We start from the raw sequence: 55499 nt of genomic DNA on the forward strand, positions 1-55499 counted from the left end.
GACGGGCCTTGCCCACGCGGCGGTATTGCAGGCCGCTGGCGGTGGTGGTCCAGCCGCGCCGGGCGCCGTTCCACGCCAGATAGGCCTGGTTTCCGGCGTCCCAGGCCTGTTGCGGCGTCTGTCCGGCCTGGCCCTCGACCTGGGCGGCGGCGCGGGCGGCCGCCGAGGCCGTTTCGGCGTAGGAGACCGGCGTCCCGCGCGTCGCACAGGCGGAGACGGCGAGGGCGGCGAGGAGGATCGGGAGGGTGCGAGTCATAAGGCGACGCTATCAGGCCGAACGGGCCGCCGCCAACCGTCTTTGCGCGAAGGCGACATAAGCGGAAGGAGCGGGAAATTGAGCCGGCGGGGTTCCAATCGGGACTTAAGGCGTTAGACCCGCGACCATGTCCATAGACAACTCTCTCGCCGAAGCAATGGCGGCCGGTCGCCAGGCCGTGGCCGTCGACGCCGTCATGATCGCCAAGCTGACCGACATGGCCGGCGACTTCGCAGTCAATCTGATCATCGCGGCCCTGATCTTCGCGGCGACCCTGTTTGCGGCCAAATGGGCGGCGGGGCTGGCGCGAAGGGCGCTGTCGCGGATCGGCGCCTTCCGCCACGACCAGACGGTCCTCAGTTTCGCCGTCCAGGTGGTGCGGGTGGTGGTGATCGTCATCGGCATGATCGCCGTGCTGCAAAGGCTGGGGGTGCAGACTACCTCCATCATCGCGGTTCTGGGCGCGGCGTCGCTGGCCGTGGGTCTGGCGCTTCAGGGCACATTGTCCAATGTGGCCTCGGGCATCATGCTTCTGATCCTGCGGCCCTACCGCGTCGGGGACGTGGTGGACGTCGGCGGCATGGCCGGGACGGTGCAGCGGCTGGACCTGTTCACGACCCAGCTGTCGAACGCCAACAACCACAAGATCGTCATTCCGAACTCCAAGGTCCTGAGCGACCCCCTGACCAATCTGACCGGTCAGCAGACCCGGCGGATCGAGATCAATTTCACCGTCGGCTACGGCGAGGATCTGAACAAGGCGCGCTGCGTCCTGGCCGACATGGCCGCGGCCCATGACAAGGTTCTGCACGATCCCCGTCCCTGGACCGGGGTGACCGGCCTGCTGGACAGCGCGGTCCAGATCACCCTGCACGCCTGGGTCAAGGTCGAGGACTGGTGGCAGACCCAGGCCGATCTGATGCAGGGCGGCAAGGAGGCGCTGGACGCCGCCGAGATCGAGATTCCCTTCCCGCACCAGGTCGCCGTGCCCTATGGCGACGAGGACGTCATGCCGGTGGTCCGTGTGCGGACGGTCGACCCGAACCAGGCCGAAGAGACGAGTACGAAGACCCGCTGATGCGTTACGATTTCGGATCCGACAACACCGCCGGAATGGCGCCCAGCGCCCTGGAGGGCCTGATCCAGGCCAACGCGGGCTTTGTTCCCTCCTACGGCGCCGATGCGATCACGGCGCGGGCTGCCGACCAGATTCGACAGAGGCTGGACGCCGACGCCGACGTCCGTTTCGTCTTCAGCGGCACGGCGGCCAACGCCATCGCCCTGTCGATGCTGACCTATCCGTTCGAGGCGGTGCTGGCGCACAACGCCGCCCATGTCTGCACCGATGAAACGGGGGCGCCGGGCTTCTTCGGCCAGGGGGTGGGGCTGATCGGCCTGCCGGGCTTTTCCGGGCGGATCGATCCCCTGGCGCTGAAGGCGCAGCTGACCGAGCCGGAGGTCGGCCATCGCCAGCCGCCGGCCGCCCTGTCCCTGACCCAGGCCACGGAATACGGCGCCGTCTATACGGAAGAAGAGCTGCGCCATCTGATCGAGCCGGTGAAGGCGTGCGGCTATGGGGTGCATATGGACGGGGCGCGGCTGGCCAACGCGGCTGCGGCCGGGTTCGACCTGAAGGACATTGCGCGCCTGGGCGTGGACATATTGGTGTTCGGCGGCGCCAAGGCGGGCGCGTCTTGCGTCGAGGCCCTGGTCCTGTTCGACAAGAGCCTGGCGCGGCGGCTGGACAATCGGCTGAAACAGGCCGGACAGACGGCGTCCAAGGCCCGGACGCTGGCCGGACCCATGCTGGGGCTGCTGGAAAGCGGCGACTGGGAGGCGGGCGGCGCCCACGCCAATCTGATGGCCCAGCGTCTGGCGGCCGGGATTGCGACGCGCTCGCCCTTCGTCCTGGCCCATCCGGTCGAATCCAATACGGTTTTCGTCCGTATGCCGGCCGAGGCGCACCAGAGGCTGAAGGCCCTGGGCTGGGCCTGTTATCAGTTCGACGACGGATCAGTCCGGTTCGTCTGTTCCTGGGCGACCCAGGAAGAGGCGGTGGACGAGCTGATCGCCGCCATCGCCGGCCTGAACTGAGCCGTCCGTCGCCAGGCGGCCTTTTCCCGGCCGTCTTGACTGTCCATATGCGGACCATGGCGATGCGCGGAGAGCGCTCCGGCGGCCGGCGCGACCCGATGGTCAAGGCGCAGCAGGCGGGGAGCATGCAGGACAGAACGGAAGGCCCGCCGACGCTGAAGGCGCTGGCGGATCTGGTGCGGCTGGTCGGGCGATCGGGCGCGCCGCAGCTGCGCGTGCGGCTGGGGGCGGCGATCACCCTGACCCTGGCGGGCAAGGGTTTGGGCGTGCTGGCGCCCCTGGTCCTGGGCGCGGCGGTCAATCGGCTGGCGTCCGGACAGGGAACGGCCGTCGCCATGGGCTGGGGCTTCGCCGCCTTTGCGGTGGGCTGGGCCCTGGTGCGGTTTCTGTCGGCGGCGGCGCCCCAGGCCTCGGACGTGGTCTTCGCCCCCGTCCGGGCGGCGGCCCAGAGGCGGACAGCCGCCGAAGGCTTCGCCCACGCCCTGAGCCTGTCGCTGGATTTCCACCAGACCAAACGCTCCGGCGCCCTGTCGCGGACCCTGGATCGCGGCTCGCGGGCGGTGGACTTCCTGCTGCGCATCCTGGCCTTCAACCTGGTTCCCACCGGGGTGGAGCTGGTGCTGGCGGCGGCGGTGCTGGGCGGCAAGTACGACTGGCGGTTCGCCGCTGTGGCGATCGCGGTGGTGGTCGTCTACGCCGCGGCCACCTTCGCCCTGTCGAACTGGCGGCTGGAGCATCGGCGGGTGATGAACGCCGCCGATTCGGAGGCCGCCGGGGTCTCGGTCGACGCCCTTCTGAACTATGAGACGGTCAAGTCGTTCGGCGCCGAGGCGCGGGCGGCCATGACCTATGACCGGGCGCTGGGCGACTATGCGGCGGCGGCCTTGAAGGCCAACACCTCCCTGGCCCTGCTGAACGGGATTCAGGCCCTGATCATGAACCTTGGTCTGGGGGTGATGGCGGTGATGGCCGGGTTTGAGGCGGCGGCCGGACGAATGGGGCCGGGCGATGTGACCGCGGCGGTGCTGATCATGGTCTCCCTGTACGCCCCGCTGAACATACTGGGCTTCGCCTATCGCGAGATCCGCCAATCCTTCATCGACATGGAGGAGATGCTGAAGGTGACGCGCCAGACGCCCCAGGTGGCCGATGCGCTCCACGCCCAGCCTCTGCCGCGCCCGACCGAAGCGCGCGGCGCCGAAGTCGCGTTCCAGCATGTCGGCTTCCGCCACGACGCCCGCGCCAATGGGCTGGAGGACGTCAGCTTCGTGGCGGCGCCCGGAACCACCACCGCCCTGGTCGGGCCCTCGGGGGCGGGCAAGTCGACCATCGTCAAACTGGCCCTGCGGCTGATCGACCCGCAGGAGGGCCGGGTTCTGATCGACGGCCGCGACGTGCGCGAGGTGACCCAGGCGTCCTTGCGGGCCGCCGTAGCCCTGGTGCCGCAGGACGTGGCCCTGTTCAACGACACCCTGGCGGCCAATATCGCCTTCGCCCGGCCGGAGGCGGACGAGGCCCAGGTCTGGGCGGCGGCGGAGGCGGCGGAACTGGCCGACTTCATCCGCGGATTACCGGACGGGATGCAGACACGGGTCGGCGAACGGGGGCTGAAACTGTCGGGCGGCGAACGCCAGCGGGTGGGCATCGCCCGCGCCCTGCTGGCCGATCCCTGCATCCTGATCCTGGACGAGGCCACCAGCGCCCTGGACAGTCGCACCGAGGCGGCGATCCAGAAGACGCTGCGGCGGGTCAGCGCCGGACGCACCACCCTGGTGGTCGCCCACCGGCTGTCCACCGTGGCCGACGCCGACCAGATCCTGGTGCTGAAGGCGGGGCGGATCGTCGAGCGCGGCGCCCATCACGAACTGGTGGCGCGCCAGGGCGGGGAGTACGCCGCCCTGTGGCGCAAACAGACGCGGGCGGGCCGGACGGTTCAGGCGGTCGGTTGAGCTGCCTGATGAGCCGTCTGGGACTGGACGGGCAGTTTGCGCTTAAGAACCTCGGCCAGGTTTTCGACGATGGCGGCGCGGGGCGCCGCAGCGTCCGTCGGCAGGCTGAGCAGCAGCTTCATCGCCTGGGCGTGGACCGTGGCGATGCGCCAGTCGAAACCGCCCTGGCGCGGGGCGGCGTCCAGAAGGTCGCACAGCCCCTTGGCGGCCGTGCACAGATCATCCATCGCAAAGGGGCTGGCCGCGTCGATGATCTGGTTGGACGCTGAATAGGCCAGGTCCAGCCGCAGGGCCTCGATCGTGCCCGGCGCCGGCTCGGCCAGGAGGACGGCGATGTTGTCGGCGATGATGGCGCAGGCCTGGTCCCTCAACCCGCCCAGATTGGCCTGGGCCTGAGCGAGGGCGACGCCGACGCTGACGCCGCCGGGGCGATCCACCATCTCCGCCAGGCGCGAGCGGCGTTGAACGTGGGTGATGACCGTCATGCGAACTCCACCATATTGTTGCGGAGCCTGTCGGCGCGCCGTTCCTCGCCCTCATAGAGTTCGGGGCGGACGAAGCGACGGTCCGGGCCCAGATAGTCCCCGACCTCAAGGAAGGGACGCGCGTCGCGGGCGACCCAAAGGATGCGTTCCAGCAGCATGGCGGCGCTGAAGGGTTTGGTGACGACGAAGTTGGCGCCGCAGTCTCGCGCCTCGGCCACTCGACCCCGTCGGATGTGGCTGGCCGTCATGATGACGGGGGTGAAGGCGTTGGGGTTGGGGCCGGACCGGCGCAGCCAGCGCACCAGTTCGAATCCGTCCATGTCGGGCATGTCGGTGTCGATCAGCAAGAGGTCGATCGGCTTTTCCGCCAGGAGGCTCTGGGCCTGAACGCCGCTGCCGACCGTATAGGCGGGGCGCACGCCGAAGCCGGACAGGACGCCCGTGGTCAGGGTCAGGGAGAAGGGCGAATCATCGACCACCATGACGACGGCGCCGCTCAGATTGAAGACGGCGCTGTCCCTGAGCGTATCCGACTGTGTCGGCATGTCCGATCTTTCCAATCCCCCGGGTCCTATAGGCTAGAACCTGGAGGTGGATGCGCGGTTAACGGCGTTCGATCAGAGGGCGCCGATGGCGTAGAACCGCTCGGCGCGGCGGGTCTTGATCTGTTTGGGCGACAGACCCTGGAAGGACTGAAGCTCCTCGGCCAGGACGTCGCCGACCCGGGCCAGGGCGCCGTCGCGGTCCGCGTGGGCGCCGCCGGTCGGCTCCTCGATCAGACGATCCACGATCTTCAGCGCCACAAGGTCCGGGCCGGTGATCTTCATGGCCATGGCGGCGTCGCGGGCGCGGGCGCCGTCGCGCCACAGGATGCCGGCCGCCCCCTCGGGCGAGATGACCGAATAGATCGAATGCTCCAGCATCAGGACGCGGCTGGCGGCGGCGATGGCGATGGCGCCGCCGGATCCGCCTTCCCCGGTGATGGTGGCGATGGAGGGCACGCCCAGGGTCAGGCAGCGTTCGGTCGAACGGGCGATGGCCTCCGCCTGGCCGCGCTCTTCGGCGCCCAGACCCGGATAGGCGCCGGCCGTGTCGATGAAGCTGAGGACCGGCAGGCCGAACTGTTCGGCCATGTCCATCAGGCGCACGGCCTTGCGATAACCCTCGGGCCGGGCCATGCCGAAGTTGTGGGTCAGGCGAGTCTCGGTGTCGTGGCCCTTCTCATGCCCCATGACGACGACCGGACGGCCCCGGAACCGCGCCAGCCCGCCCAGAATGGCCTGGTCGTCGCCGAACTGTCGGTCGCCGTGCAGTTCGGTCCAGTCGGTGAACAGGCCCTGGACATAGTCGATGAAGTGGGGGCGTTGCGGATGCCGCGCCACCTGGGTCTTCATCCAGGGATCAAGCCCGGAGTAGGTCTTCTTGCGCAGCTGCTCGGCCTTTTTGCGCAGGCCGGCGATTTCGTGGTCGAAACCTCCGGAGGTCTCGGACAGGGCCGACAACTCGTCGATCTTGGCTTCCAGATCGGCGATCGGCTTTTCGAAATCGAGATAGTGCGTGGCCATAAAGGCGTCCGAAAACGGCGGGCGAGGCGCCCCAGGGGAAGGCGGGGGGAAACTAGAGAGGTCGGGGCCGTGGGGCAAGCGGGGTGACAATGTCGCTTTCACAGCCGTGAGTCGCAGTCACTCGTCCCGCGCCAAGGGGTGGTTCTGCTGGACGACCTGGGCCAGGCGGTCGGTGGCGACGTGGGTGTAGATCTGGGTGGTGGCGATGTCGGCGTGGCCGAGCAGGGTCTGGACCACGCGCAGGTCGGCGCCGCCCTCCAGCAGATGGGTGGCGAAGGCGTGACGCAGGACGTGGGGGCTGACCCGCGCCGGGTCGAGGCCCGCCGTGACTGCGGCCTCGTCCAGCAGCTGGGCGAACCGGCGCGGGGTCAGATGGCCGGAACGGCCGGAGGATGGAAAGAGCCAGGGGCTGTCGGGCGTCTCGGGCTTGCGCCGGGCGTCGCGCGCCGTCAGCCAGGCCTTCAGCGCCGTGCGGGCGGCGGGGTTCAGCGGGGCCAACCGCTCCTTGCCGCCCTTGCCGCGCACGATCAGATAGGCGGGGTCGCGGCGCACGGCCTCGACCTTCAAACCCAGCAGTTCCGACACCCGCAGGCCTGAGGCGTAGGCCAGTTCGACCAGGGCGACCAGCCGCAGGCCGGCGGCCGCGTCTCGGGCTGCGGCGGCGGCCAGCAGCCGGTCGATCTCGTCCCGGCTCAGGGACCTGGGCAGGGGGCGGCCCTGTTTGGGGGCGTCCAGCCGACGCGACGGATCATCCGTCCGCCAGCCCTCGGCCAGGGCGAAGCGATAGAACTGCCGCACCGACGACCGGCGTCGGGCGGCGGTGGCCGCCGACAGGCCTCGATGCGACAGGTCGGCGAACCAGGCCTCGACCGCCTCGGCCGGGGCCTGCATCAGGCCGCCGTCCGACGACAGGGCGGATTCGGCGTCGGCCAAATCCCGTCCATAGGCCGCCAGGGTGTGGGGCGAGGCGTCACGCTCCACCGCCATCATCTCCAAAAAGGCCTCGATTTGGGGCGTCATGCGGCGATCGTTTCTGCGAACGGATGGCGCGAGGCCGGGCTTGGTGTAGAGGTTCCAACGATCATGTCCGCCTGCGCCGTCGCCTTCGCCGTTTCCTTCACCGTCCGTTCCGCCGGAGCCGCCGGATGAGGCGGCGCGCGAATCCGGGTCCGACCCGCACCATAGCCCTGGTCGGCCTGATGGGGGTGGGCAAATCGTCGGTGGGGCGGCGGCTGGCCCATCGGTTGAAACTGCCCTTCGCCGACGGAGACGTGGAGATCGAGGAGGCGGCGGGAATGACCGTGTCCGAAATCTTCGCCGCCTTGGGCGAGGCCGAGTTCAGGGCCGGGGAGGCGCGGGTGATCCGCCGCCTGCTGGAGGGGCCGCCCGTCGTCCTGGCCACCGGCGGGGGCGCGATGATGAACCCCGAGACGCGGGCTCTGCTGAAGGAAAGAGCCGATACGGTCTGGCTGAGGGCCGATCTGGCGGTCATCGCCGAACGGGTGGCGCGGCGCGACACCCGCCCCCTGTTGCGCGGCAAGGACCCGCTGGAGGTGCTGACGGCCTTGGCCGAGGTCCGTTATCCGATCTATGGCGAGGCCGACGTCACCGTGGACGTGGGGCAGGGGTCTCACGGCCAGGCGGTGGACGCCATTCACAAGACCCTGCGCCGACACTGGCGCACACGCCGCCGTGCGGAGACGAAAGCATGACGACCATTCCCGTCAGCGGCGGCGCCTTCGCCGCCTATCAGGTGATCGTGGGGCGCGGGCTGCTGCAGCAGGCGGGCGCTCGGATCGCGCCCCTGGCCCGGGGACGGACGGTGATCATCACCGATGAGACGGTCGAGGCCGTCCACGGCGCCGCCGTGACCGCATCCCTGGCGGCGGCGGGGGTCCAGAGCCGGATCGTCGCCGTGCCGCCGGGCGAGGGGTCGAAATCCTTCGCCCAGCTGGAGCGGGTGCTGGACCGGCTGCTGGAGATCGGGCTGGACCGCAAGGACGTGGTGATCGCCCTGGGCGGCGGGGTGGTGGGGGATTTGGCCGGGCTGGCGGCGGCGCTCTACATGCGCGGCATCGACTTCGTGCAGATTCCGACGACCCTGCTGGCCCAGGTCGACTCGTCCGTCGGCGGCAAGACGGCCATCGACACGCCGCGGGGCAAGAACCTGGTCGGCGCCTTCCATCAGCCGCGCCTGGTCCTGGCCGACATCGACGTTCTGGCGACCCTGCCGGCGCGGCAGGTGAAGTCCGGCTGGGCCGAGGTGCTGAAGCACGGGCTGATCTGCGACACCGCCTTCTTCGACTGGCTGGCGGGCGAGGGGGCGGCGGGCGCGAAGGGCGATCCGGCGGCCCTGGAACGGGCGGTGATCCGCTCAGTCGAGATCAAGAGCGCCGTGGTCGGGGAGGACGAGAAGGAGGCGGGACGCCGAGCCCTGCTGAACCTGGGCCACACCTTCGGCCACGCCATAGAGGCCGAGGTCGGGTTCGACGAAGACGCCCTGGCCCATGGGGAGGCGGTGGCGCTCGGCTGCTGCATGGCCTTGCGCTATTCGGCGCGGGAGGGGCTGTGTTCGGCCGAGGACGCCGCGCGGGTCGAGGCGGTGGTCGCGGCGGCGGGCCTGCCCACGCGGCTGGATCAGGCGGGCGCCTTCGAAGCCGACCGGCTGCTGGCCCTGATGGCCGGGGACAAGAAGGCCGAGGGCGGGGCCCTGACCCTGATCCTGGCGCACGGCGTCGGCCGGGCCTTTGTCGCCAAGGGGGTGGATGCGGCGAAGGTGCGGACTTTCCTGATCGCTGAAGGGGCGACGGGCTGATGCAGATCGCCGCCGTTCCCCTGGAGGATCGGTTCGTGCGGCTGGAGCCGTTCACCGAGGGGTTGCGGGAGACGGTGAAGGCGGCGCTGGATTGCGATCCGGCCGCCTGGGAGATCATGGTCGCGCCCGCCTGTGGCGCGCATTTCGACGGCTGGTGGGCCGCCGCCCTCAAGGCCATGGGGGCCGGAACGCGCATCGCCTACGCCGTGCGGCGGCTGTCGGACGGGGCGGTGGTCGGGACGACCAGCCTTTACGAGATCCACCCGGCCTATCGACGCTGCGAGATCGGTTCGACCTTTTATCGGCCCGAGGCGCGGGGCGGGCCGGTCAATCCGGCCTGCAAGCGGCTGCTGCTGGGCCACGCCTTCGACGCCGGCGCTGTGCGGGTCGAGATCATCACCGACGCGGTGAATGCGCAGAGCCAGGCGGCGATCCGCAAACTGGGCGCCAAGGCCGAGGGCGTTCTGAGGAAGCACAAGACCACCTGGACCGGCCGGGCGCGGGATACGGCCATGTTCGCCGTGATCGACGACGACTGGCCCGAGGTGCGGGACGGGCTGGATCGAAGGCTGGCGGCGTTCGGCTAGGCGACCATCTCCGCCGCCAGTGCCGCAATCAGGTCGGCGGCTGGAAGGCTGCGGGCCAGGGGCGCGCCCTGGCCGGCCCATTGGGCGCCGAAGCCGTATTCGCCGGCGGCCTTGGCGGCGGCGTTCAGGGCCTTTCCGGCGTCATAGGCGACGGGATAGTCAGGGATGGCCGCCGTCGTCTGCGCCCCTAGTTCGGTGAAACGATTGCGCAGGCAGCGGGCGGGTCGGCCCGATACGGCGCAGGTCATGACGGTATGGCGCGCCGCGTCGCTGAACAGGGCCGCGCGATAGGCGGCGTCGGCGGCGCTTTCGTCGCAGGCGATGAAGGCGGTGCCCAACTGGGCCGCGACGGCGCCCAGGTCCAGGGCGGCCCGGACGCCTCGGCCGTCCATGATCCCGCCAGCGGCGACGACCGGCAGGCCGGAACGGAGGACCAGCAGCCGGGTCAGGGCGGCCATGCCCAACCGGTCGTCGGCGGCGTTGGGATCGAACATCCCGCGATGGCCGCCGGCCTCCCATCCCTGCGCCACCACGGCGTCGACGCCCGCCGTCTTGCAAGCCAGGGCTTCATCGAGATTGGTCGCGGTGGCCAGGAGCAGGCAGCCGGCCTGTTTCAGCGCCCGGATCCGCTCTCCCTCCGGCAGGCCGAAGTGGAAGCTGACCACGGCGGGGGCGTCGGCGATCAGGCGGGCCAGCATGGCGTCGTCGTCGGCGAAGCTGCGGTAGGGGGCGTTCAGCGTGGCGGGGGGCGCGGCGCCGAAGGCGGCGAACGACGGCGTCAGGGCCTGAAGCCAGGCGGCCTCTGCACCTTCGTCGCGGCGGGGCGCGGCGTGGACGAACAGATTGACGTTGAAGGGGCGGTCGGTCAGGGCGCGGGTCTCGGCGATCATCCGGCCGGCCCCCGCCGCATCGGTCGCGCCGACGGCGATGGAGCCCAGCGCCCCGGCGTTCGAAACGGCCGCCGCCATGGCCGGGGTCGAGACGCCCGCCATGGGCGCCTGGACGATCGGCGCGGTCAGGCCAAGCTGTTCGATCAGGGACATGGACCGCAGCTAGGGAGCCGGGTCGGCTTCGGCAATGGGGTCAGTCGACGGCCCGGCATTCGGTCGGCTGGCGGCCTTCGACGGACCAGGTGGCCAGCACCCCCTTGCCGCGCAGATCGACGTTGGAGGCGCGGTACCAGATGCCGTCGGCGGCGCGTTCCTGATAGAGATCCACCGCCTCGCCCGAGGAGTTGCGGACCGTGGCCATCTGGCGCGGATTGTCGAAATCCACCGACAACCGCTCGCCGTTGTCGCACAGATAGACCGTATGGACGACGCGGTTCAGGGTGCGGTCCTGGACCTCGGCGCCGGTGCGTTTGCGGGCGGTCTGGGCCTCGATGGCGCGTTCCTTGACCTCGTCGCCGGTGGTGGGAGCCTTGTCGGGGTCAGGGCCGCAGGCCGTCAGAAGGAGGACGGCGGCGAGGCCGCCGAGAGCGAAGGACGGCCGCAGAACCGGCTTGGACAAGGCGATACTCCTCACAACAGCGCCGCTTGGGGCGGCGGTCTAACGTCCGCCGCCTGCGGCCGTTCCTCTCCGTTGACGGAAGAAGGACTTGAGCAGGCTGGACGCCTCCTCGGCCAACAGACCCCACTCCGTCGCCGGACGCCAGTGGCAAGTGGGTTGCTCGAACAGACGGGGGCCGTGGAGCACGGCGCCGCCCTTGGGATCATCGGCCGCCCAGACCACGCGACCGATGCGGGCGTGGCTGATGGCGCCGGCGCACATGGCGCAGGGCTCAAGCGTCACATAGAGGGTCAGGCCGGTGAGGCGGTAGTTCTGCAGCGCCGTCGCCGCGCGTCGCATGGCCACGATCTCGGCATGGGCTGTAGGGTCGTGCGCGCAGATCGGGCCGTTGGCGCCGGTGGAAATCACCGCGTTTGAGGCGGGATCGACAAGAATTGCGCCCACAGGCACCTCTCCTGCGTCCGCCGCCGCTTGCGCTTGGTCCAGCGCCATGCGCATGAACCGCTCATCATGGTCCGCCATACGAACGACAACGACAAGAAGCCCCGCGCCCGTCAAGACGGACGGTCGCCTGGGCCCTTCAAATCCTCCGGTCCTCGCAAGAGCGGCGACGGGACGAAACCCTTCGGCGACAAGCCGCGCAAGGCCTTTGCCGGCAAGCCGGGCGACGACCGCCCCCGCGCGGGCGCCAAACCGGCCAAGGCCGAGGCCGCCCCGGTCCGCAGCGAGCGAATCGCCAAGGCCATGGCGCGGGCGGGCATCGCCTCGCGCCGCGAGGTCGAGCGGCTGATCGGCCTGGGCAAGGTGGCGGTCAACGGCCGCATCCTGGACACGCCCGCCACCCTGGTGACGCGCGACGACGTGATCACCGTGGACGGCAAGCCGATCGGCGGGGCCCAGGCGACGCGCGTCTGGCGCTATCACAAGCCGGCCGGCCTCTTGACCAGCCACAAGGATCCGGCGGGCAGGCCGACGGTGTTCGACGCCCTGCCGGCCGGTCTGCCGCGCGTGATCTCGGTCGGGCGGCTCGATCTGGCGACCGAGGGTCTGCTGCTTCTGACCAATGACGGGGAGCTGAGCCGGGCGCTGGAACTGCCCTCGACCGCCCTGGTGCGCCAGTACCGCGCCCGGGCGCGGGGCAAGATCACCCAGGCCCAACTGGACAAGCTGAAGGACGGCGTCGTCGTGGACGGCGTCTCCTATGGTCCCATCGAGGCGACGCTGGACAAGGCCAAGGAGTCCAAGTCCGAGGACGGCAAGGCGCCGGCCAATCTGTGGATCTCGGTCTCGATCACCGAGGGCAAGAACCGCGAGGTGCGCAAGGTGCTGGAGTCGGTCGGCCTGACGGTCAACCGGCTGATCCGTCTGGCCTATGGGCCGTTCCGCCTGGACGTCCTGCCGGTCGGGGCGGTGGAGGAGGTGGGGCCGCGCGTGATCCGCGAGCTGCTGGGCGACCATATCCGGCCCGAGAACCTGCCGACCGGCAATACGGTCGAGACGCCCGCGCCCATCCCCGGCCGCCGGATCGCGCCCCCCATCGTCAAGGGGCGCTCCGGTTCGGCCATGTCGGATCCGTCGAGGAAGCCCAGCCGCGTTCGCGCCGCCGAGACGGCCCAGGCCGAGGCGGTCGAGCGCCGCGAGCGGGCGCCCAAGAAGGACGGCTGGGCCAAGGCCAAGCCCAGGTTCGAACACTCAAAGAGCTTCAAGCCCCGCGAACGCACCGCGCCTGAGGGCGAGCGTCCCGCCCGCGCCGACGGCGATCGGCCCAAGCGGGTGTTCAAACCCCGCGACGACCAGTTCATCGACGACCGCAGGAAGCCCGCAGGCCGCAGCGAGGGGGCTCGCAGCGGCGGACCTCGCGGCGGCGGCAAGCCGGCGGGACCGTCGGGGACCAGCGGGCGCAAGCCCGGCGGGCAGCCCGGCAAACCCCGCACGCCGCGCGGCTGATCCATGCGGATCGTCGCCGGAAGCCTGAAGGGCCGGGCCATCGTCGCGCCGGAGGGGCAGGGCACGCGCCCGACCTCGGACCGGGCGCGCCAGGCCCTGTTCAATGTGCTGGAGCACGCCGCCTGGGGCGAGCCGTTGCAGGGCGCGCGGGTCATCGACCTGTACGCCGGCTCGGGCGCCCTGGGCTTTGAGGCGGTCAGCCGGGGGGCGGGCTTCTGCCTGTTCGTCGAGACGGACGACGGAGCCAGGGGCGCCATTCGCGAGAACGCCGACGCCTATGGTCTGATGGGCCGCACCCGGGTGCATCGCAGGAGCGCGACGGACCTGGGCGTTCGGCCGGGCCCCATCGCCGAAGCCTTCGACCTGGCCTTTCTGGACCCACCCTACGGCAAGGGGCTGGGGGAACAGACCCTGGCGCGGCTGCTAGAGGGAAGCTGGCTGAAGCCCGGCGCCCTGGTGGTGTTCGAGCGCGGGTCCGACGAGCCCGACATCGACACCCCCGGCTATCAACGGCTGGACGCGCGCGACTATGGGGCGGCGCGGGTGCTGTTCCTCAAGGTCGCCCCCGCCGCCTGACGGGGCGAAAGTGCACTCCGAATTCTTTTAGTGCACTTTCGTGCAGATTTTTGCGAGGGAGTCGCAGGACGGTCAGTCCTCGGGCGGCGGTCCCAGCAGGGCCTCGTCCTCTTCGTCGATCTCGCGCCGCATCCCTTCCAGCGAGGCTTCCACCTCTTCGCGGCTCATGCCCCTGAAGAAGTCGGCGTCGAAGGCGCGGGCCTCGCGGGTCAGGTCGTCGGCCAGGGCGCGCCAGCGCCGGGCGTCCGACGCGCGCCCGCCCTCCACCGCCTCGATGAAACGCAGGCGGGCGGTGCGCGCCAGCTCGTCCAGGTCGATGTCCTCATACAGGGACAGGTCGATCTCGCCGGGCGGCGGCTCGACCTGATCGCTGCGCCGCCAGCCGTATTTGCGGGCGCGGCGGCGAAAGGCCGACAGACCCAGGTCATGACGCCGGCACACAGTCTCGGCGCTGAGACCCGACAGATAGTCGGCGCGGGCCTGGGCCCAGATGGCGGCTTCACGGATGCGATAGGGCTGGGTCATGGCCGTATCGGTAAACCGGCGATACGTCAAAGTCGGACGTGGAGCCGAGCCCCTCCGTCGGCTTTCGCCGACACCTCCCCCAAGGGGGGAGGATTTCGGTCATCACCCTCGGCATTCCTCCCCCTCTGGGGGAGGTGTCGGCGCAGCCGACGGAGGGGGCCAGGCTAGGCTTTCAGCCTTAGCCCGATCCCCTCCAGCACCCCGGCCAGGTCCGTCAGCACGTCCCGCGCCGGTATGCGCAGGACGGACACGCCCCTCTGGTTCAGCCAGTCGGTGCGGCGGGCGTCATGCCGCGCCTGATCGGGCGTGTCATGGCTGGACCCGTCGATCTCGACCGCCAGCCGGGCCGCGTCGCAGTAGAAGTCGAGGATATAGGGGCCGATCGGATGACGCCGGAATCGCGCGCCGCACAGCCCCCGTCTGCGCAACGCCTGCCACAGCAAAACTTCGGGCAGGGTCAGGCTGCGGCGGAGGTCGCGCGCGCGATCCTGGGTTTTGCGGGGTGCATCCATGGCGGGACTGTGTGGCGAGACCGCGTGCGCGGCAAGCCCCCTCCACCACCGCGCGAAGAGGCGCGGCGGTCCCCCTCCCCCAAGGGGGGAGGAATGCGAACGGCGACGACCGAAATCCTCCCCCTCTGGGGGAGGTGTCGGCGCAGCCGACGGAGGGGGCCTGTCAGCCGCGGCCCAGCTTCTCGACCAGCCCCCGCGCCGCCGCCGTCACCTCGGCCCAGGTGACCTCGAACCCGGCGTCATCGCCGAAATAGGGATCGGTCACGGCCTGGCCCTCGCGGCCGGGGACATGGTCGAGCAGCAGGCTGAGTTCGGCGACCGCATCGGCGGGCGCGATCCGGCGCAGGTTCGCCAGGTTGTCGTGGTCCAGGGCGATGACGTGGGTGAAGCGGCGGAAGTCCGCCGGCGTCACCTGCCGGCCCTGATAGCCGGAGATGTCGATCCCATGTTTGCGCGCCACAGCCTGGGCGCGCGGGTCGGGCGGATGGCCGACATGCCAGTTCCCCGTGCCGGCGGAGTCGACGATCAGGTCGAGACGCAGGCGCTGAGCCTCGGCGCGGAGGGCGGCCTCGGCGAGGGGAGAGCGACAGATGTTGCCGAGGCAGACGAAGAGGATGGAGGGCATGGGGATGGAGTTTCGCCAACCGACGGTTTCAAAGGTGACAGGCTTGGTGCCGATACTTAGGCTTGTGGAATGGACCAAGCTGAATCGTATATCGAACTAAAACTCGACATCGACGATCCAATCGAAGTCGGTGAGTTTGTAGCCGCCTTCACGTCTATTGCCGCCGAATATAATAGATTCAATAAGATAGATGCGGAAAGCGGTGTCGAAGCGACGCTGTTTGTGAAAGAGGTCACACAAGGGTGCATCGTCGCTCAACTCGTCCCATTGCTTCCCCTTCTTAGCGGTTCGATTGAAGGGATGTCAGCGATCATAACGATCGAGGACTTCGTAAAGCGGTATCACGCCAAGCTATCCACCTACCTCAAACCTGGCGGTAGAGCGCCAGACGTTAGCCGGAATGAACTGAAGGACTTTTCGGAGCAAGTCGCAGCTATCGCATCGCATCCCGGTTCTAACCTGTCAGTGGCTGCTATCGAAATCAAAGATGGTCAGAAGCGGGTTAAAGCAGGATTCAAATTTGACACCAATCAGGCCCGAGATATTCAGGATCGTGTTGCTGAGCATCGTCGTGAGCTGGATCATATAGAGTCCAGCGATCACAAACGAGTGTTGATGGTGTTCACTCAGACCAACACTAAGTGGAGTCCGCTTGGGAAACGGTCGGGGGATCTGGTGACGGTGGACAAGATTAGCGGTCGCGCCTTGCCTCTCGTCTATGCCTCGCAGATGGCTGAAGATCGCATTAAACATGAAATCACTGTTGAGCCCGACAACGTTTATAAAAAGGGCTTTGTGGTTGATCTCAATGTCGACTATCGTGCAGGAAAACCCATCGCCTACAGTGTAACGCACGTTCATCAGGTAATCGATCTACCGGACGACGAGGAAGCTGCGTGATCTAAATGTCTTAGTTGCTTGACACGTCAGGTCTGAGTACCGCAACTAAAAGAGCGCCCGTTCATAACGAAATAGTTTGTAGACGCTTCACCGCCGCCCGAACAGCTTCTCCAGATCGTGCAACTTCAACTCCACATAGGTCGGCCGTCCGTGATTGCACTGGCCCGAATGGGGGGTGGCTTCCATCTGGCGCAGCAGGGCGTTCATTTCGGGGGCGGTGAGGATTCGGCCGGAGCGGACGCTGCCGTGGCAGGCCATGGTTCCGCAGACCTCGGCCATCCGCTCCTTCAGCGTAAGAGCGGCGCCGTGTTCGGCCAGGTCGTCGGCGATGTCGCGGATCAACCCTTGCACGTCCGTGTCGCCCAGCAGGGCCGGGGTTTCGCGCACCAGGACGGCGCCGGCGCCGAAGGCCTCGACGATCAGGCCCATCTCGGCCAGCTCCTCGGCGCGGGCGGCGACGCGTTCGGCCTCGGCCGGGTCCAGCTCGACCACCTCGGGCGTCAACAGGGCTTGGCGGGTCACGGACCCCTCGGCCATCTGGGCCTTCATCCGCTCATAGACCAGCCGCTCGTGGGCGGCGTGCTGATCGACGATGACCAGGCCGTCGCGGGTCTGGGCCACGATATAGTTGGCGTGGAGCTGAGCCCGCGCGGCGCCCAGCGGCAGGTCGATGTCGGAAGGGGGAGGGGCGAGTGGCTGGGGGGCAGTGGCGAGTGGCGAGTGGCGAGTGGCGAGTTCGCCGTATGAGGCGCCGTCCCAGCCGGGTTCGACGCGGGCGCTGCGTTCGTGGAGGCCAGGCAGGACTTGCGCCGCGGCGGCGGGCTGGGACCAGCCTGTCCACCCGGACCAGCCCTCGCCACTCGCCGCTCGCCACTCGCCACTCTGCGTCACGCCCGTGTGCGGCCTGAACCCGCTCAGGGCATCCGCCGCCACGGTCGTGGAGGCCCGGTGGCCGGCGGCGTGCAGCGCGTGACGCAGGGCGCCGACGATCAGGCCGCGCACCAGGGCCGGGTCGCGGAACCGGACCTCGGCCTTGGCAGGGTGGACGTTGACGTCCACGTACAGGGGGTCGATGTCGATGAAGAGGGCGGCGGCCGGGTGGCGGTCCCGCGCCAGGAAGTCGGCATAGGCGCCGCGCAGGGCCCCTTGCAGCAGCCGGTCCTTCACCGGGCGGCCGTTGACGAACAGATACTGATGCGCCGCATTGCCGCGCGAATAGGTGGGCAGGCCCGCATAGCCCGACAGGCGCAACCCGTCGCGCTCCTGATCGATCAAGAGGGCGTTGGCCTCGAAGTCGCGGCCCAGGAGGGCCGACAGCCGTTTCAGCCGGCCCTCGTCGCCGGGATGTTCGGCGGGCAGGCGCAGGGCGACCTTGCCGTCCAGCGACAGGGTGAAGGCGACGGCCTCGTGCGCCATGGCCTGGCGTTTGATCTCTTCGGAAATGGCCATGGCCTCGGCCCGTTCGGACTTCATGAATTTGAGCCGGGCGGGGGTGGCGTAGAAGAGGTCGCGCACCTCGACCCGCGCGCCGTGCGGGCCGGGGAAGGGGGCGGGGGCCAGGGGGCGGGTCGCGCCGCCCTCGACCTGAATGACCCAGGCCTCGGTCGCGTCGCCGGAATCGGACCTAGCTCGGGTGGTGATCGACAGCCGGGCGACCGAGCCGATCGAGGGCAGGGCCTCGCCCCGGAAGCCCAGGGTGTGGATGCGCAGCAGGTCCACGTCGCCGGCGTCGTCGGGCTCCAGCTTGGACGTGGCGTGGCGTTCGACGGCGAGCGGCAGTTCGTCCTTGGGGATGCCCTTGCCGTCGTCGGCGATCAGTATGCGCGACAGGCCGCCGCCGTCGGCCTGGATCTCGATATTGCGGCTCCCGGCGTCCAGGGCGTTCTCGACCAGTTCCTTGATGGCGCTGGCCGGGCGCTCGACCACCTCGCCGGCGGCGATGCGGTTGACGGTTTCGGGGGAGAGGCGGCGAATGGGCATGTGCCCGCCAAGATAGGGGGGCGAAGGGATTCGCGCCACGCCGGTCAGGGCCGGACCGTTTCCGTCAGGCGGGGACGGCGGAGGCGGCCGTCTGTTCCAGCAGGGCCTGAAGCGCGCCGATCTGGATCGGCTTGCCCAGGACGCCGTCGGCCCCGGCGGCCCGATAGCGGGCCACGTCGTCCTCGAACACATTGGCCGTCAGCATGTGAATCGGGGTGCGGGGGCGGCCCTCGGCGGCCTCCTCGGCGCGGATCAGCCTGACCGCCTCGACCCCGTCCATCACCGGCATCATGGCGTCCATCAGCACAAGGTCGAACCGGTCGGCGCGCAGGGCGTCCACCGCGTTGCGCCCGTTCTCGACCAGGGCGAGGTCCAGGCCGAACGACTGGAACAAGAGGGCCAGCAGTTTGCGATTGGCCGGATGGTCCTCGGCCGCCAGGACGCGCAGGGCTGGGGGCGCGTCGGGCGTCGGTGCGGTCGGAGCGGCCTCCGCGTCGGCCTCGACGGGGGCGCGCGGGGCGGTGAAACGGAACCAGAAGACGGCGCCCGCGCCCTCGGCCGGACGCACGCCGACGCTTCCGCCCAGCCCCTCGGCGGCGGCGCGGCACAGGGCCAGGCCCAAACCCGCTCCGCCTGCGGCCCGCCCGGCGGCCAGCTGTTCGAACGGCTGGAAGATGCGCTCGCGCTGATCCTCGGGCACGCCGGGGCCCTGGTCGTGGACCTCCAGGCTCAGGGCGATCCGGCCGTCCGCCTGGGGCCGGGCCTGGGCGACCAGGCGGATGGTTCCCGCGGGGGTCAGTTTCAGGGCGTTGGACAGATAGTTGATCAGCACCTGTTCGACCCGCGCCTGATCCGTCAGGACCGCGAAATCGGCAGGGTCGCCGTCCAGCACGACCTCCAGCGTCAGGCCCAGTTCGGCGACGCGGGTGCGCCAGACCCGGGCGATCGCCTTGATCCGGGCGGCGACGTCGACGGGGCCGATCTGAAGATCGGACTGACCCGATTCGATCTTGGAGATGTCCAGCGCCCCGTTCAGCAGCCGCAGCAGCATGCCGCCCGCCTCGGCCATGTCGTCGATGATGACCGCCTCGGCCTTGGGCCGGCGCCGGCCGCGCAGCACCTCGGTCAGGCCCAGGATGACGTTCAGGGGGGTGCGGACCTCATGGCTGATCATGGCCAGGAAGCGGGACTTGGCCTTGTTGGCCCGTTCGGCGGCGGCCCGGTCGGTCTCGGCCTGGCCCAGGGCGGCCTGAAGCTGGCGGCTGCGTTCGGTCAGGGCCACCATCAGCTCCACCGTCTCGCGGTCCCCGCGCCACTGACGCCAGGCGGCGGCGATGATGCCCAGGACGAACAGGGCGACGGCGAACTTCAGCGTCGGCGTGGCCTGGGGCTGGTGGGCGGCGATGATCATGGCCGCGATCGACGGCGGCGCCACGGCCGCCAGGAAGCTGCGCCGGCTGATGTGGACCTGAAGGGCGCCCACCATCAGATTGCCCGCCAGCAGCAGCCGCAGATAGTCGATCGTATCGGGCCGAACCCACCAGGCGGCCAGGATGTAGACGGCGTTGTGGGAGGCCAGGCCCAGGGTGATCCATTCGGTCCGCAGACGGAACCGCCGCCCCGCGCCCGGCGCCTCGGGCCGGGTGCGGGCGATCTCGACCGTTCGCCACAAGAGGACGTAGAGACCCAGCTGGATCAGGCCGAAGTTCGCCGCCCAGCCCCAGTCCAGCACCCAGGCGGCCACCAGAATGACGGCGACGATGGTCGTCAGCCGGACCGCGAACATGTCGCGATACCGGTCGGCATAGGCCCGGATATAGTCGGCTTTCTGGATCACGCGGCGGCGCCCCTCTTACGAGCTTCGCCATAAGGGGAGGACCTTAATGAGCCCTCAATCCGGCCCTACCCCACCTTCACCCGCGTCGCCGCCTCGGGCAGGTCTTCCCCGAACGCCCGCTGGTAGAATTCCGCGATCGTGGGGCGTTCCAGTTCGTCGCACTTGTTCAGGAAGGTCAGGCGGAAGCTGAGCGCCACGTCGCCGCCGAAGATCAGGGCGTTCTGGGCCCAGGTGATGACGGTGCGGGGCGACATGACGGTGGAGATGTCGCCGTTCATGAAGGCGTTCCTGGTCATGTCGGCGACGCGGACCATGGCGGCGATGCGGCGGCGCCCTTCCGCGTCCGACCATTCGGGGACCTTGGCGGCGACGATCTCGGCCTCGACGTCGTGGTCGAGGTAGTTCAGCGTGGTGACGATGTTCCAGCGGTCCAACTGGGCCTGATTGATCTGTTGCGCGCCGTGATACAGGCCCGTGGTGTCGCCCAGACCGATGGTGTTGGTCGTGGCGAACAGGCGGAAATATTTGTTCGGGCGGATGACGCGGTTCTGGTCCAGCAGGGTGAGGCGGCCCTGGGCCTCGAGCACGCGCTGGATCACGAACATGACGTCGGGGCGGCCGGCGTCATATTCGTCGAAGACCAGGGCGACGGGGCGTTGCAGCGACCAGGGCAGTATGCCCTCGCGGAACTCGGTGATCTGTTTGCCGTCCTTCAGGACGATGGCGTCCTTGCCGACCAGGTCGATGCGGCTGACGTGGCTGTCCAGATTGATGCGGACCAGGGGCCAGTTCAGGCGGGCCGCAACCTGTTCGATATGGGTCGACTTGCCGGTGCCGTGATAGCCCTGGACCATGACGCGGCGGTCGAAGGCGAAGCCGGCGCAGATGGCGATCGTGGTCTGAGGGTCGAAGCGATAGGCCTCGTCGATCTCGGGCACATGGCTGTCGCGCTCGGCGAAGGCGGGCACGGTCATGTCGCTGTCGATCCCGAAGGCCTCGCGCAGGGTCACGCGGCGGGTCGGTTCCAGGGTGATCAGCGGATCGGGGGAGGCGTCGAGCGGGGAGGTCATGCCTGTGCGATTAGCGCACGTTCGGGATCACTTAAACCCCGCTCATCCCCGCGAAAGCGGGGATCCCGTTCTTTTGCTCGGCAGTGCGTTGGGCGATGCGCTTTTGCAGACGGCGGCGATCATCGCCCAAAGCACTGGGTCCCCGCATTCGCGGGGATGAGCGGAGGTCTTACTTCGCCGCCAGGCGAACGTCGACGTTGCCGCGCGTGGCGTTGGAATAGGGGCAGACCTGATGCGCCTTTTCGATCAGGTCTTCGATCACGGCCTGATCCAGGCCGTGATCGGTCACGGTCAGATCGACGTCGAGGTTGAAGCCTTCGCCCCGGGTGTTCTTGCCGAAGCCGACGCCGGCGGTGATCTTGGTGTCGGGGCCGACGGGTGTGCCCGCCTTGCCGCTGACCAGACGCAGGGCCCCCAGGTAACAGGCCGCATAGCCGGTGGCGAACAGCTGTTCGGGATTGGTCCCGTCGCCGCCCTTGCCGCCCATCTCCTTGGGGGTGGACAGACGGACGTCGATCTTGCCGTCGTCGGTGGTCGAGCGGCCGTCTTCGCGGCCGCCGCCCGAGGCGGTGGCCTGGGCGCGGTACAGAACTTCCATGGCGGTCTCCTGTGTTGGGAAGGCTTCAGATGGGGGCTGAACGAGGCAGGGAAAGGGGGCGTTGCATCCGCACCCTAGCCTTTCGGGGCCGACGCGGGCTAAAGCACCAATTCGGGGCGTGTCGTCGGAGTAGGCCGTGAAGATTGCCGAACGCTGGTTCGTATGGGCGGGCATGGTCCTGCTGGGCGGCATCGCCCTGGCGGGGGTGGCGGTGGCCGTCTATGCGGCCTGGCTGTTCCACGACCTGCCCGACGCCTCGGAACTGGCGGACTACCGTCCGCCGACGGCGACGCGAGTCTATGCGGGCGACGGCACCCTGATCGGGGAGTTTTCGGACGAGCGGCGAATCTACGTCTCCTACGACCAGATTCCGGCGACGGTGGTGCAGGCCTTCCTGGCCGCCGAGGACCGCAACTTCTTCCAGCACGGCGGCATCGACGTGGGCGGCATAGGCCGGGCGTCGCTGAAGAACGTCTTCAACCTGGCGCAGGGGCGCCGGCTGGAAGGCGGCTCGACCATCACCCAGCAGGTGGCCAAGAACGTCCTCCTGACCAATGAATCGAGCCTGAACCGCAAGCTGAAGGAAGCCATCCTGGCCAATCGTCTGGAGGCGACCCTGTCCAAGGAGCAGATCCTCGGCCTGTATCTGAACGAGATCTTCCTGGGCTACCGGTCGTTCGGCATCGCCTCGGCCGCCTACAACTATTTCGGCAAGTCGCTGAACCAGCTGACGCCGGACGAGGCGGCCTTCCTGGCCTCCCTGCCCAAGGGGCCGAACAACTATCACCCCAAACGCCATCCGGGCGCGGCCAAGGGCCGGCGGGATTGGGTGCTGGGCGAGATGGAGCAGAGCGGCTGGTTGACCCAGGCTCAGCTGGCCGAGGCGCGCGCCCGGCCCCTGGTCACGCGCGACGCGCCACAGCGTTCGGAATATAAGGACGCCGACTTCTTCGTGGAGGAGGCGCGGCGTCAGGCGGCGGCCAATCCCGATTTCGGCGCCCAGTTGCGCGCCGGCGGCTTCTATATGCGCACCACCCTGGACCCGACCTTGCAGACGGCCGCGCGCCAGGCCCTGATGCAGGGTCTGGAGAACTATGACCGTCGCCACGGCTGGCGCGGAGGGTGGGGCTCGACCGACTTCGCCGAGGGCTGGCAGGCCGCCGCCCTGAAGGAACAGGCGCCGCCCGAACGCCGCAGCTGGCAGGCCGCCGCCATCGAGAGCGTCAGCGGAAACACGGTTCGCATCCGCACCGCCAAGGACGACGAGAGCGGAACCCTGATCGCCGCCGACGCCGCCTGGGCCAACGCCAACCGCCAGCTGCGGCGCGGCGAGCTGATCTTCGTCGAGAAGAAGAACGGCCAGTTCGCCCTGAAACAGGTGCCGCGCGTCAACGGCGCCCTGGTGGCGATCGAGCCCCAGTCGGGCCGGGTTCTGGCCATGGTGGGCGGCTATTCCTTTGCCCTGTCCAGCTTCAACCGGGCGACCCAGGCCAAGCGACAGCCGGGGTCGGCCTTCAAGCCCTTCGTCTATGCGACGGCGCTGGAGGGGGATTTCACCCCCGCCTCCATCGTGCTGGACGCCCCGATCAGCTTCGCCGGCGGCCCCAACGGCCAGCGCTGGACGCCTGAGAACTACAGCCGGGAATATTACGGGCCCCAGACGCTGCGGCGCGGGCTGGAGCTGTCGCGCAACGTCATGACGGTGCGCCTGGCCCAGTCGGTCGGCATGAAGAAGATCGTCGATCAGGCGGACAGGATGGGGATCCCGGGACTGACGCCAAACCTGTCGGTGTCCCTGGGCGCGGGCGAGGTGACGCCGCTGGAGATCACGGCGGCCTATTCGGCCTTCGCCAACGGCGGACGGCGCGTGACCCCCTATCTGATCGACTATGTTCAGGACCGGGACGGCCAGACCATCTTCCGCGCGGACGCCCGCAACTGCCGCGAATGCGGGCGGGGCTTCTCCGGTCAGGAATCGCCGCGTCTTCAGCCGCGCGGAACCCAGGTGATCGACCCGATCACCGCCTATCAGATGAGTTCGATGCTGGAAGGCGTGGTCCAGCGGGGCACCGCCGCCAGCGCGCGCGGCCTGGGCCGCTGGGTCGCCGGCAAGACCGGCACGACCAATGAATACCGTTCGGCCTGGTTCGTCGGCTTCACCACCGACATAGTGGTCGGGGTCTTCATCGGTTTTGACGACAACCGGTCGCTGGGGTCCGGCGAGGCCGGCGCCTCGGCCGCCGTGCCGGTCTTTACCGAATTCATGCAGACGGCGCTGAAGGAGCGGCCGGCCCGGCCCTTCGTGCGGCCCAAGAACGCCGTCTTCCGCACGGTGAATGGGATCGAGGAAGCCTTCCGCCCCGGCACTGAACGCCAGGCGCCGGCCCCGGTCCAGGCCCCGAGCCAGCCGGTCGGACCCCAGAACTATTATGACGTGATCCGTCGCGAACAGGAGGCCGCCGCCGCCGGCGCCAACGCCCCGCCGCCCGCCGCCGCCCCGCCGCCGCCGAAGAAGGCGCCGGCCGAGGACTTGAGCGGACTGTACTGAGGCTCTAGGTAGGCCCTCCGAACGGCGCGTCCTCGTGGCGCGCCGTTCTTCATTCTTTTCGCCCTATCGCGCGACCTGCGGGCCGCGCTGCTTGAGGGCCTAGTGTCGCTGGAGATTGCGATGAGACCGGATGTCGAGGCCATGAAGGCCGACATCGAGCAGAGCGTCGCTCTGCTCAGGAGGCGTCTTTGACTGGGACGTCGCCGTCAGAAAGCTCGATGAGCTGAACGCACGGGTCGAGGACCCGACCCTGTGGGACCGGCCGGAAGAGGCCCAGGCCGTCAGCCGCGACCGATCGCGCCTGGAAGGCCAGATCAACGCCGTCAAGGCGATGGAGCAGGACCTGGAAGACGGGGTCATGCTGGCCGATATGGCCGATGAAGAAGGCGACGAGGCCGCTCTGGAAGAGGCGCGCGCCCTGTTGCGCGGCATCAAGGAACGGGCGGCGCGGGCCGAGCTGGAGGCCCTGCTGTCCGGCGAGGCCGACGGAAACGACGCCTATCTGGAAGTCAACTCCGGCGCCGGCGGCACAGAATCCAACGACTGGGCGGGCATGCTGCTGCGGATGTACAGCCGCTGGGCCAAGGCGCACGGCTATGAAGTCACGGTCGAGGCTCAGGAGGACGGCGAACAGGCGGGTGTCAAGTCGGCCACCGTTCTGATCAGCGGCCCCAACGCCTATGGCTGGCTGAAGTCGGAATCCGGCGTCCATCGCCTCGTGCGGATCAGCCCCTATGATGCGGCGGCCAAGCGGCACACCTCGTTCGCCTCGATCGGCGTCTCGCCAGTCGTCGACGACACGATCGAGATCGACATCAATCCGTCCGACGTGCGGACCGACACCTATCGCGCCTCGGGGGCCGGCGGTCAGCACATCAACAAGACCGATTCGGCCGTGCGTCTGACGCACATTCCGACCAATACGGTCGTGTCCTGCCAGACCGGCCGGTCGCAGCACCAGAACCGCGAACAGGCGTGGAAGATGCTGCGGGCGCGTCTGTATGAGTTGGAACTGCAGAAGCGCGAGGCGGCGGCCCAGGCCCTGAACGACGCCAAGACGGACATCGGCTGGGGGCACCAGATCCGATCCTATGTGCTGCAGCCGTATCAGATGGTGAAGGACCTGCGGACCGAGGTCGAAACCTCGGATACGCAAGGGGTGCTGGACGGCGATCTGGACGCCTTCATGGGCGCGGCCTTGGCGGCGCGGGTCGGCCAGACGCGGGGCTCCGTCGCCGATTGACGGCGAGGACGCGGCCTGATCGCTGAAATCCGGCGATCAGGCCGCGACGCGCATCAGGCGTTCGGCTTCAGGGCCACGACGTCAGCCTTGGCCTCGGTCGCCGGGGCGGGCGTCGGCTGGGGCGCGACGGGGGCGACCGGCGCCGGGGCGGGGGCCTGACGCTGGCCCTGGGCGACGCGGCCCTGGAAGAAGGCGCCGACGTCGATCGACAGCTGTTCGGCGGTGATGTCGCCTTCCACATAGGCTGTGGCGACCAGTTTGATCTGCTTGCCCTGGACGCCGCCGACGATGCGGCCGCGCACTTCGATATAGTCGGCCTGGACATTGCCCTCGACCGCGCCGGTCTCGCCGACGATCAGGCGGCCGACGCGGACGTCGCCCTTGATCTGTCCATCGATCTGCAGATCGCCCGCGCCGGTGATATTGCCTTCAAAGGCCAGGTCGGAGGACAGGGTGGACAGGCCGCGGCCTGGCGTCGTGGCGGCCGGGGCTGCGCCGGGGCGCGGGGCGGCCGGCATGTCCGGCAGCGGCGGAATGGCCGGGGCCGCAGGACGAGGCGACGACGGCGTCGGGGTCGCGGGTTTGCTAATTTTGTTGAACAAGTTGATCTCCTGCTCTGAGGAAGCGTGCGGGGTTCTGCGGCCGGCCGTTCAGCCAGACTTCGTAATGGAGGTGGACGCCGGTCGATCGGCCGGTGGTGCCCATGGCGCCGATCCTCTGGCCGAGCGCGACCGACTGCCCCGGCTGGACGGCCAGGGCGTTCAGATGGGCGTAGCGCGTCTTGAAGCCGCGCCCGTGGTCTATCTCGACCGTATTGCCATACCCTGAACGAACGCCGGCGAAGGAAACGACGCCGGGCGCCGTGGCGTAGATGGGGGTGTTCAGCGGTGCGGCGAAGTCCTGGCCCTGGTGGATGGCGGGACGGCCGTTGAAGGGGTCGAAGCGGACGCCGAAGCCGGAGGTGGTGCGGGCCTGGGTCGGTCGTTTGAACGGCAGCTCTTCGGCGGCCTCCGACAGGGTCCGCATTTCGTTAAGATTGGTCGCCGCGTGGCGGATGCGGACGGCGAAGGGTTCGTCCACGTCCAGAATGGCGGCCAGGGCCCGGGGATCGCGCGCCTCCACCAGGGGGCCGCCCAGCGGTTCGGCGGCGGCGACATAGGCGGCGGGATTGAGCCCCGCCAGACGGAAGGCCAGCCGGAGCCGTTCGGCGCGGGTCTGGGCGAAGGTCTCGGCCCGATCCAGCAGCCGTTCCTGATCCAGCCGAACCGCCAGGATGCGCTGGATCGGCGGCATGTCGGCGCGCAGCGGCTTGGGCGCCAGGGCCTGAACCGCCCCGTCCACGCCGTTCAAGCCGGTCATGATCTGGGCCAGGGCGGCGTGACGCCGCTCTATCATGGCGGCCGTCTGGTCCAGGGCGCCGTTCGTGGCGGACATGCGGACGACCGCGCTTTCCAGCCGCGCCTGAAGGTCCGCGTTCAGCCGCTCTGACGCGGCGCGCGCGCGGATGACCTCGGAGTCGGCGTGGCGCCGGGTCACGATGTCGAAGAGGAAGGCGCCCGAGGCGACCAGAGACCAGACCAAGAAGGCCGATGCCGCCAGGCCGAGCAGGATCTGACGCCGGGCGGTGAGGGCGTAGGCCCGAACCTCGTCATGGCTGCGGAGATAGACGTAACGGACGGGCAAAAAACGATCCATGAAGGAGCGTTTCGGCGCTTTCTCTTCCAGGTCCATAAAGCAACGCCCCCACGTCGAGGTGGGGTTTATCCGCCGCCTTTATGACAGCGGCAAGATGGTTCACCTGTTGTTAACTATCATTTCCGGCCTTTTCGGGCATTTTCACGCAAAAGTGCCTTGAGAATCCCGGAATGCGAGAACCCGCTTGGACGGGATTCCCCTTGAAGGCGATTCGGCGTTCTCAGCCCAAGGCGCGGGCCGCTGCGAGAACCTCGGCGGCGTGGTCGGCGACCTTCACATTGCGCCAGGCGCGGGCGATCCGACCTTGGGCGTCGATCAGAAAGGTGGCGCGTTCGATGCCCATATATTCGCGGCCGTAGAGCTTCTTCTGGACCCAGACGCCCCAGGCCTCGCAGGCGGCGCCGTCCTCGTCGGAGGCCAGGACGACGGCGAGGGCGTATTTGGCCTTGAACTTGTCGTGCTTCTTCACCGTGTCCCTGGACACGCCGATGACCGGGCAGCCCAAGGCGGCGAAGTCGGCGGCCAGGGCGGTGAAGTCCTGGGCCTCGCGGGTGCAGCCGGTCGTGTCGTCCTTCGGATAGAAGTAGACGACGGCGGGCCGGCCCTGCAGGGCGGCGAGGGAGATCCGGCCGCCGTTGTCGGTCGGCAGGTCGAGAGCGGGGGCGGGGTGGCGTTCATCGGTCATCGGGTGTCTCACTTACTCCGCTCATCCCCGCGAAGGCGGGGACCCAGTCCTTGGCGTCCTTCATGCCGCCAAGACGAAGGTGATCGTAAAGGTCGAGCCAGTCTGGGTTCTGCCGCTCAATCATCCGCAGTTTCCAAAGCCGGTTCCATTTCTTGATCTGCCGCTCCCGGTGGAAGGCCGCGTCTCTACTTTCATGCGCCTCGTACCAGACGAGCAAATGGACGTCGTACTTCGCCGTGAATCCAGCGAAGGTCTTGTCCCTGTGCTGCCTCACCCGTTGGATCAGATCGTCGGTCGAGCCCGTGTAAAGGGTGCCGTTTCGGCGACTGGCCACGATGTAGGTGAAGAAGGCCAAGCTTTGACACCTATCTGGGTCCCCGCCTACGCGGGGATGAGCGGAGCTGAAAAGCTACCCTAAACGGGCCTAACCAGCACGATCTTCTTCTTGCCGGCCGCCAGCTTGATCACGCCGTCCTTCAGATCGGCCTCGGTCAGCAGCTGGGCGCCGTCGGAGACGGCGACGTCGTTGAGGCGCAAGCCCCCGCCCTGGGCCAGGCGGCGCGCCTCGCCGTTGGAGGCGGTCAGGCCGGCCTTGGTCACGACGGCGGCGATCATGGCGCCGTAGATCTCGGCGGCCGGAAGTTCGACGGTCGGCAGGTCGGCGGACAACTGGCCCTTCTCGAAGGCGCTTTCGGCGGCGGCGCGGGCGGTGGCGGCGGCTTCGGCCCCGTGCAGCAGGGTGGTGGCGGCGTCGGCGAGGGCCTTCTTGGCCTCGTTGATGGCCGCGCCCTCCAGGGCTTCGTATTCGGCGATCTGCTCCAGGCTGAGGTCCGTGAACAGGCGCATGAAGCGGCCGACGTCGGCGTCCTCGGCGTTACGCCAGAACTGCCAGTAGTCGTAGGGGCTCAGCTGCTCGGCGTTCAGCCAGACGGCGCCCTGGGCGGTCTTGCCCATCTTGCCGCCCGAGGCCGTGGTCAGAAGCGGGGTGGTCAGGCCGAAGGCGGCCTTCTGGTCCACCCGGCGCACCAGATCCACGCCCGAGGTGATATTGCCCCACTGGTCCGACCCGCCCATCTGCAGCGTGACCTTCAGACTGCGGTTCAGTTCCAGGAAGTCCACCGACTGCATCAGCATGTAGTTGAACTCGAGGAAGGTCATCGGCTGTTCGCGTTCCAGCCGCAGCTTGACCGAGTCGAAGCTCAGCATCCGGTTGACGGTGAAATGGGTGCCGAAGTCGCGCAGGAACTGGATGTAGCCGTAGGTCGACAGCCAGTCGTCGTTATTGACCATGACCGCATCGGTCGGGCCGTCGCCGAAGGTCAGGAATTTGGCGAAGACCGTCTTGATGGAGTCGATGTTCGACTGGATGGTCTCTTGGGTTAGCTGGGGGCGCGACGCATCCTTGCCGGTTGGATCGCCGACCTTGGTGGTGCCGCCGCCCATCAGGACGATGGGCTTGCCGCCCGCCTGCTGGAGCCGGCGCAGCATCATGATCTGGATCAGGCTGCCCACGTGCAAGGACGGAGCGGTGGCGTCGAAGCCGATGTAGCCGGCAACCACGCCCGAGGCGGCCGCCTCGTCCAGCTCGGTCGGATGGGTGATCTGATGGACGTAGCCGCGCGCCTGAAGGGTGCGGAGGAAGTCGGATTTGAAGGCTTGGTCGGTCATGGCGGAGGCTCCGTTAGCAGGGATGCCGGCGGTCGTCTTCCATTTCCGAAGAGCGCGTCGCCAGCGAAGGCGGCGCGTGTTCGCGGGCCGCTCGCTTACAGCGGGCGGTAATACAGGCCGGTGATGGCGCGGGCGGCGAACATGGGTTCTGGATAAGGCGCAGCGTTGACCGGCGTCAAGCCTGCGCTACGAAGACGGGATGCGTCTGCCCCTGATCCCGCACCCGACCTGTTCCCCCGCCGGGCTGACGCTGGAGGTCGAGGCGCGGCGGGCGGGGCGGGTGTTGAGCCTGGAGTATCTGTTGGCCGGTGCGGTCGAGATGGTGCGCTGGCCGCAGGCGGCGGCGCGGGTGCGGACGGACGAGCTGTGGCGGACGACCTGTTTCGAGGCCTTCGTGCGGACGGAGGGCGGCTATGTCGAATATAATCTGTCGCCGTCGGGGGCCTGGGCGGCCTATCGGTTCGACGGCTATCGCGAGGGGATGCGGGGGCTGGAGATCGCGGCGCCCTTCATCGTCACGCGCATGGCCCAGGGGCGGTTCGTTCTGACGGTCGATGTGGAGCTGCCCGAGGATGCGACGGGGCCGGTCGGGCTGACGGCAGTGGTCGAGGGTCTGGACGGGGCGATCGCCTATTGGGCCCTGGCGCATCCATCGGATAAGCCGGACTTTCATCATCCCGACTCGTTCGCGCTGGAACTGCCATGAATTTCGGTCTCGACCGCCTGCTGTCCGACGACGCCCTGAGGGGGCAGCTGAAGGGGCGGCGCGTGGCCTTGCTGGCGCACCCGGCCTCGGTGACGAAGGACCTGGGTCATGCGGTGGACGCCCTGGCCGCCTGTCCCGAGATCGAGCTGACCGCCGCCTTCGGGCCGCAGCACGGGATGAAGGGCGATCTGCAGGACAATATGATGGAGAGCCCGGATTATCGCGATCCGGTGCACGGCTTCCCCGTCTTCAGCCTGTACGGCGAGGTGCGGCGGCCCAAGGACGAGTGGATGGAGACGTTCGACGTCGTCCTGATCGACCTGCAGGACCTGGGCTGCCGCATCTACACCTATGTGACGACGCTTCTATATGTGCTGGAGGCGGCGGCGAAACACGGCAAGTCGGTCTGGGTGCTGGACCGGCCCAATCCGGCGGGGCGGCCGGTCGAGGGGATGACGCTGAAGCCCGGCTGGGAGAGTTTCGTCGGGGCCGGGCCGATGCCGATGCGGCACGGCATGACGATGGGCGAACTGGGCCTGTGGTTCATCGACCGGTTCAGGCTGGATGTGGACTACCGCGTCGTGGAGATGCAGGGCTGGGCCCCCGAGGCGGGGCCGGGCTTCGGCTGGCCACTGGGCGAGCGGGCCTGGGTCAATCCCAGCCCCAATGCGCCGAACCTGAGCATGGCCCGCTGCTACGCCGGGACGGTGATGCTGGAGGGGGCGACCCTGTCGGAAGGCCGGGGCACGACCCGGCCGCTGGAGCTGTTCGGGGCGCCGGACATCGACGCGCGGGCGGTGATCGCCGAGATGCAGGCTCTGGCGCCGGAATGGCTGGGCGGTTGCGTGCTGCGCGACATGTGGTTCGAGCCGACCTTCCACAAGCATGTCGGCAAACTGTGCAGCGGGGTGCAGATCCATGTCGATCACCCCGGCTATGACCACGCCGCCTTCAGGCCGTGGCGGGTGCAGGCCCTGGGCTTCAAGGCGATCCGGCGGCTGTATCCCGACTACGATCTGTGGCGGGATTTTCCGTATGAATATGCGTTCGGGAAACTGCCCATCGACGTGATCAACGGCGGACCGGGTCTGCGGGAATGGGTGGACGACGCGCCGGCGGGGCCGGGCGATCTGGAGGCGGCGACGCGGCCGGATGAGGCGGCGTGGGAAGAGGCGCGGCGGGGGTTCCTGCTGTATTGATTTCACCTCTCGTCATCCTCGCCCTTGTGGCGAGGATCCAGACTCCCGGTGTTTGCCGTGTGTGCACGCTGTCCAAACACCGGGAGTCTGGATCCTCGGGACAAGCCCGAGGATGACGGAGAGGGCGAAGGCGGGGTGGCTGAGCTTGGGAAGGGGCGAGGCGGGCGTTCCTGTTGGATTGATGTCGCTTTTCGTCATCCTCGGGCTTGACCCGAGGATCGAGCGTTGAGGCGCGTGTGCGTCTGTTCCGGCGCAATGCGGCGAATAATCCGGTCCTCGGGTCGAGCCCGAGGATGACGGGGTTGGGCGGGGTGATGGATATAACCAAAATCTATCGCTCGCCTGCAAATAAGTGATTGGGCTTATCTGCTGCGGTGCGGTAAGAAGCGGGCCTCCCCAACCTCCCAACGGAATGGAAGCCCTGCATGGCCCTCATCAACACGACCATCAAACCCTTCACGGCCGAGGCCTATAAGGACGGCAAGTTCCTGACCGTCACCGAGGCCGATGTGGCGGGCAAGTGGGCGATCTTCTTCTTCTATCCGGCCGATTTCACCTTCGTCTGCCCGACCGAGCTGGAAGACCTGGCGGACAACTACGCCGAGTTCCAGAAGCTGGGCGTCGAGATCTATTCGGTGTCGACCGACACCCACTTCTCGCACAAGGCCTGGCACGACTCCTCGCCGGCCATCGGCAAGATCACCTACACCATGCTGGGCGATCCCTCGGGCCTGGTGACCAACAACTTCGACGCCATGCGTCCGGGCGTGGGCCTGGCCGATCGTGCGACCTTCCTGGTCGATCCGGACGGCGTGATCCAGTTCACCGAGACCACCTCGGAAGGCATCGGCCGCAACGCCGCCGAACTGCTGCGCAAGGTCAAGGCCGCGCAATATGTGCGCGCGCATCCGGGTGAAGTCTGCCCGGCCAAGTGGGAAGAAGGCGAAGCCACCCTGGCGCCGTCGCTCGACCTCGTCGGCAAGATCTAAGACTGAACGCCTATCGGGTCCGGCCTTCGGGTCGGACCCAACCGGCCGCCGCCCTGTCTCGTGGGGGCCGGACCCTATCGCGCAAGCCTCGCCGGGATCGGCTCGAAGGCGGCGCGTCACCCTGGAATTCGAGGACTGCCCCATGCTGGACGCCAATCTGAAATCTCAGCTCGAGAGCTACCTCAAGAACATCGTCCATCCGGTCGAACTGATCGCGTCGCTGGGCGCGGGGCCCAAGTCGCAGGAGCTGAAGACCCTGCTGGAGGAGATCGTCTCGGTCTCGCACGGCAAGGTCGAGATGGGCCGCGACTATGACGACGAACGCCAGCCCAGCTTCCTGATCCGCAGGAAGGGCACCGACATCGGGGTGCGGTTCGCGGGGATTCCTCTGGGCCACGAGTTCACCTCGCTGGTGCTGGCCCTGCTGCACGTCGGCGGCCATCCGTCCAAGGCGGCGCAGGAGGTGATCCAGCAGGTCAAGGATCTGGAGGGCGACTATGTGTTCGAGACCTATTTCTCGCTGTCGTGCCAGAACTGCCCCGACGTGGTGCAGGCCCTGAACCTGATGAGCGTGCTGAACCCGCGCATCAAACACGTCGCCATCGAAGGCGGCCTGTTCAAGGACGAGGTGGACGAGCGCAAGATCATGGCCGTGCCGACGGTCTTCCTGAACGGCGAACTGTTCGGCCAGGGCCGGATGGAGCTGGAGCAGATCGTCGCCAAGTTGGATTCGGGCGCCGAGGCGCGGGCCGCCGAGCGGCTGAAGGCCAAGGACCCGTTCGACGTGCTGGTGGTCGGCGGCGGACCGGCCGGGGCGGCGGCCGCCATCTATACGGCGCGCAAGGGCATCCGCACCGGCATCGTGGCCGAACGGTTCGGCGGCCAGGTGCTGGACACCATGGCGATCGAGAACTTCATCTCGGTGCCCCATACCGAGGGGCCGAAACTGGCCGCCCATCTGGAGCAGCATGTCCGCGAATATGAGGTGGACCTGATGAACCTGCAGAAGGCGGCCAAGCTGATCCCGGCCAAGGTTCCGGGCGGTCTGCACGAGGTGGTGCTGGAGAACGGCGCCAGTCTGAAGTCGCGCACCGTCATCCTGTCGACCGGCGCCCGCTGGCGCCAGATGAACGTGCCGGGCGAGGACCAGTACAAGAACAAGGGTGTGGCCTATTGCCCGCACTGCGACGGGCCGCTGTTCAAGGGCAAGCGGGTGGCGGTGATCGGCGGCGGAAACTCCGGCGTCGAGGCGGCCATAGACCTGGCGGGCATCGTGGCCCATGTGACCCTGATCGAATACGACAGCGAGCTGCGGGCCGATGCGGTGCTGCAGAGGAAGCTGGCGACCCTGCCGAACGTGCGGATCGTCACCTCGGCCCTGACGACCGAGGTGCGCGGCGACGGCGAGAAGGTGACGGGCCTGGTCTACAAGGACCGCAACTCCGACGCCCATCACGACGTCGATCTGGAAGGCGTCTTCGTCCAGATCGGCCTGGTGCCGAACACCGAATGGCTGCACGGCGCCGTCGCCCTGACGACGCGCGGCGAGATCGAAGTGGATCACCGGGGCGAGACGTCTCAGCCAGGCGTCTTCGGGGCGGGCGACGTGACGACCGTGCCCTATAAGCAGATCGTGGTGGCGATGGGTGAGGGCTCCAAGGCAGGGCTGGCCGCCTTCGACTATATGATCCGCACCGTCCCGGCCGAAGAGGCGGTCGAGGCGGCCTGACGTCCAGGGCGGTTTTCGCTGTAAGGCGAACCGTGTAAGCGCAGGCCAGGTTTAAGGCGGAGCGCGATATGACGGCGGCATCCTCGGGCCGGCTGTGGGGCGTCGCCTCCGGCCTGGGCGCAGGCGCGATGTGGGGGCTGGTCTTCCTGGCGCCGAAGTTTGCGCCCGAGGCCTCGCCCCTGCTGCTGACCGCCGGGCGGTATCTGGCCTATGGGCTGATCGCCGCCGTCCTGATCGCCCCGCGCTGGCGGCGGCTGGCGCCCTTGATCGAGGCGCGGACATGGCGCGCCCTGGTCTGGCTGAGCCTGGCGGGCAATCTGGTCTATTTCGCCTTTGTCGTGGTCGCGGTGCATCTGGCCGGGGTGGCGGCCTCGGCCCTGATCGTCGGCATGGTGCCGGTGGTGGTGGCCCTGTGGGGGCTGAGGGACCGCAGCGGACCGTCCCTGTCGCGCGCGGCGCCCCCCATCGTCCTGGCCGCCCTGGCGGTGGGCCTGATCGGCTGGCGGGCCCTGGCTCAGGGGGAGGCGGGGGCGGAGGGACCGACGGGGGCTCAGGCCCTGATCGGCTTGGTCTGCGCTGTGGGCGCCCTGGCGTCCTGGTCGGCCTATGCGGTGGGCAACAGCCGCTGGATGGCGCGGCTGCCTGAGGTCTCGCCCCATGACTGGTCCCTGCTGACCGGCGTCGTGACCGGCGGCCTGGCATTGATCCTGGCGGTCCCGGCGGTTTGGACCGCCCAGGACTGGAGCGGGGGGCAGTGGCTGCATCTGGCCGGGGTCTGCCTGGGCGTGGCCCTGTTGGCCTCCATCATCGGCAACGCCCTGTGGAACCAGGCCAGCCGCCGCCTGCCCCTGTCCATGCTGGGCCAGATGATCGTGTTCGAGACGGTGTTCGCCTTCGTCTACGGCTATGTCTGGGAGGGGCGGGGGCCGGCCCTGGTGGAGATACTGGCCATACTGATGATGATCGTCAGCGTCATCTGGTGCGTGCGCGCCCACGCCCCGCCACGCGGCGCGGAGGAGCCGCCGCACTGATCACGGCGTCTCAGTGCAGCTTGAGCCGACCCGAGACGCGGCGGTGCAGCAGCCGTGACAAGGCCAGGATGACGGTGCGACGGACGCCCAGAATGGCCCGGTGGTGGTCCAGGTGCAGGGCCATATAGGCCCATTTGGCGATCAACCCCTCGATCAGGAAGTTGGGTCCGCTCAGATTGCCCATCAGCGATCCCACGCCCCGGTCCCCGCCCAGCGACACCAGCGAGCCCCGGTCGCGATAGACATAGGGGCCGGGATCGCGAGCCGGGTCCGCCAGGGCCTGGGCCAGATAGGCGGCCTGTTGGGCGGCGGCCTGGGCGCGGGCGGGGACCGGGCGCCCGTCGGGGCCTGGCGCTTCGGCGCAGTCGCCCAGGGCGTAGATGTCGGGGGCGGAGGTCCGCAGCCGGTCGTCTACGACGAACTGATTGAGACGTCCCGTCGTCAGGCCGAGGTCGCGGTTGGTCTCGGCGGCCTTGACCCCTGCGGCCCAGACGATCAGGTCGGCGGGGACCGCGCCTCTGGACGTCTCCAGCCGGTCCGCATGGACGGCCTGGACCTTGGCGTCGGTCAGCAGCCTCACCCCCTTGGCCTCCAGGGCCTGGGCCGCCTTGGTCGAAACCCGTTCCGGAAGACCGCCCAGGATACGGGGCGCGGCCTCCACAATGGTGACGTCGATGTCGAACCTCTGGTCCGGCGTCAGGCCCGCAGACAGTTCGTCATGGCCTTCGATCAGTTCGGTGGACAGCTCCACCCCCGTGGCGCCGGCACCGACGATGGCGATGCTCAGCCTGCGATCATCCGAATAGGCCGCAGCCAGGAAGGCGCTGGTCAAACGTTTGTTGAAGGCCTCGGCGTCGGCGACGTCTTCCAGAAGATGGGCGTGTTCGGCGGCGCCCGGCGTGTTGAACAGGTTCGATCCGCTGCCGATCGCCAGGACCAGGGTGTTGAAGGCCAGGGTGCGCGGGGCCACCAGGACGGCGCCGTCCTGATCGTGGATTTCACCCAGGGTCAGGGTCTTGTTCGCCGGATCGAGGCCGGTCAGGTCGCCGAAGGCGAAGCTGAAATGGTTGCGGCGCGCCAGGACGGGATAGGACAGGCCCTCCTGATGGCTGTCCAGCGACCCCGCCGCCACCTCATGCAGGCTGGGCTTCCACAGGTGGAAGATGGAGCGGTCGATCAGCAGGACGCGCCGGCGCCCCTCGCGCGGTCCGAACCGACGGCCAAGGCGGGCGGCGAGCTCAAGCCCGCCTGCGCCGCCGCCGATGATGACGATGTCATGAACGGGCCGCGGCGCGGCGGCAGGGGAGGAGGAAGCGGTTTGCGTCATGGGGATCTAGCGAGGCTTTATCGGCAGGGTTCCACTGGCCCCTATGTGGACCCGGCGAGACCGTTTGTCGCGCCCGTTGACGCGATATCGGCTCTGTCTTAGCCATAAGAGGCGGCGATCCGGGCCCCTCTGGCGATCCCTTCCGATCGCGATGTCGGCCGCCTCTCGACATTGATGGAGGTAGACGTGGATTTTCTGCTGGCCGAATGGCTCGGCAAGCCCGCATGGATGTGGGTCGGCTTTATCGGAATCGTGGCCCTGCTGCTGGCGCTCGACCTGGGCGTCCTGAACCGCAAGGATCATGAAATCGGGGTTCGCGAGAGCCTGCTGCTGTCCTCGATGTACATTGCGATCGCCCTGGCGTTCGGCGGCTTCGTCTGGTGGGAGCTAGGGTCGGAAAAGGGGCTGGAATATCTGACCGGCTTTGCGATCGAAAAGAGCCTGGCGATGGACAATGTCTTCGTCATCGCCATGATCTTCGGGGCCTTTTCCATACCGCGCATCTACCAGCACCGGGTGCTGTTCTGGGGCATCGTCGGGGTGATCGTCCTGCGGGCCCTGATGATCGCGGGGGGCGCGGCCCTGGTCAGCCGCTATGAGTGGGTGCTGTATCTTTTCGCGGCCTTCCTGGTCTTTACCGGGATCAAGATGTTCGCCGCCCGTCACGAGAATGAGCAGGACATCGCCGACAATCGGCTGTTGGCTTGGCTGCGTCGCCGCCTGCCGGTGACGGAGACCTTGCACGGGCACGCCTTCTTCGTCCGACAGCCGAACAAGGCGGGCCGGACGGCGCTGCACGTCACGCCGCTGTTTCTCGCCCTGCTGATGATCGAACTGGCGGACGTGGTGTTCGCGGTGGATTCGGTGCCGGCCATCTTCGCCATCACCACCGACCCCTATATCGTCTACACCTCGAACATCTTCGCCATTCTGGGCCTGCGGGCGCTGTATTTCGCCCTTGCGGCGGTGATCCACCGCTTCGCCTATCTGAAACAGGCCCTGGCCGTGCTGCTGATCTTCATCGGCGGCAAGGTGATCGCCGCCCCCCTGTTGGGGCTGGACAAGATCCCGCCCGTCGTCTCGCTAAGCGTGACGGCGGCCATACTGGCGGCGGGGGTGGGCTATTCGCTGTGGCGGACCCGATCAGACGCCAAGCCCGTGTGAACCGAGAGGCCGGCCTGACGATCAGGCCGGCTTTTCTTCCAGCCGCTTGTCCAGATAGGCGCCGACGCGGCGATCGACGGCGGCCATATGGTCCTGCCAGAAGTGGCTGGCGCCCTCTTCCAGCTCATAGTCGATGACGATGCCCTTCTGGGTGCGCAGCTTGTTGACCACCCGCTCCACCTCGACCGGGGGGACGATGGTGTCGGCCGTGCCGTGGAGGAACAGACCCGAGGCGGGGCAGGGCGCCAGGAAGCTGAAGTCGTACATGTTGGACGGGGGCGAAACCGAGATGAAGCCGTCGGTCTCTGGCCGGCGCATCAGAAGCTGCATGCCGATATAGGCGCCGAACTGATAGCCCGCGACCCAGGTCTGGCTGGCGCCGGGATTGTTGGCCTGAAGCCAGTCCAGCGCCGTGGCCGCGTCCGCCAGCTCGCCGATGCCGGAATCGAACTCGCCCTGCGACTTGCCGACGCCGCGCGAATTATAGCGCAGGGTGGCGAAGCCGCGCTGCTGGAACAGCTGGTGCAGGGTGACGGCGACCGGGTTGTTCATATGACCGCCCGCCTTGGGATGCGGGTGCAGGATCAGGGCGATCGGGGCGTTCGGGCGCTTGCCCGGAGAATAGCGGCCTTCGATGCGGCCGGAGGCGCCGGGCAGGATGACTTCAGGCATAGGGGCTCTGGAATCCGTTCAACTGTCATTTCGCGTGAGCGTAATACTTGACCGCCGAGGTGGGACTTTCTAAGTCCCTCCGCAAGCGCGCCGCCTTTGCGAAGGCGCGGGTTCTAACACAAGAGCCCCGGAAAGCGCGCAATTTTTGAAGGTGCGATATGCGTCTGTCGACCAAGGGACGATACGCCGTGATGGCGATGGCCGATCTGGCGAAGAACGGACGCGGCGCGGGCGGGGAAATCCGGGCGGTTTCCTTAGCCGAGATCGCCGCGCGGCAGGAGATTTCGCTGAGTTACCTGGAGCAGCTGTTCGCCCGGCTGCGCAAGAGCGGCCTGGTCAAGAGCGTGCGCGGGCCCGGCGGCGGCTATCGCCTGGCCAAGGGGGCGGATGAGACGGTGGTGGCGGAAATCGTGCTGGCCGTGGACGAGCCGATCCGCGCGACCCGGTGCGTGGCGCACGGAACACCCAAGGGCTGCATGCTGGCCGGCGAGCGCTGCATCACCCACAATCTCTGGGAGGACTTGGGCGACGAGATCCATCGCTATCTGGCCGGGGTTTCGCTGGAGGATGTGGTGATGAATCGCACCGGTCGGCGACGCCAGCATGTCGATCCGCCCGTGGCGGTGGAGGCGGCGGCGTGAGCGCGGTCTATCTGGACTACAACGCCTCAGGGCTGGTGCGGCCCGAGGTTCTGGAGATCATGACCCAGGCCCTGGCCGACAACGGCAATCCGTCGGCGGTCCACGCCGCCGGCCGTCGGGCGCGGGCGCGGATCGAGACGGCGCGCGCCCAGGTCGCCGAACTGGTCGGCGCCGATCCGACGGCGGTGGTGTTCAACTCGGGCGGCACCGAGGCCAATGCGCAAGCGATCGCCAGCGCCCTGGCGGCCGGGTGCGAACGGCTGATCGTGTCGGCGACCGAACATCCGTGCGTGGCCGAGGCTGCGGCGGCGGCAGGCGCGCCGGTCGAGATTCTGCCGGTCGATGCGAACGGCTTGGTCGATCTGGCCTGGCTGGCCGAGGCCTTGGCGCGGCCCGGTCGGGCGGTGGTCGCCATCCATCATGCGAACAATGAAAGCGGCGTGATCCAGCCGATCGCGCAGGCGGCGGCCCTGGTGCGGGCCGCCGGCGGCTGGCTGCACGTCGACGCCATCCAGTCGGCGGGCAAGATCGCCGTCGATATACGGGCTCTGGATGCGGACAGCCTGACCCTGTCGGCGCACAAGCTGGGCGGTCCCCAGGGCGTCGGCGCCCTGGTCTTCAAGGAAGGCGTGTCGGGCGTGCGCATCCTGCACGGGGCGGGGCAGGAACGGGGCCTGCGCGCCGGGACCGAGAACGGGCCCGGGATCGCCGGGTTCGGCGTCGCCGCCGTTTGCGCCGCGCGCGATCTGGAGACTGTCGCGTCGCATGCGGCCTGGCGTGACGCTGCCCAGGCGCGCGTCAAGGCGGCCGGGGCGACCATCATCGGCGAGGGCGCCGATCGCCTGCCCAACACCCTGTTCCTGGCCGTCGAGGGCTGGGACAGCCCGCAACAGTTGATCACCCTGGATCTGGCCGGGATCATGGTGTCCGCCGGTTCGGCCTGTTCCTCGGGCAAGGTCAAGCCGTCCAAGACGATCAGCGCCATGGGACTGAATGGGCTGGCCACGGGGGGCGTGCGCGTCTCCGGCGGCTGGGGCACGACCGAGGGCGACTGGGCGCGGTTCGCCGACGCCTGGGTGGACGCCTGGACCAAACACAAGGCACGCGCCGCCGCGCGCGTGAGAGAGGTCGCCTGATGGCCGCCGTCAAGGAAACCATCGACACCGTCGCCGAACTGGAACGGTACAAGTACGGCTTCACCTCGGATGTGGAGCAGGAGTTCGCCCCCAGGGGGCTGAACGCCGACATCGTGCGCTTCATCTCCGAAAAGAAGGGCGAGCCGGAATGGATGCTGGAATGGCGCTTAGCCGCCTATGAACGCTGGCTGGCGATGGAGGAGCCGACCTGGGCGGCGGTTCGTTACGAGCCCGTCGATTATCAGGACCTGTTCTACTACGCCGCGCCGAAGAAGAAGGAAGGGCCGAAGTCGCTGGACGAGGTCGATCCCGAGATCCTGGACGTCTACAAGAAGCTGGGCATTCCGCTGAAGGAGCAGGAGGTTCTGGCGGGGGTGCAGGGCGCCCCGCGCGTGGCCGTGGACGCCGTGTTCGACAGCGTGTCCGTGGTCACCACCTTCAAGGAGGAGCTGGCCAAGGCGGGCGTGATCTTCATGCCGATTTCCGAGGCCTTGCGCGAATATCCTGAGCTGGTGCGGAAATATCTGGGGTCGGTGGTGCCGGTCTCGGACAACTATTTCGCGGCCCTGAACAGCGCGGTCTTTTCGGACGGGTCGTTCGTCTACATCCCGCCGGGCGTGCGCTGCCCGATGGAGCTGTCGACCTATTTCCGCATCAATGCGAGCCAGACGGGCCAGTTCGAGCGCACCCTGATCATCGCCGACAAGGGCAGCTACGTCTCGTACCTTGAGGGCTGCACCGCGCCGATGCGCGACGAGAACCAGCTGCACGCGGCCGTGGTCGAGATCGTGGCCCTGGACGACGCCGAGGTGAAATATTCGACGGTCCAGAACTGGTACCCCGGCGATGCGGAAGGGCGGGGCGGCATCTACAACTTTGTCACCAAGCGCGCCGATTGCCGGGGCGACCGGTCCAAGGTGTCCTGGACCCAGGTCGAGACCGGTTCGGCCGTCACCTGGAAATATCCGTCCTGCATCCTGAAGGGCGACGACAGCTCGGGCGAGTTCTATTCCATCGCCATCACCAACGGGCGTCAGCAGGCCGACACCGGCACCAAGATGATCCACCTGGGCAAGAACACCAAGTCGCGGATCATCGCCAAGGCGGTGTCGGCGGGTCGGTCGGACTCAACCTATCGCGGCCTGGTTTCGGTGCATCCGAAGGCGACGGGGGTGCGCAACTTCACCCAGTGCGACAGTCTGCTGATCGGCAAGGAGTGCGGCTCGCACACCATCCCCTATATCGAAGCCCGCAACGGCTCGGCCCAGCTGGAGCACGAGGCGACGACGACGCGCCTGTCGGACGATCAGCTGTTCTACGCCCAGCAGCGCGGGCTGTCGCAGGAGGAGGCGGTGGCCCTGCTGGTCAACGGCTTCGTCCGCGACGTGCTGCAGGAGCTGCCGATGGAGTTCGCCGTCGAGGCGCAGAAGCTGGTGGCGATCAGTCTGGAAGGGAGCGTGGGGTGATGGCGACGCTGTGGTATGATCCGCGCATCAGTCCTATGCGCGGGAAATCATAATGGAAACCATCGCCGTTCCGTTCGATACCGACGCCGCCGATCGGCTGAAGCGCGCTGCTGCAGAGATCGGCATGCCATTGGAAGAATTCATCGCCTCGGCCGCCGAGCAGGTTGTCACCGACGGCGAAGCGCAACTGGGAGCGCCGCTTTCGGAGGCGCAGCTCGCCTCGATCCGTCGCGGCGTCGAAGATGTCGCGGCCGGACGGGTCTATAGCCATGAAGAGGTCTTCGATGAACTGAAGGCGCGCTTCAAGCGATGAGGACCGTCCGATGGTCGAAGGAGGCCAGGGATGGGCAGAGGGAGTGGTTGGATCTGCTGGAGCAGCAGGACCCGCGCCTGACGGATCGAGCCCTGGCTGAAAGCGAAGCCTTGTCGCTGAAGCTTGGCGATCATCCCTTTCGCTATCGGCCGTCGCGATGGAGAGGATTTCGCGAAGCCAGCCTTCTACGCTGGCGCAAGGTCGTCGTCTTTCAGGTTCTGCCTGACGAGGTGGTGATCGTTTCATTTTATGACGCCCGGCAAGACCTTGCCGCCGTCCAGCCCAAGTCAGATTCGAACTAAGATGCTTTCCATCTCTAACCTCCACGTCTCCGTCGGCGACAAGCCGATCCTCAAGGGGCTGACGCTCGAAGTGCCAGCGGGGGAAGTGCACGCCATCATGGGGCCGAACGGGGCCGGAAAGTCGACCCTGGGTTACGCCCTGTCGGGCCGGCCGGGCTATGAGGCGACGGAAGGATCGGTCGAATGGGCGGGCGAGGACCTGCTGGCGCTGGAGCCGTCCGAGCGGGCGGCCAAGGGCGTCTTCCTGTCCTTCCAGTATCCGATCGAGATTCCCGGCGTCCCGGCCCTGACCTTCGTGCGGACGGCGCTGAACGCCCAGAAGCGCGCGCGGGGCGAGGAGGAGGTGGCGGCGCCGGCCTTCCTGAAGCTTGTCCGCGAAGCGTCCAAGGCGCTGAAGATGGACTTCGACATGCTGAAACGTCCTTTGAACGTCGGCTTCTCCGGCGGCGAGAAGAAGCGGATGGAGATCCTACAGATGGCCCTGCTGGAGCCGTCGCTGCTGATCCTGGATGAGACGGATTCGGGGCTGGACATCGACGCCCTGCGCATCGTGTCCGAAGGGGTGAACGCCCTGCGGTCGCCCGACCGGGCCATGCTGGTCATCACCCACTATCAGCGCCTGCTGGACTACATCAAACCGGACCGGGTCCATGTGCTGGCCGGCGGCCGCATCGTGGCCTCGGGCGGGCCGGAGCTGGCGCATCAGCTGGAGGCGGAAGGATATGACAAATATCTTCCGGAACCGGCGTGAGCGCGACCTTCGCCATCGACCTGGCCGACGCCGCCACCTTCCCATCGCGGCGGGATGAGGCGTGGAAGTACAGCGACCTAAAGCGCTGGCTTCGCGAGGCGCCTGAGCCGTCGGGCACGGCGGCGGTGGGCGCGCCGGGGCCCTTCTATGACCTGGGCGGCGAGGCTGTCGTCTTCGCCAACGGGCGGGCCGTGGGCGTGACCGACTTCATCGCCTCGGGCGAGCAGACGCTGCGGCTGCGCTACATCTCCGACGCCGTGGGAACGGGCCATACGGCGAGTGCGCGGGTGGCGGCGCGGGCGGGCGCCAAGCTGCTGCTGCTGGAGACGCATGAGGGGGCGGGCTCGGCCTATGTCGCCCACAGTACGCTGGAGCTGGATGTGGCGGCCGGGGCCGAGGTGACGCGCGTCGTCCTGGTCGAGGAGCCGGAGGACGCCATTTCCGTGTCCGAGGCCCATGTGAAGGTCGAGGCGGGCGGCGTCTATCGCCAGACCGTCATCGCCACCGGGGCTAGGCTGCAACGGATCGAGACCCGGATTTCCCATTTCGCCCAGGGCGCCCAGGTCCAGGCCGACGGCCTGTATCTGCTGAACGGATCGCGCCACGCCGACCTGACCAGCGTGGTGCGGCACATGGAGCATGACGGCGCGACCTCGCAGCTGATCAAGGGTGTGGCGCGCGACACGGCGCGGGGCGTCTTCCAGGGCAAGATCGTGGTCGAGCGCGGGGCGGACGGCACGGATGCGCGGATGGGTCACCACGCCCTGATCGCCAGCGAACGGGCCGAGATCGACGCCAAGCCGGAACTGATCATCTATGCCGACGACGTGCAGTGCGCCCACGGCAATACGGTGGGGGCGCTGGACGAGAGCGCCCTGTTCTACATGGAGCAGCGCGGCATTCCGGCCGAGGAAGCCCGCGCCCTGCTGACCCAGGCCTTCCTGATCGAGGTCATCGATCGGATCGAGCATGAGGGCGCGAGAGAGGTGGCGCGGGAATGGCTGACGGCTCGGTTGTGACTACCTTCGATCCCTATGCCGTCCGGGCGCAGTTCCCGATCCTGTCGCGACAGGTGAACGGCAGGCCGCTGGTCTATCTGGACAATGCGGCCTCGGCCCAGAAGCCGCGCGCGGTGATCGATGCCCTGACAGCGACGATGGAGGGCGGCTACGCCAATGTCCACCGCGGGCTGCACACCCTGTCGAACGAGGCGACCGAGGCCTTCGAGCAGGCCCGCGAGATCGTGGCTCGCTTCCTGAACGCCGAGAGCCCCGAACAGGTCGTCTGGACCAAGGGCGGCACCGAGGCGATCAATCTGGTGGCCAATGGGCTGGGGCTTCAAATCCAACCGGGCGACGAGATCATCGTCTCGGAGATGGAGCATCACTCCAACATCGTGCCCTGGCATCTGCTGCGGGAGCGGCGCGGGGCGGTGATCAGATGGATCCCGGTCAGGGACGACGGCTCGCTGGACATGGCGGCCTATGCCGACCTGCTGGGGCCCAAGACGCGGATGGTCGCCGTCACCCATATGTCGAACGTGCTGGGGACCATCAATCCCGTCGCCGAGATCAGCCGTCTGGCCCATGCGGCCGGGGCGCAGGTGCTGATCGACGGGTGCCAGGGGGCGGTCCATGCGACGCCGGACGTGCAGGCGATCGACTGCGACTTCTATGTGCTGACCGGCCACAAGCTGTTCGGTCCGACCGGCATCGGCGCCCTGTACGGCAAGGCCGAGGCGCTGGAGGCCCTGCCGCCCTATCAGGGCGGGGGCGAGATGATCGAGACGGTCGAGCAGGACCGCGTAACCTACGCCAAGCCGCCCCATCGGTTCGAGGCGGGGACGCCGCCCATCCTGGAGGCCATCGGCCTGGGCGTGGCGCTGAAATGGTTGGCCCAATATGATCGGGCGGCGGTTCAGGCGCATGAGCATGCGCTGTACCAGCATGCGGTTGATCGCCTGCGGGGGCAGAACTGGCTGCGGATCCTGGGTCAGGCGGAAGGCAAGGGCGCGATCCTGACCTTCGCCGTCGAGGGCGCCCACGCCCACGATGTGGCCCAGATCATGGACCGTTACGGGGTGGCGGTGCGGGCCGGACTGCACTGCGCCGAGCCCTTGGCGAAAAGAATGGGGGTGACGTCGAGCACCCGCGCCTCCTTCGCCCTATATAACACCGTGGAGGATGCCGACGCCTTCGTTGATGCGCTGATCAAGGCGCGGAACTTCTTCGTGTAACGCCATGACAGACGACCCTATTCAAGACAGCGACGCCTTCAAGGAAGCCTGGGCCGAACCCCAGAAGAGCGCCCTGTCTCAGGCCGAGCTGGATCAGCTGACCGACGATCTGATTCAGGCGCTGAAGACCGTCTATGATCCGGAAATCCCGGTCGATATCTATGAGCTGGGGCTGATCTATCGAGTGGACGTCAATGACGACCGCGACGTGGTGGTGGACATGACCCTGACGGCGCCCGGCTGTCCCGTCGCCGGCGAAATGCCGGGCTGGGTCGAGACGGCGGTGGAGAAGGTGGAGGGCGTCCGCAGCGCCAAGGCCAATCTGGTGTTCGATCCGCCGTGGGACGCCTCCAAGATGAGCGATGAGGCCAAGCTGGCCCTGAACATGTTCTGATGAGCGAACTTCAAACCACATCCCGTCCGCGCCGCCCGCGCCCCAAGGTCGTGACCCTGACCGACCGGGCCGCCGAGCGGGTGCGTGAGATCCTGGACAAGGCCGACAACAGCCACATCGGTCTGCGGATCGGGGTCAAGAACGGCGGCTGCGCAGGCCAGGAATACACCTTCGCCTATGCCGATGAGATCGGCCCCCTGGACGAGGTGGTCGAGGACAAGGGGGTCACCATATTGATCGAGCCCAAGGCCGTCCTGTTCCTGATCGGCACCGAGATCGACTATGAGACGACCCGGCTGGCCTCGAAATTCGTGTTCAACAATCCCAACCAGACCGACGCCTGCGGCTGTGGCGAGAGCGTCACCATCGTGCCGGCGGCGGGCTGAGCCGAACTAGCCGAAGGTGAAGGCGAAGACCTGGACGCCGGGGTCCAGGAATTCGATCTCGAAGGTGCGTTCGCCCACCGGGCCGGACTGGCGAACCAGCTGATACAGACGCTGGCGGTCGATGCGGCCCTGGCCCTCGACGTCGATGTCTGATCCCGCGTCCGATCCCGGCGCGGCCCCGTCGATCCGGACCCGGAAGCGCACCCCGGCGTCGCCTTCACCCGGCCCCATGACCAGATGCAGATCCCGCGCCTTGAACCGGAAGGCCAGGCGTCCGCCCGGCGCCGTCAGGGCGGCGTGTTCCCGCGTCACCCGCCAGGGGCCGGTCAGGCTCCAGTCGTTCAGCCGCAAGGCCGCCGGCCCATAGGTCTTGACGGCGTCGCGCGCGAAACCACCGGGCGAACGGAAATTCTCGGCCCTGGCGTAGCCGACATAGGTCTCGGGCGAGGCGAGCTGGGCCATGTCGGCGGCGGCCTCGGCGCCCTGGGCCTGGACCTGCACCAGGTCGGAAGCGACGTCGGCGGCGCCGGCCTCCTTCAGCAGTTGCTGAATGACCCGTTCGGAGCCGTCGTAGTCGCCCTCGCCGAAATGGTGGTGGCGGATCCGGCCCTGGGCGTCGATGAAATAGTGGGCGGGCCAGTACTGGTTCTTGAAGGCGCGCCAGACGGCGAAGTCGTTGTCCATGGCTACCGGATAGGCGACCCCGAGACGGGCGACGGCCTCGCGCACATTGGCCTCGGACTTTTCGAAGGCGAACTCGGGCGTGTGGACGCCGATCACAACCAGTCCCTGATCCTTATATTTTTCGGCCCAGGCGCGGACATAGGGCAGGGCGCGCAGGCAGTTGATGCAGGAATAGGTCCAGAAGTCGACCACCACCACCTTGCCGCGCAGTTGCTCGCGGGTCAGGGGCGGCGAGTTGATCCAGGTCGTGGCGCCGGACAGGGGCGGCATGACGCCCTCGACCGGCAGGTTGTTCAGGTCGGCGGGGGCGGTGTTGGTCGGGACGCCGCGGCCGACCGTCGTCAGCAGGGCCTGTTCGAGCCGTCCCGTGCCGGCGGCCGAAATCCGGGTCAGCAGGCCGGTGTCCAGGCCCAGAGCGATGGCGGCGACCCCGACCAGAACCAGAACCCCCAGGCCGCGCCGCACCCATTCGCCGACGCCCAGGGCGCCCTTCATCGCCTTGAACACCCGCCCGCCGACCAGCAGGGCCAGGGCCAGGGAGGTGGCGGCGCCCGCCGCATAGGCGAGCAACAGGACGGTCGAGCCGACGCCGGCGCCCTGCAAGGCCGCGCCGGTCAGGATCAGCCCCAGGATCGGGCCTGCGCAGGGCGCCCACAGCAGGCCGGTCGCCACGCCCAGCAACAGGGAGGATCGCACCTCGCCCCGGTCGTCCGAGCCGCGCTGGACGCGATCGGTCAGCCAGGACCCGGCCGCCACGAAGGGCCGCATCAACCGGTCCCCTACGGCAGGGATCAGCAGGCTGAGGCCCAGCGCCGCCATGACCGCCAGAGCGATCCATCGCCCGACCTCATTGGCCCGCACCGCCCAGCCGCCGCCGAGCGCCGCCAGACTGGCCACCCCGGCGAAGGTGACGGCCATGCCGACCAGGAGAGGCAGGCCGTTGCGGACGAACGGTCGATCCGCCCGAGCGAAGACGAACGGCAGGACGGGCAGGATGCAGGGGCTGACGATCGTCAGGACGCCGGCGAGATAGGACAAGAGAAACAGGATCATGCGGGCGCCCGATGCGGGTGGAGTTCTCCACATACGAAGCCGGGCGGCCTTCGGTTACCCCGCCGATGACATTATCTCCCACAGATAGACGACCTGCCGGCCGCGAACGGGCTAGACTTCGCGCTTCCGATCCCCGATTCGCTGGCCCATGACGATCCACGCTCCGCCGCCGGAAGGCGGCCGTATCATCGACGAGCCGATGGAGACGGCCCTCAGCCGTCGCTATCTGGCCTACGCCCTGTCGACCATCACCAACCGCGCCCTTCCCGACGTCCGGGACGGGTTCAAACCCGTGCACCGGCGCATCCTGTACGCCATGCACCAGATGCGGCTGAACCCGCAGGCGGCGGCGCGCAAATGCGCCAAGGTCGTCGGGGAGGTCATGGGTGGATACCACCCGCACGGCGACGCCTCCATCTATGAGGCCCTGGTGCGCCTGGCCCAGGACTTCGCCCAGCGCTATCCCCTGGTCGACGGCCAGGGGAATTTCGGCAATATCGACGGCGATAGCGCCGCGGCCATGCGCTATACCGAGTGCAAGCTGACCCCCGCCGCCGTCCTGTTGCTGGAAGGCATCGACCAGGACGCGGTCGATTTCCGTCCCACCTATGACGATCAGGACGAGGAGCCGGTCGTCCTGCCGGCCGGCTTCCCCAATCTGCTGGCCAACGGTTCGTCCGGCATCGCCGTGGGCATGGCGACCTCCATCCCGCCGCACAATGTCGGCGAACTGATCGACGCCTGTCAGCTGTTGCTGGAGCGACCCGAGGCGACCACGGACGAGCTGGTGCAGTTGGTCCCCGGACCCGACTTCCCCACCGGCGGCGTGGCTGTAGAAGGCCGCGCAGCCATTCTGGACGCCTATGAGACGGGCCGGGGCGGGGTGCGGCTGCGCGCGCGCTGGGAGACCGAGGACCTGGGCCGCGGCGTCTGGCGGATCGTCGTCACCGAAATGCCGTACCAGGTGCAGAAGTCGCGCCTGATCGAGGCGCTGGCCGACCTGATCGAGCAGAAGAAGGCGCCCCTGCTGGGCGATGTGCGCGACGAGTCGGCGGAGGATATCCGTCTGATCCTGGAGCCCAAGAATCGGACCATAGAGCCTGAAATGCTGATGGAAAGTCTGTTCAAGCTTTCCGATCTCGAGGTCCGTTTCCCGATCAATATGAACGTGCTGGACGCCGACGGCACGCCGCGCGTCATGGGGCTGAAGGCCTGTCTCAAGGCCTTCCTGGATCACCGGCGCGAGGTGCTGAACCGACGGTCGCAATGGCGGATCGCCCGGGTCGAGAAGCGGCTGCACCTGCTGGAAGGCCTGCGCATCGTCTTCCTGAACCTGGACGAGGTGATCCGGATCGTCCGCGAGGAGGAACAGCCCAAGGCCGTCCTGATCGCTCGCTTCGGCCTGACCGAGGTCCAGGCCGACTTCATCCTCGACACCCGGCTGCGCCAGCTGGCGCGTCTGGAAGAGATGACGATCGAGAAAGAATTCAAGGAGCTGTCGGAAGAACTTGCCAATCTGAAGGCGCTTACGTCGTCGGAAGGCAAGCAGTGGAAGGCTGTTTCCAAAGAGCTTGAGGCGGTGCGCAAGGCGCTGATCTCGCCGCGGCGCACGACGATGGGCGAGGCGGTCGACGCCTCGGCCTTCGTCGCGCCCGAGGCCTTCATCCCGCGCGAGGCGATCACCGTCATCCTGTCGGAGCGCGGCTGGATCCGCGCCGCCAAGGGCAAGGTCGAGGATCCTTCGGAGCTGAAGTTCAAGGAAGGCGACAAGCTGGCCTATCTGGTTCCGGCCTATACGACGGACAAGCTGCTGGTGGGGGCGTCGGACGGGCGGATCTTCACCATCGGGGCGGACAAGCTGGCGTCGGGTCGGGGCCATGGCGAGCCGCTGCGGCTGATGATCGACCTGGACGAGAAGGCCGAGATCATCAATCTGCTGGCGCACCAGCCGGGCGGCAAACTGCTGATCGCCTCAAAGGCCGGCTACGGCTTCATCGCGCCCGAGGACGACACCCTGGCCCAGAAGCGGGGCGGCAAACAGGTGCTGAACGGCGAAATGCTGGCCATGCTGCGGGTGCCGACCAATCCTATGGGCGATCACGTCGCGACGATCGGCGAGAACATCAAGACCCTGATCTTCCCCCTGGCGGACCTGCCCGAAATGGGGCGCGGCAAGGGGGTGAAGCTGCAGAGCTTCAAACAGGGCGGCCTGGCCGATGTGACGGTCTTCAACGCCGAACAGGGGCCGGAATGGGCCGACGGCGGCGGACGGCGGCGCAACTGGCCCGACTGGAAGGACTGGCTGGGCAAGCGCGCCGGAGCCGGTCGCCAGGGGCCGAGGGGCCTGCGGAAGTTCAGATAGGACGGCTCTGCTTCGGGGTGCGAGTCAGGCTTCTAAACGGCTCCAGCCGAGCTTGCCCAGCACCTCGAGGGGGCGGAAGTCCGCCTTGTAGTCCATCTTCTCCGAGCCCCGGACCCAGTAGCCCAGATAGACGAAGGGCAGGCCCACCTGGGCCGCCTGGCGCACATGGTCGAGGATGGCGAACCGACCCAGGCTGCGGCGTTCCAGGCGCGGATCGTAGAAGCTGTAGACCATGGACAGGCCGTCTCTGAGCAGGTCCGTCAGGGTCACGGCGACCAGGTCGCCGGGCCCGCCGTCGTCGGACGGCAGGCGGTATTCGATCAGATGGGTGCGCACGGCCGTGTCCTCGACCATGGCGACATAGTCGAGCCAGCCCATATCGCTCATGCCGCCCAAAGGGTGGCGGCGGGTCAGATAGCGCCGCAGCAGCTGGAACTGTTCGGTCGTGGCCTCGGCCTCGACCAGGGCGCGCGTCAGGTCGGCGTTGCGCGCCAGAACCTTGCGCTGGGAGCGGCTGAAGGCGAAGTCGGGCACGGGCAGGCGGACCGAGACGCAGGCGTCGCAGGCTTCGCAGGCGGGGCGATAGGCGATGTTCTGGCTGCGGCGGAAACCCGCCAGGGTCAGTTCGTCATTGACGTGGGCGCCGTCCGAAAAGGGGAGGTTTGCGAAGACCTTCCGTTCCGTCTTGCCCGGCAGATAGGGACACGGGGCGACCGAGGTCATGAAGAACCGGAGCTGGCGTGTCGGCACATGTTGGGTCACGACTCTAGGTCCGCACCCGATCTGGCCCAAAATAGGACGGTCTGACGCTCATGCCGCGATTTGGCGCGATTGGGCGCTCGGCCGCAAGCGCCAAGGCGCCACAGCCGCTCAGGATCACAGCGAGGTGTCCATAGGCAGGACCGGAGCCTCGCGCAGCAGGACGATGGCGATGCGGCGGTTGCCCGGCAGGCTGGGATCGTCGGGATAGAGCGGGTCAGAGCCCGCCTTGCCGGCGACCGAATAGACCCGATCGGGGTCCACGCCCGCGCTTTGCAACACGAGCCGCGAGCCGTTGGCCCGTTCGGAGGACAGGGTCCAGTCCGCCGGGCCGCTGGCGCGGTTCGAGCCCGGCGTGGCGCTGGTGTGGCCGGTGATGGAGATGCGGTTGGGCAGCTGGTTGATCACCTTGGCGACCGCGCGCAGCAGAACCTGAGCCCGCGCATTGGGGCGGGCCGAGTTGTTGTCGAACATGGACCGGCCTTCCTGGTCCACCAGCTGGATGCGCAGCCCCTCCGGCGTCTGGTCCACGATCAGCTGTTTGGACAGTTCGGCCAGTTCCGGCATCGACTGCATGGCCTGGCGCAGCGATTCCGCCGCACTGGCGAACTCGGCCGCCTCGCGCTTCTGGATTTCGGCCTGCAGGGCGGCGTCGCTGGCGGAGGTGAGGTTTGAGCTGGGGCCGGTGTTGGTCGTCTCCGGCGGGGCCTCAGGGGCCAGCTGTTCGATGACCGACTGCGAGCCCGAGCTCTTGGGACCGTCGTCGCCCAGCGCCGTGCCGCCCAGAAGGCCGCCCGAACCCGAGGTGGTTTCGGACACGCTGGCGGGGGCGAAATATTCGGCGATGCCCTTTTTCTGTTCCGGGTCGGTCGTGTTGATCAGCCACATCAGCAGGAAGAAGGCCATCATGGCCGTCACGAAGTCTGCATAGGCCACCTTCCAGGCGCCGCCGTGGTGGCCTCCGCCGGAAACCTTTTTCACCTTCTTGATGAGGATCGGACGATCGCTCACGGACATGGACGCACCCCGGCAAGTTCGCGGCAGCATGACGCGGCAAGGTTAACCGCCCGTTGACCCCCAGCCTGGGTTGAACCCTGGGGCGACCCAGCCTAGTCCAAGGCGGAAACACGGGAGCCTGCCATGAAGATCGCTTTCGCCGGCCTGGGGGTCATGGGCGCCCCGATGGCGCGTCACCTGGTGAACGCCGGCCATCAGGTCGTCGGCTTCAATCGCACCCCCGCCAAGGCCCAGGCCTGGGCCGAGGCCGTGGGCGCGCGGGCGGCCGCGACCGTGTCGGAGGCGGCGCAGGGGGCGGAGCTCTTCATCCTGTGCGTCGGCAATGACGACGACGTGCGGGCGGTCGTGACCGAGGCCCTGCCGCACCTGGCCGAAGGGGCGGTCATCGTGGATCACACCACGACATCGGCCAAACTGGCGCGGGAAATGGCCCAGGCCGCGGCCGAGGCGGGGCGCGTCTTCATCGACGCTCCGGTCTCCGGCGGTCAGGCGGGCGCAGAAAACGGCCAGCTGAGCGTCATGGCCGGCGGCGAGGCCGAGGCCCTGGCCCGGGTGGAACCGGCGCTGACGGCCTATTCCAAGGCGATCAAACATATGGGGCCGGCGGGCTCGGGCCAGCTGACCAAGATGGTCAATCAGATCGCCATCGCCGGCGTGGTCCAGGGCCTGGCCGAGGCGGTCCATTTCGCCCAGGTCGCGGGCCTGGATACGGACGCGGTCTTTGAGGCGGTATCCAAGGGCGCGGCCCAGAGCTGGCAGATGGACAATCGCTGGAAGACCGCCGCCCAGGGCCGTTTCGACTTCGGCTTCGCCGTCGATTGGATGCGAAAGGACCTGGGCCTGGTTCTGGACGAGGCGCGGTCGAACGGGGCGCGTCTGGCCCTGACGGCTCTGGTCGATCAGTTCTACGCCGAGGTTCAGGCCATGGGCGGCAATCGCTGGGACACCTCCAGCCTGGCGGCGCGGCTTCAGCCCAAGGACTGAAGCCGCCGGTGCGGCGGGTTAAGCCGTCTCCCAGCCCTTTTCGATCGCCCAGACTGCGAAGGCGTAGTCGTGGGCGACCTCCTTCAGATAGTCGAACCGGCCGGCGGCGCCGCCGTGGCCGGCCTCCATATTGATCTTCAGCAGGACCGGCTTGCCCGAGGTGGTGGCGGGCCGCAGCTTGGCGACCCACTTCTCCGGCTCCCAATAGGTCACCCGTGGATCGGACAGGCCGCCCGTCGCCAGGACGGCGGGATAGGCCTGGGGCTTCACCTGATCATAGGGGCTGTAGCTCATCATATAGTCGTAGGCGTCCGGATCCTCGATCGGATTGCCCCATTCGGGCCATTCCGGCGGCGTCAGCGGCAGGGAGGTGTCGCTCATGGTGTTGATGACATCGACGAAGGGCACCTGGCCGATGATTCCGGCCCAGAGGTCCGGCCGCATATTGTTGACGGCGCCCATCAGCATGCCGCCGGCCGACCCGCCCTGGGCCACGATGTTTCCGGCCGCGGCGTAGTTCTGCGCGATCAGATGTTCGGCGGCGGCGATGAAGTCGGTGAAGGTGTTCTTCTTGGTCATCCGGCGGGCGCTGAGGAACCAGCCCCAACCCTTGTCCGATCCGCCCCGGATGTGGGCGATCGCATAGATCCAGCCGCGATCGACCAGGGACAGCCGATTGGTCGAGAAGCCGGCCGGCATGGGAATGCCGTAGGAGCCGTAGCCGTAGAGCAGCAGCGGCGCTGAGCCGTCGATCAGCGTGGTGCGGCGGCGCAGGACCGTGACAGGCACCAGTTGACCATCGGTGGCCGGGGCGTTCAGCCGTTCGACCACATAGTCTTCGATATTGTGTCCCGAGGGGATTTCCTGGGTCTTGCGCAGCGTGCGTTCCCGCGACGCCATGTCGTAGTCATAGGTCTGGGTCGGGGTGGACGGCGAGTTGTAGCTGTAGCGGGTCGTCGTGGTGTCGAACTCCGACGCGCCCGACAGCGACAGGGCGAAGGCCGGTTCATCGACGGCGATCGCATGTTCGGCCCCGGCGCGATCGCGGATGATGATGCGGGTGTTGGCGTCGGCCCGTTCCTGACGCGCCAGATGATGGCGGGTCAGGTCCATCCCCTCGATGAATCGGCCCGGCGTATGAGGGACGAGATCCGTCCAATGCGCCCTGCCGGGCGTTTCGGTCGGCGCCTGAACGATCTTGAAGTCGATGGCGTCGTCGGCGTTGGTGCGGATCACCCAGCGGTCGTCCCAGTGATCGACGTCATAGCGGACGGCGACCTGGCGCGGCTCCAGGACGACCGGCGCAGCGGTCGGGTCGTCGGCGGGGATGTAGCGGGCCTCGGACGTTTCCTGGTTCTGGATGCCGATGACGATGAACCGGTCGTCGGCGGTGCGGCCGACGCCGATGAACATGCCGTCGTCCGCCTCCTCATAGACCAGGGTCGTCTCGCCGCCGCGCGCCGGGCGGCGGAAGATCTTGTCCGGCCGTCCGTTGTCGTCGCGATTGGTCCAGAAAATCCATCGGCTGTCAGGCGAGAAGGTGAAGTCGCCGGTGGCGCTCTCGATCACATCGGGCAGGACGGCGCCGGTCGCAAGATCCTTGACGTAGATCTTGTGCACCTCGGACCCTTGCGCGTCCTCGGCATAGGCGAACAGGCTGTGGTCGGGGCTGTGGGCGGCGGCCGAGACCTCGGAATAGGCCTTGCCTTCGGCCAGTTCATTGGCGTCCAGCAGCAGTTGGGAAGTCGGGGCGACGATGAAATTCTTCGTCACCGGCCGGCCCTCGACCATCCAGGTTCCCTGGCGCTCGACGCGCATATAGCGGGGATGCTGGTCGCCCGTGCGGTACTCGACATAGTAGGTCCAGTCGCCGTCAGGCGCGGGGACGGAACTGTCGTCCTCCTTGATGCGGCCGCGCATCTCCTGGAACATCGTCTCCTGAAGGGGGAGTGTGGAGGCCATCATGGCTTCGCGATAGGCGTTTTCGGCTGTCAGATGCTCTTTGACTTCGGCCTTGATCAGGGTCGGATCGCGCAGCACCGCCTGCCAATTGTCGTCCTTCATCCACTGGTAGTCGTCGGTGCGGGTGCGACCCAGCTGTTCGATGACGACGGGGATCTTCTTGGCGACAGGGGGTTGGGGCATCGAGGCTCCGGAAGACTGGCGGGCGAGGGCGGGGGAGGCCGAGGCGGCCAAGGCCGTCGCAGCGGTGGACAGGAGGATTTGGCGTCGGTTCATGGTCGGCTCCCGGGCGTGCGGATGCGACCTTGGGCGTTCGGGCCGCCCAAGGTCAAATCAAGATCGCGTCGGGCGTCAGCCCGCCAGGGCCTCGACCGTCATCCGTTTCAGCAGGTCGCCGCCCTGGCCCACGGCCGCCAGGCGGCTGGAGACATGACCCAGGACATTGGCGGCATAGAGTTCATAGAGGTCCAGCTTGCCCTGCAGCCAGACGGGATCGCCGTCGGCGGCGTCCAGCCGCGCCTTGGCGGCCAGCGCCCCCTTGGCCAGCATCCAGCCGCCGATGACGTC

General features: G+C 68.0%; 57 protein-coding genes (2 of these 57 running past the window's edge). 30 read left to right on the top strand and 27 right to left on the bottom strand.

The window, feature by feature from the left end:
* Window positions 1-256, bottom strand: partial view of an FKBP-type peptidyl-prolyl cis-trans isomerase gene (locus tag JL11_RS10250; RefSeq protein ID WP_054765586.1) — the beginning only. It extends 299 nt beyond the left edge of the window; 256 of the gene's 555 nt are visible here — the first part of the coding sequence; its start codon is at window positions 254-256; the stop codon falls past the left edge of the window.
* Between the two features lie 127 nt (window positions 257-383).
* On the opposite strand from JL11_RS10250, the gene JL11_RS10255 reads away from it, so the two are divergent.
* From JL11_RS10255 to JL11_RS10265, 3 genes are all read left to right on the top strand, one after another.
* Window positions 384-1334, top strand: coding sequence for a mechanosensitive ion channel family protein (locus JL11_RS10255; protein ID WP_054765587.1), 951 nt, complete (start codon window positions 384-386; stop codon window positions 1332-1334).
* Window positions 1334-2350 (top strand): threonine aldolase family protein, encoded by a 1017-nt coding sequence (locus JL11_RS10260; protein ID WP_054765588.1) that lies wholly within the window; start codon window positions 1334-1336, stop codon window positions 2348-2350. Before JL11_RS10255 ends, JL11_RS10260 begins: the two co-directional genes overlap by 1 nt.
* A 125-nt stretch (window positions 2351-2475) precedes the next feature.
* Entirely contained in the window at window positions 2476-4299 is a 1824-nt protein-coding gene (locus tag JL11_RS10265; RefSeq protein ID WP_231681261.1) for an ABCB family ABC transporter ATP-binding protein/permease, read from the top strand.
* Here the strand turns inward: JL11_RS10265 and JL11_RS10270 are convergent.
* The 4 genes from JL11_RS10270 to JL11_RS10285 form a co-directional block, all read right to left on the bottom strand.
* On the bottom strand, window positions 4284-4784 hold the full coding sequence (locus JL11_RS10270; RefSeq protein ID WP_054765590.1) for a hypothetical protein: 501 nt from the start codon (window positions 4782-4784) through the stop codon (window positions 4284-4286). The two genes, JL11_RS10265 and JL11_RS10270, sit on opposite strands and share 16 nt — an antisense overlap.
* A complete protein-coding gene (locus JL11_RS10275; protein WP_054765591.1) occupies window positions 4781-5329 on the bottom strand; it encodes a response regulator in 549 nt (182 codons plus the stop codon). Before JL11_RS10275 ends, JL11_RS10270 begins: the two co-directional genes overlap by 4 nt.
* Before the next feature lie 72 nt (window positions 5330-5401).
* Window positions 5402-6349: an acetyl-CoA carboxylase carboxyltransferase subunit alpha gene (locus JL11_RS10280; protein ID WP_054765592.1), complete on the bottom strand. Its 948-nt coding sequence runs from the start codon at window positions 6347-6349 to the stop codon at window positions 5402-5404.
* 117 nt (window positions 6350-6466) lie between these two features.
* Window positions 6467-7369: a site-specific tyrosine recombinase XerD gene (locus tag JL11_RS10285; RefSeq protein WP_054765593.1), complete on the bottom strand. Its 903-nt coding sequence runs from the start codon at window positions 7367-7369 to the stop codon at window positions 6467-6469.
* A gap of 125 nt (window positions 7370-7494) precedes the next feature.
* Between JL11_RS10285 and JL11_RS10290 the strand changes: the two genes are divergently transcribed.
* The 3 genes from JL11_RS10290 to JL11_RS10300 are packed head-to-tail and all read left to right on the top strand — an operon-like array spanning window position 7495 to window position 9751.
* Window positions 7495-8061, top strand: a complete 567-nt coding sequence (locus JL11_RS10290) for a shikimate kinase (RefSeq protein ID WP_054765594.1) — start codon at window positions 7495-7497, stop codon at window positions 8059-8061.
* On the top strand, window positions 8058-9164 hold the full coding sequence (gene aroB, locus JL11_RS10295) for a 3-dehydroquinate synthase (protein ID WP_054765595.1): 1107 nt from the start codon (window positions 8058-8060) through the stop codon (window positions 9162-9164). Before JL11_RS10290 ends, aroB begins: the two co-directional genes overlap by 4 nt.
* Window positions 9164-9751: a GNAT family N-acetyltransferase gene (locus JL11_RS10300; RefSeq protein WP_054765596.1), complete on the top strand. Its 588-nt coding sequence runs from the start codon at window positions 9164-9166 to the stop codon at window positions 9749-9751. The genes aroB and JL11_RS10300 overlap by 1 nt, the downstream gene beginning before the upstream one ends.
* Here the strand turns inward: JL11_RS10300 and JL11_RS10305 are convergent.
* Genes JL11_RS10305 through tadA form a run of 3 tightly spaced genes read right to left on the bottom strand, consistent with a single transcriptional unit; the run spans window position 9748 to window position 11758 of the window.
* On the bottom strand, window positions 9748-10794 hold the full coding sequence (locus JL11_RS10305) for an NAD(P)H-dependent flavin oxidoreductase (RefSeq protein ID WP_054765597.1): 1047 nt from the start codon (window positions 10792-10794) through the stop codon (window positions 9748-9750). The two genes, JL11_RS10300 and JL11_RS10305, sit on opposite strands and share 4 nt — an antisense overlap.
* A gap of 40 nt (window positions 10795-10834) precedes the next feature.
* Entirely contained in the window at window positions 10835-11260 is a 426-nt protein-coding gene (locus JL11_RS10310) for an MliC family protein (RefSeq protein WP_054765598.1), read from the bottom strand.
* A 39-nt stretch (window positions 11261-11299) separates the two neighbouring features.
* Window positions 11300-11758 (bottom strand): tRNA adenosine(34) deaminase TadA, encoded by a 459-nt coding sequence (gene tadA / locus JL11_RS10315; protein ID WP_054766924.1) that lies wholly within the window; start codon window positions 11756-11758, stop codon window positions 11300-11302.
* A gap of 12 nt (window positions 11759-11770) precedes the next feature.
* Between tadA and JL11_RS10320 the strand changes: the two genes are divergently transcribed.
* The gene (locus tag JL11_RS10320) at window positions 11771-13207 is read left to right on the top strand and encodes a pseudouridine synthase (RefSeq protein ID WP_054765599.1); all 1437 of its coding nucleotides are present in this window, start codon (window positions 11771-11773) and stop codon (window positions 13205-13207) included.
* A gap of 3 nt (window positions 13208-13210) precedes the next feature.
* Window positions 13211-13783, top strand: coding sequence for a 16S rRNA (guanine(966)-N(2))-methyltransferase RsmD (rsmD, locus tag JL11_RS10325; RefSeq protein WP_054765600.1), 573 nt, complete (start codon window positions 13211-13213; stop codon window positions 13781-13783).
* A 72-nt stretch (window positions 13784-13855) separates the two neighbouring features.
* Here the strand turns inward: rsmD and JL11_RS10330 are convergent, their stop codons facing one another.
* The 3 genes from JL11_RS10330 to JL11_RS10340 form a co-directional block, all read right to left on the bottom strand.
* A complete protein-coding gene (locus tag JL11_RS10330; RefSeq protein ID WP_054765601.1) occupies window positions 13856-14308 on the bottom strand; it encodes a hypothetical protein in 453 nt (150 codons plus the stop codon).
* 164 nt (window positions 14309-14472) lie between these two features.
* Window positions 14473-14820, bottom strand: a complete 348-nt coding sequence (locus tag JL11_RS10335) for an endonuclease domain-containing protein (protein ID WP_054765602.1) — start codon at window positions 14818-14820, stop codon at window positions 14473-14475.
* 163 nt (window positions 14821-14983) lie between these two features.
* Window positions 14984-15445 (bottom strand): low molecular weight protein-tyrosine-phosphatase, encoded by a 462-nt coding sequence (locus JL11_RS10340; protein WP_054765603.1) that lies wholly within the window; start codon window positions 15443-15445, stop codon window positions 14984-14986.
* A gap of 69 nt (window positions 15446-15514) precedes the next feature.
* On the opposite strand from JL11_RS10340, the gene JL11_RS10345 reads away from it, so the two are divergent.
* Window positions 15515-16345 (top strand): hypothetical protein, encoded by an 831-nt coding sequence (locus JL11_RS10345; RefSeq protein WP_054765604.1) that lies wholly within the window; start codon window positions 15515-15517, stop codon window positions 16343-16345.
* A gap of 87 nt (window positions 16346-16432) precedes the next feature.
* On the opposite strand, the gene mutL is transcribed toward JL11_RS10345, so the two are convergent.
* The 4 genes from mutL to JL11_RS10365 form a co-directional block, all read right to left on the bottom strand.
* Window positions 16433-18325, bottom strand: coding sequence for a DNA mismatch repair endonuclease MutL (mutL, locus tag JL11_RS10350; RefSeq protein WP_054765605.1), 1893 nt, complete (start codon window positions 18323-18325; stop codon window positions 16433-16435).
* 64 nt (window positions 18326-18389) lie between these two features.
* Entirely contained in the window at window positions 18390-20162 is a 1773-nt protein-coding gene (locus JL11_RS10355; RefSeq protein ID WP_231681264.1) for a response regulator, read from the bottom strand.
* 65 nt (window positions 20163-20227) lie between these two features.
* Window positions 20228-21232, bottom strand: a complete 1005-nt coding sequence (gene cobS, locus JL11_RS10360; RefSeq protein ID WP_054765606.1) for a cobaltochelatase subunit CobS — start codon at window positions 21230-21232, stop codon at window positions 20228-20230.
* Window positions 21233-21401: 169 nt separating this feature from the next.
* Window positions 21402-21830, bottom strand: coding sequence for an organic hydroperoxide resistance protein (locus JL11_RS10365; RefSeq protein ID WP_054765607.1), 429 nt, complete (start codon window positions 21828-21830; stop codon window positions 21402-21404).
* Window positions 21831-21966: 136 nt separating this feature from the next.
* Here JL11_RS10365 and JL11_RS10370 point away from each other — a divergent pair, with 136 nt between their 5' ends.
* Together JL11_RS10370 and prfB are read left to right on the top strand one after the other, a co-directional pair.
* On the top strand, window positions 21967-24378 hold the full coding sequence (locus JL11_RS10370; protein WP_054765608.1) for a penicillin-binding protein 1A: 2412 nt from the start codon (window positions 21967-21969) through the stop codon (window positions 24376-24378).
* Window positions 24379-24498: 120 nt separating this feature from the next.
* Window positions 24499-25621, top strand: a protein-coding gene (gene prfB / locus JL11_RS10375) for a peptide chain release factor 2 (RefSeq protein ID WP_152950166.1) whose coding sequence is annotated in 2 segments (ribosomal slippage) — window positions 24499-24567 and window positions 24569-25621 — 1122 coding nt in all. Because the reading frame shifts where the segments join, the coding sequence is not laid out codon by codon here.
* Window positions 25622-25674: 53 nt separating this feature from the next.
* On the opposite strand, the gene JL11_RS10380 is transcribed toward prfB, so the two are convergent.
* The gene (locus JL11_RS10380; RefSeq protein WP_054765610.1) at window positions 25675-26223 is read right to left on the bottom strand and encodes a bactofilin family protein; all 549 of its coding nucleotides are present in this window, start codon (window positions 26221-26223) and stop codon (window positions 25675-25677) included.
* Window positions 26207-27316 (bottom strand): peptidoglycan DD-metalloendopeptidase family protein, encoded by a 1110-nt coding sequence (locus JL11_RS10385; protein ID WP_231681266.1) that lies wholly within the window; start codon window positions 27314-27316, stop codon window positions 26207-26209. The genes JL11_RS10380 and JL11_RS10385 overlap by 17 nt, the downstream gene beginning before the upstream one ends.
* Here JL11_RS10385 and JL11_RS17720 point away from each other — a divergent pair.
* Complete coding sequence (locus JL11_RS17720; RefSeq protein ID WP_182713658.1) at window positions 27315-27476, top strand: hypothetical protein; 162 nt, start codon at window positions 27315-27317, stop codon at window positions 27474-27476. The genes JL11_RS10385 and JL11_RS17720 overlap by 2 nt on opposite strands.
* A 60-nt stretch (window positions 27477-27536) precedes the next feature.
* Here the strand turns inward: JL11_RS17720 and JL11_RS10390 are convergent, their stop codons facing one another.
* Genes JL11_RS10390 through tyrS form a run of 3 tightly spaced genes read right to left on the bottom strand, consistent with a single transcriptional unit; the run spans window position 27537 to window position 29669 of the window.
* Complete coding sequence (locus JL11_RS10390; protein ID WP_054765612.1) at window positions 27537-28001, bottom strand: peroxiredoxin; 465 nt, start codon at window positions 27999-28001, stop codon at window positions 27537-27539.
* Window positions 27991-28356: a GIY-YIG nuclease family protein gene (locus JL11_RS10395; protein WP_054765613.1), complete on the bottom strand. Its 366-nt coding sequence runs from the start codon at window positions 28354-28356 to the stop codon at window positions 27991-27993. The genes JL11_RS10390 and JL11_RS10395 overlap by 11 nt, the downstream gene beginning before the upstream one ends.
* Before the next feature lie 59 nt (window positions 28357-28415).
* Window positions 28416-29669 carry a tyrosine--tRNA ligase gene (gene tyrS / locus JL11_RS10400; RefSeq protein ID WP_054765614.1) on the bottom strand — a complete coding sequence of 418 codons (1254 nt, stop codon included), beginning with the start codon at window positions 29667-29669 and terminating at the stop codon, window positions 28416-28418.
* Window positions 29670-29868: 199 nt separating this feature from the next.
* Here tyrS and JL11_RS10405 point away from each other — a divergent pair, with 199 nt between their 5' ends.
* The 5 genes from JL11_RS10405 to JL11_RS10425 all read left to right on the top strand — a co-directional run bounded on the left by JL11_RS10405 (window position 29869) and on the right by JL11_RS10425 (window position 35323).
* Window positions 29869-30375 carry a DOMON-like domain-containing protein gene (locus JL11_RS10405; RefSeq protein WP_054765615.1) on the top strand — a complete coding sequence of 169 codons (507 nt, stop codon included), beginning with the start codon at window positions 29869-29871 and terminating at the stop codon, window positions 30373-30375.
* Window positions 30372-31574 (top strand): exo-beta-N-acetylmuramidase NamZ family protein, encoded by a 1203-nt coding sequence (locus JL11_RS10410; RefSeq protein ID WP_054765616.1) that lies wholly within the window; start codon window positions 30372-30374, stop codon window positions 31572-31574. The genes JL11_RS10405 and JL11_RS10410 overlap by 4 nt, the downstream gene beginning before the upstream one ends.
* A gap of 425 nt (window positions 31575-31999) precedes the next feature.
* Window positions 32000-32563 (top strand): alkyl hydroperoxide reductase subunit C, encoded by a 564-nt coding sequence (gene ahpC / locus JL11_RS10415; protein ID WP_054765617.1) that lies wholly within the window; start codon window positions 32000-32002, stop codon window positions 32561-32563.
* 142 nt (window positions 32564-32705) lie between these two features.
* The gene (ahpF, locus tag JL11_RS10420; RefSeq protein ID WP_054765618.1) at window positions 32706-34292 is read left to right on the top strand and encodes an alkyl hydroperoxide reductase subunit F; all 1587 of its coding nucleotides are present in this window, start codon (window positions 32706-32708) and stop codon (window positions 34290-34292) included.
* 68 nt (window positions 34293-34360) lie between these two features.
* A complete protein-coding gene (locus tag JL11_RS10425) occupies window positions 34361-35323 on the top strand; it encodes a DMT family transporter (protein WP_054765619.1) in 963 nt (320 codons plus the stop codon).
* A 10-nt stretch (window positions 35324-35333) separates the two neighbouring features.
* Here the strand turns inward: JL11_RS10425 and JL11_RS10430 are convergent, their stop codons facing one another.
* Window positions 35334-36650, bottom strand: coding sequence for an NAD(P)/FAD-dependent oxidoreductase (locus JL11_RS10430; protein ID WP_054765620.1), 1317 nt, complete (start codon window positions 36648-36650; stop codon window positions 35334-35336).
* A 186-nt stretch (window positions 36651-36836) separates the two neighbouring features.
* Between JL11_RS10430 and JL11_RS10435 the strand changes: the two genes are divergently transcribed.
* The gene (locus tag JL11_RS10435; protein WP_054766926.1) at window positions 36837-37814 is read left to right on the top strand and encodes a TerC family protein; all 978 of its coding nucleotides are present in this window, start codon (window positions 36837-36839) and stop codon (window positions 37812-37814) included.
* 21 nt (window positions 37815-37835) lie between these two features.
* On the opposite strand, the gene JL11_RS10440 is transcribed toward JL11_RS10435, so the two are convergent.
* Window positions 37836-38486, bottom strand: a complete 651-nt coding sequence (locus JL11_RS10440; RefSeq protein WP_054765621.1) for an alpha/beta hydrolase — start codon at window positions 38484-38486, stop codon at window positions 37836-37838.
* 158 nt (window positions 38487-38644) lie between these two features.
* On the opposite strand from JL11_RS10440, the gene JL11_RS10445 reads away from it, so the two are divergent.
* From JL11_RS10445 to JL11_RS10490, 10 genes are read left to right on the top strand one after another with little or no spacing between them, the layout of a single operon-like run.
* A complete protein-coding gene (locus JL11_RS10445) occupies window positions 38645-39127 on the top strand; it encodes an Rrf2 family transcriptional regulator (protein ID WP_054765622.1) in 483 nt (160 codons plus the stop codon).
* The gene (locus JL11_RS10450) at window positions 39124-40263 is read left to right on the top strand and encodes a cysteine desulfurase family protein (protein WP_054765623.1); all 1140 of its coding nucleotides are present in this window, start codon (window positions 39124-39126) and stop codon (window positions 40261-40263) included. Before JL11_RS10445 ends, JL11_RS10450 begins: the two co-directional genes overlap by 4 nt.
* Entirely contained in the window at window positions 40263-41729 is a 1467-nt protein-coding gene (gene sufB / locus JL11_RS10455) for a Fe-S cluster assembly protein SufB (protein WP_054765624.1), read from the top strand. Before JL11_RS10450 ends, sufB begins: the two co-directional genes overlap by 1 nt.
* 52 nt (window positions 41730-41781) lie before the next feature.
* Window positions 41782-42042, top strand: coding sequence for a hypothetical protein (locus JL11_RS10460; RefSeq protein WP_054765625.1), 261 nt, complete (start codon window positions 41782-41784; stop codon window positions 42040-42042).
* A gap of 47 nt (window positions 42043-42089) precedes the next feature.
* Complete coding sequence (locus tag JL11_RS10465) at window positions 42090-42344, top strand: type II toxin-antitoxin system RelE/ParE family toxin (protein ID WP_054765626.1); 255 nt, start codon at window positions 42090-42092, stop codon at window positions 42342-42344.
* 1 nt (window position 42345) lies between these two features.
* Complete coding sequence (gene sufC / locus JL11_RS10470) at window positions 42346-43095, top strand: Fe-S cluster assembly ATPase SufC (protein WP_054765627.1); 750 nt, start codon at window positions 42346-42348, stop codon at window positions 43093-43095.
* Window positions 43092-44114 carry a Fe-S cluster assembly protein SufD gene (gene sufD, locus JL11_RS10475; RefSeq protein ID WP_054765628.1) on the top strand — a complete coding sequence of 341 codons (1023 nt, stop codon included), beginning with the start codon at window positions 43092-43094 and terminating at the stop codon, window positions 44112-44114. The genes sufC and sufD overlap by 4 nt, the downstream gene beginning before the upstream one ends.
* The gene (locus JL11_RS10480; protein WP_054765629.1) at window positions 44093-45331 is read left to right on the top strand and encodes an aminotransferase class V-fold PLP-dependent enzyme; all 1239 of its coding nucleotides are present in this window, start codon (window positions 44093-44095) and stop codon (window positions 45329-45331) included. The genes sufD and JL11_RS10480 overlap by 22 nt, the downstream gene beginning before the upstream one ends.
* 4 nt (window positions 45332-45335) lie before the next feature.
* Complete coding sequence (locus tag JL11_RS10485) at window positions 45336-45725, top strand: SUF system Fe-S cluster assembly protein (protein WP_054765630.1); 390 nt, start codon at window positions 45336-45338, stop codon at window positions 45723-45725.
* The gene (locus JL11_RS10490; RefSeq protein ID WP_054765631.1) at window positions 45725-46111 is read left to right on the top strand and encodes a HesB/IscA family protein; all 387 of its coding nucleotides are present in this window, start codon (window positions 45725-45727) and stop codon (window positions 46109-46111) included. Before JL11_RS10485 ends, JL11_RS10490 begins: the two co-directional genes overlap by 1 nt.
* 6 nt (window positions 46112-46117) lie before the next feature.
* Here the strand turns inward: JL11_RS10490 and JL11_RS10495 are convergent, their stop codons facing one another.
* Window positions 46118-47848: a cytochrome c biogenesis protein DipZ gene (locus tag JL11_RS10495; protein WP_054765632.1), complete on the bottom strand. Its 1731-nt coding sequence runs from the start codon at window positions 47846-47848 to the stop codon at window positions 46118-46120.
* Window positions 47849-47996: 148 nt separating this feature from the next.
* Here JL11_RS10495 and parC point away from each other — a divergent pair, with 148 nt between their 5' ends.
* The gene (parC, locus tag JL11_RS10500) at window positions 47997-50210 is read left to right on the top strand and encodes a DNA topoisomerase IV subunit A (protein WP_054765633.1); all 2214 of its coding nucleotides are present in this window, start codon (window positions 47997-47999) and stop codon (window positions 50208-50210) included.
* A 24-nt stretch (window positions 50211-50234) separates the two neighbouring features.
* Here the strand turns inward: parC and JL11_RS10505 are convergent, their stop codons facing one another.
* The gene (locus JL11_RS10505) at window positions 50235-50972 is read right to left on the bottom strand and encodes an arginyltransferase (protein ID WP_054765634.1); all 738 of its coding nucleotides are present in this window, start codon (window positions 50970-50972) and stop codon (window positions 50235-50237) included.
* A gap of 114 nt (window positions 50973-51086) precedes the next feature.
* Window positions 51087-51986: a flagellar motor protein MotB gene (locus JL11_RS10510; RefSeq protein WP_054765635.1), complete on the bottom strand. Its 900-nt coding sequence runs from the start codon at window positions 51984-51986 to the stop codon at window positions 51087-51089.
* Window positions 51987-52109: 123 nt separating this feature from the next.
* Between JL11_RS10510 and JL11_RS10515 the strand changes: the two genes are divergently transcribed.
* Window positions 52110-52970 (top strand): NAD(P)-dependent oxidoreductase, encoded by an 861-nt coding sequence (locus tag JL11_RS10515; protein ID WP_054765636.1) that lies wholly within the window; start codon window positions 52110-52112, stop codon window positions 52968-52970.
* 18 nt (window positions 52971-52988) lie between these two features.
* Here the strand turns inward: JL11_RS10515 and JL11_RS10520 are convergent, their stop codons facing one another.
* Complete coding sequence (locus JL11_RS10520) at window positions 52989-55208, bottom strand: S9 family peptidase (protein ID WP_054765637.1); 2220 nt, start codon at window positions 55206-55208, stop codon at window positions 52989-52991.
* 75 nt (window positions 55209-55283) lie between these two features.
* A protein-coding gene (locus JL11_RS10525) for an acyl-CoA dehydrogenase (RefSeq protein WP_054765638.1) crosses the window boundary here: on the bottom strand, window positions 55284-55499 show its 3' end. Its footprint extends 1569 nt past the window's final position; only the last 216 of its 1785 coding nucleotides appear in the window; its start codon lies beyond the right edge, outside the window — the gene reads right to left on this strand; it ends in the stop codon at window positions 55284-55286.

This window comes from Brevundimonas sp. DS20, assembly GCF_001310255.1.
GTDB lineage: Bacteria > Pseudomonadota > Alphaproteobacteria > Caulobacterales > Caulobacteraceae > Brevundimonas > Brevundimonas aurantiaca.

Coding starts and splice junctions, on each gene's coding strand:
- JL11_RS10255 (WP_054765587.1), top strand. CDS start 384: ATGTCCATAGACAACTCTCTCGCCGAAGCAATGGCGGCCGGTCGCCAG.
- JL11_RS10260 (WP_054765588.1), top strand. CDS start 1,334: ATGCGTTACGATTTCGGATCCGACAACACCGCCGGAATGGCGCCCAGC.
- JL11_RS10265 (WP_231681261.1), top strand. CDS start 2,476: ATGCAGGACAGAACGGAAGGCCCGCCGACGCTGAAGGCGCTGGCGGAT.
- JL11_RS10270 (WP_054765590.1), bottom strand. CDS start 4,784: ATGACGGTCATCACCCACGTTCAACGCCGCTCGCGCCTGGCGGAGATG.
- JL11_RS10275 (WP_054765591.1), bottom strand. CDS start 5,329: ATGCCGACACAGTCGGATACGCTCAGGGACAGCGCCGTCTTCAATCTG.
- JL11_RS10280 (WP_054765592.1), bottom strand. CDS start 6,349: ATGGCCACGCACTATCTCGATTTCGAAAAGCCGATCGCCGATCTGGAA.
- JL11_RS10285 (WP_054765593.1), bottom strand. CDS start 7,369: ATGACGCCCCAAATCGAGGCCTTTTTGGAGATGATGGCGGTGGAGCGT.
- JL11_RS10290 (WP_054765594.1), top strand. CDS start 7,495: ATGAGGCGGCGCGCGAATCCGGGTCCGACCCGCACCATAGCCCTGGTC.
- aroB (WP_054765595.1), top strand. CDS start 8,058: ATGACGACCATTCCCGTCAGCGGCGGCGCCTTCGCCGCCTATCAGGTG.
- JL11_RS10300 (WP_054765596.1), top strand. CDS start 9,164: ATGCAGATCGCCGCCGTTCCCCTGGAGGATCGGTTCGTGCGGCTGGAG.
- JL11_RS10305 (WP_054765597.1), bottom strand. CDS start 10,794: ATGTCCCTGATCGAACAGCTTGGCCTGACCGCGCCGATCGTCCAGGCG.
- tadA (WP_054766924.1), bottom strand. CDS start 11,758: ATGCGCATGGCGCTGGACCAAGCGCAAGCGGCGGCGGACGCAGGAGAG.
- JL11_RS10320 (WP_054765599.1), top strand. CDS start 11,771: ATGGTCCGCCATACGAACGACAACGACAAGAAGCCCCGCGCCCGTCAA.
- rsmD (WP_054765600.1), top strand. CDS start 13,211: ATGCGGATCGTCGCCGGAAGCCTGAAGGGCCGGGCCATCGTCGCGCCG.
- JL11_RS10330 (WP_054765601.1), bottom strand. CDS start 14,308: ATGACCCAGCCCTATCGCATCCGTGAAGCCGCCATCTGGGCCCAGGCC.
- JL11_RS10335 (WP_054765602.1), bottom strand. CDS start 14,820: ATGGATGCACCCCGCAAAACCCAGGATCGCGCGCGCGACCTCCGCCGC.
- JL11_RS10340 (WP_054765603.1), bottom strand. CDS start 15,445: ATGCCCTCCATCCTCTTCGTCTGCCTCGGCAACATCTGTCGCTCTCCC.
- JL11_RS10345 (WP_054765604.1), top strand. CDS start 15,515: ATGGACCAAGCTGAATCGTATATCGAACTAAAACTCGACATCGACGAT.
- mutL (WP_054765605.1), bottom strand. CDS start 18,325: ATGCCCATTCGCCGCCTCTCCCCCGAAACCGTCAACCGCATCGCCGCC.
- cobS (WP_054765606.1), bottom strand. CDS start 21,232: ATGACCTCCCCGCTCGACGCCTCCCCCGATCCGCTGATCACCCTGGAA.
- JL11_RS10365 (WP_054765607.1), bottom strand. CDS start 21,830: ATGGAAGTTCTGTACCGCGCCCAGGCCACCGCCTCGGGCGGCGGCCGC.
- JL11_RS17720 (WP_182713658.1), top strand. CDS start 27,315: ATGAAGGAGCGTTTCGGCGCTTTCTCTTCCAGGTCCATAAAGCAACGC.
- JL11_RS10385 (WP_231681266.1), bottom strand. CDS start 27,316: ATGGATCGTTTTTTGCCCGTCCGTTACGTCTATCTCCGCAGCCATGAC.
- JL11_RS10390 (WP_054765612.1), bottom strand. CDS start 28,001: ATGACCGATGAACGCCACCCCGCCCCCGCTCTCGACCTGCCGACCGAC.
- tyrS (WP_054765614.1), bottom strand. CDS start 29,669: ATGACCGACCAAGCCTTCAAATCCGACTTCCTCCGCACCCTTCAGGCG.
- JL11_RS10405 (WP_054765615.1), top strand. CDS start 29,869: ATGCGTCTGCCCCTGATCCCGCACCCGACCTGTTCCCCCGCCGGGCTG.
- JL11_RS10410 (WP_054765616.1), top strand. CDS start 30,372: ATGAATTTCGGTCTCGACCGCCTGCTGTCCGACGACGCCCTGAGGGGG.
- ahpC (WP_054765617.1), top strand. CDS start 32,000: ATGGCCCTCATCAACACGACCATCAAACCCTTCACGGCCGAGGCCTAT.
- ahpF (WP_054765618.1), top strand. CDS start 32,706: ATGCTGGACGCCAATCTGAAATCTCAGCTCGAGAGCTACCTCAAGAAC.
- JL11_RS10425 (WP_054765619.1), top strand. CDS start 34,361: ATGACGGCGGCATCCTCGGGCCGGCTGTGGGGCGTCGCCTCCGGCCTG.
- JL11_RS10430 (WP_054765620.1), bottom strand. CDS start 36,650: ATGACGCAAACCGCTTCCTCCTCCCCTGCCGCCGCGCCGCGGCCCGTT.
- JL11_RS10440 (WP_054765621.1), bottom strand. CDS start 38,486: ATGCCTGAAGTCATCCTGCCCGGCGCCTCCGGCCGCATCGAAGGCCGC.
- JL11_RS10445 (WP_054765622.1), top strand. CDS start 38,645: ATGCGTCTGTCGACCAAGGGACGATACGCCGTGATGGCGATGGCCGAT.
- sufB (WP_054765624.1), top strand. CDS start 40,263: ATGGCCGCCGTCAAGGAAACCATCGACACCGTCGCCGAACTGGAACGG.
- JL11_RS10460 (WP_054765625.1), top strand. CDS start 41,782: ATGGAAACCATCGCCGTTCCGTTCGATACCGACGCCGCCGATCGGCTG.
- sufC (WP_054765627.1), top strand. CDS start 42,346: ATGCTTTCCATCTCTAACCTCCACGTCTCCGTCGGCGACAAGCCGATC.
- JL11_RS10480 (WP_054765629.1), top strand. CDS start 44,093: ATGGCTGACGGCTCGGTTGTGACTACCTTCGATCCCTATGCCGTCCGG.
- JL11_RS10485 (WP_054765630.1), top strand. CDS start 45,336: ATGACAGACGACCCTATTCAAGACAGCGACGCCTTCAAGGAAGCCTGG.
- JL11_RS10490 (WP_054765631.1), top strand. CDS start 45,725: ATGAGCGAACTTCAAACCACATCCCGTCCGCGCCGCCCGCGCCCCAAG.
- JL11_RS10495 (WP_054765632.1), bottom strand. CDS start 47,848: ATGATCCTGTTTCTCTTGTCCTATCTCGCCGGCGTCCTGACGATCGTC.
- parC (WP_054765633.1), top strand. CDS start 47,997: ATGACGATCCACGCTCCGCCGCCGGAAGGCGGCCGTATCATCGACGAG.
- JL11_RS10510 (WP_054765635.1), bottom strand. CDS start 51,986: ATGTCCGTGAGCGATCGTCCGATCCTCATCAAGAAGGTGAAAAAGGTT.
- JL11_RS10515 (WP_054765636.1), top strand. CDS start 52,110: ATGAAGATCGCTTTCGCCGGCCTGGGGGTCATGGGCGCCCCGATGGCG.
- JL11_RS10520 (WP_054765637.1), bottom strand. CDS start 55,208: ATGAACCGACGCCAAATCCTCCTGTCCACCGCTGCGACGGCCTTGGCC.